Below are 55,467 nucleotides of genomic sequence, written 5' to 3'. Positions count from 1 at the left end.
AATTTATTAGGCTTATTTCGTATACTTTTTTCTTGATAAAAACCAATAGAAAAAAGTACTTGACTAAACGTAGGAAAGAATGTGGCCCAAATCTAAAAATCAGTTTTGGTACGGACGCTCGAATAAACGGCGCCCAAAAGTCAGGTTTTTCGGAAATGTCAAAAAAAAACGAGCAATACAAAAAGCGTATTGTTCGTTTTTCTCTCCAATTTCTCAATCTAACCGACTTTTGTCTCGATCTTTTGGATGCTTAATCTTCTAAAGCTACATTATGGAAGACATGTTGCACATCTTCAAGATCTTCCAACGCATCGATCATTTTTTCAAATGTTTCTTGATCTTCTGGAGATAATGTTACTTCATTTTGGGGGATCATTTGGATTTCTGCAATTGAAAAATCAGAGATCCCTTTTTCTTTTAAGGCCTCTTGGATACCATGGAAATCTGCTACTTCACCGTAAACGATGATTTGACCATCTTCTTCCATCACATCACGTACATCAATGTCTTTATCCATTAGGTATTCAAGGATTTCATCCGCATCTTCACCCGCAAATCCAAAGATCGCTGTGTTGTCGAACATGTAGGAAACTGCCCCTGAAACACCCATGTTTCCGCCGTTTTTACCAAAAGCAGCACGTACGTCAGCTGCTGTACGGTTCACATTATTTGTCAATGTGTCGACAATGACCATTGAACCACTTGGGCCAAACCCTTCATAGCGTAGTTCAGAGTATGTTTCATCGCCTGCACCTTTGGCTTTTTCAATTGCACGATCAATGATATGTTTAGGTACGTTGTAAGTTTTAGCGCGTTCAATGACGAAACGTAGTTTTTGATTGGCATGAGGGTCAGGGTCACCTGATTTTGCTGCCGCATAGATTTCGATCCCAAATTTTGCATAAACTCGGCTGTTATTTGCATCTTTAGCTGTTTTTTTCGCTACGATGTTTGCCCATTTACGTCCCATATTCTCACTTCGCTTTCTAGTTTAATCGTTCTTTTATCGTTGTGTCTTACACAAAATGTCCTGTTCCATTATACTTGTGTTTTCTATTTCTGTGAAGTATTTTTTCTATTTCCTATTTTTTTATTCATAGATATAGGGTCTTCTACCAAAATTTTGTTCCTGAACACCTGACGCCAACTGGTAAATTTGATCACTCCGTATTAAAAGATGTGCAACCTGTGCTTCCTGTTTGCCTATTTTTGCAAACAGCGGAAGCGTTCGTTTTTCTTTCAAAAATACTCGTCCTTTTTTTGTCGAACCCAATATATTTAGATACAGATGTGCTTGTTGCCTTTTTATTTCTTCCGTTTTGATATTTAGCAGTGTATAACAAGCTAAACGTTGCAACCTCGTCCACGTATAACGCTTCGTTTTGACCAAATCAATAAAATCAGCAAAAGTCGTCGCTTCTTTCGCCGCTTTTATCAGTCGCACTTCGATTCCCTCTGTCATTTGATAAATTGTTTGTAATTCTTCTGTTTCTGAAGACAATAATCGATAACGGAGTAGTGGCCAATAGGTTTCCCACGTCTGCATCGAGGCAGACTGAAAAATTTTGGCTGTTTCAGTTGGTACATAATGATCGATTGCTCTTTTTTCGCTCAATGCTTTTCGAATGGCCGTCGCACTAGCAATTTGCTGCTCTGGCAGTTCTTGATCATGATATCCCGCATTCTTTCGAGCAATCGGTACTAACTGCATGGGTCGATCATAACAGGCGTTTTCTTTCGCGTAACTCAAACCTAAAATATGATTGGGTGACGAAAAATCTAAATTCATTTCAGGGTAGAGTCGATTGAATACTTCTGTCATTTTTTGTGGATAGCTCATGGTTTGATCCACTAATTGCAAGAATGCTTGATCTATTCTCTTTTGGTTTTCCTGAACAAATGATCCGAATGCTTGATAATCAAACGATTGCTCTCCTTCTGTACCAAAGCATAAATAATCACAGCCAATCTTCTGTAATAAACGAACTGCCCCCCTGGCAAAGTAATCTGCTGATTGAACTGACCATTCTATCGGGAGTTCGATCACTAGATCAATGCCATTGGCAAGAGCTGCATTCGCTCTCGCCCATTTATCTAAAATGGCTGGCTCTCCTCGCTGTAAAAAATTACCGCTCATGACTGCGATAACAACATCAGCGCCTGTCTGTTTTCTCGCCATATCTGCATGATAGCGATGACCATTATGGAATGGATTGTACTCTACGATAATACCGCAAGCTTTCATCTTTCACCCACCTTGCTTAAAATAACTACAAATGATTAAAATCAAACCATTGTGTATCCGTATACTCCCAATCTACAAAAATCGAAAAGTAAGCCGAACCATCAGAAAACGATAAAGTCTTTCTGATTGTCCGACTCATTTAGTGAAGCTCGGGGCTTCTTCTATGACTTCTATTCTTTATATGCAACAAAAAATAGTCTTTTTGTCTCTTCAGATGGTTGGTCATCCGTAAAATCAGCATATGCTTCTACTTTGGAAAAACCGCTGTTTTCTAGCATTCTCAAGTAATTATCTAAAGAATATGTTTGCTCTTGGTGCAACTCATCCTCACGAATGAATGTGCCTGATCCTTGTGGGTCTTCTACAAAAAATGTCAAGAAATGTTCGATACTGTGTTTTTCTTTTCCTGGGTAACTATCCCATAAGAAAGCAAATCGATCATTTTGATAATGGTAGCTATATTCTGGGAAAACTGTATCCACTTGGTAAATGGAATGGACATCAAATAAAAATCTTCCTTCGTCTTCTAACGCTTGGTAGACTTCATCGAACACTTGTTGGACTTCCTGTTCATTCTTCATATAGCACAGAGAGTCTGAAAAACAAGTAATAGCCTGATACTGGCCCATCTCAGATAAATCAAGCATGTTCCCTTCCACAAACTGGATAGAAGCTTCTTCTTCATATGCGCGTTGACTAGCGATCATCAGCATTTCTTCCGATAGGTCCAAACCAGTCACATGGTAACCATCTTTGGCAAATGCCACAGCCAAAGCACCTGTTCCACAAGCTAACTCCAAAATATTTTGGGTGTCTTTGGGTAAATGGCGTTTCGAAAAATCTAGCCATTGCTGATACAGTGTTTCATCCATTACTTCGTCATAAACAAAAGCAAATGTTTCATAAGCCATATTAATCTAACCAATCAGTTAGGTCGACTAATGGTGCATCAGACCACAATTTTTCTAAATTATAAAAACTTCTTTCAGGTGCATGGAAAACATGGACAATGACGTCTCCAAGATCGATCAAGATCCATTTTCCGCCTTCTTTTCCTTCAACTCTTCTTACTTCGTAATTGCTTTCTTCTTCCTTATCAAGGATTTCTTCTGTAATGGCGTTGATTTGACGTTCGCTATTTGCAGAGCAGATCATGAAATAATCTGCTAATAGAGAAACTTCACGAACATCTAAGGCAATGATGTCTTCTGCTCGTTTTGAATCTGCTGCTTTGACAGCGATTTGTAATTGTTCTTTGCTATTGATAATAATTTCCTCCTAATAGAGCAGCTGTTATTTTTGAGCCACCCAACGATTATATGTTTCAATTGTTTTGGGATAAATTTGTTGTTCTTGTTCAATGAGATAAGCCAATGTATGCTTGGTTTCAAACGCTACCGCTTCATCAAGATCGATCAAAGCAAGTTCACGTGCTTCTTTTACGCCAGGAAATACACGACCGGGTTCAATGTAGTCCGCCACATAGATGATCTTATCCAACAGAGACATTTTTGCCGCCCCCGTAGTATGAACACGTATGGCATGAAGGATTTCTTCGTCTGTAATACCCAGTTCTCTTTCGACAAAAGAAGCTCCCACAACACCGTGCCAGATCGCATTGCCATAGTCCAGTAATGCTGTATCATAACCATCTCTTTTGATCACTAATATGAATTCATCATCTGGACGTTCTTTTGCGTAATCGTGGGTCAGTGCAGCGATACTCGCTTTTTCAGGAGAACAGCCGTATTTTTCTGCCAATGCGATTGCCATTTCTTCTACACCAAGGACATGTTTGAACCGACGTTCACTCATTCTCATCTGGATTTTTTGCATCAATATCTCTCTCGAATAACCCGTGTATTCTTCACTATAGTTCATCTTGATATAACCCTTCTTTCTGGATATAGTCAATCACTTTATCAGGAACGAGATAACGAACAGAACAACCTTGTTGGATCTTTTGTCGTATCTTCGTTGAACTAATATCGATTTCAGGTACATCTACCCAGATGACAGGATATGGTGTCTCAGTCGTATAACCGGTACGCTGAATCCCGACAAAGTTTACCATTGTGACTAATTCATCGATTTTATACCATTTAGGTAAGTATTCTACCATGTCGCCACCGATAATAAAATAATAATCCGTTTCTGGATTGTTTTGAGTCAATGCCTTCATGGTATCATACGTATAGCTCTTACCTTTTCGAGTCAATTCGATCGTTTCTATTTTTAAAAAGGGATTATCAGCTATCGCAAGTTCAAGCATCTTTAAGCGATGGGAAGCATCGATGGTCTTTTTTTCATCCACATGTGGTGGTTGATAAGACGGCATCAAATAAACTTCATCCAAACCTAGATTTTTACCTGCTTGATCCGCCATAACTAAATGAGCAAGATGGACAGGGTTGAACGTTCCCCCAAGAATGCCTACTTGCTTTCGTTTCTCGAAAATTTGTGGCATTGCTTGAGGAAACACTTGGGAACGGACAAAAGATTTCGCTTGCGATTTCATTATCGTCACTCCTTAAATTGCTCTAACTTCTTTCGATATACGTTGATATTTTTCCTTGGAAGAAGGTTTATATAAAACAAGGACCCGACCGATGATCTGAACAACTTCACATCTTACTTCTTCTTCTAAAATTTTTGCCACATCCTCAGCAATCTCATCCGTATTTTGCAATAAGGAAACTTTGATCAACTCTCTTTTTTCAAGTGCTTCGGCAATCTGCACCATCATTGCTGAATTGATTCCACCTTTTCCTATTTGAAAGATTGGTTGTAAATGATGGGCTTTACTACGTAAAAAACGTTTTTGTTTTCCTCTTAGACTCATATCGTTCCTTCTTCCTTAAATCAATGCTTTTCTTTTCATTACATTTACCCCTTTAGGCGCCCAACCCGCTACGACAGCAGGTTGCGTAACAGTGATCCAGCCTAAACCAGCAAACACGATATCCGTTTTCTCTTTGACAGAAAATTCAAAACGGACAAGTTCTGGAAACGCTGCTACTTCATCAGGACGAGGCGGCTGCAATAAACCACCTACGTGTTTTTCATAGAATTCATCCGCTTTTTCCAATTTTGTTCGATGTAGATTCACATCATTCGACACATAAGCAATAAAAGAGCCACGTTCGCCGCTGATAAAATCAAATCTCGCTAATCCGCCTAAGAAAAGGCTCTGTCCTTCATTCAGTTGGTAGCCTTTAGGTTTGATTTCCTTAGTTGGCGCAATGATCCTTAGATCTTTTTTTCCTAAATAATGAGCCATTTGATGGCGATGGATGATTCCTGGAGTATCAACCAAAAAGTGTCCATCATCCAAAGGAATCTCGATCTTATCTAATGTAGTTCCGGGGAACTGAGAAGTCGTGATGACATCTTGGACACCTGCTGTATTTTTGATGATCTGATTGATCAACGTTGATTTTCCAACATTTGTCACACCAACGATATAGACGTCTCGTCCTTCACGGTATTCTTCGATTTTTTCCAGCAACATTTCCATTTCATTCGCTTTTTTGGCACTAGTCAATAGGACCTCAACAGGACGTAAGCCAGCTTCAAATGCTCGTTCTTTCATCCATTGGATCATTTTTGGTTTTTTCAAAGATTTTGGTAAAATATCCACTTTGTTTCCAACTAATAATACTGGATTATTGCCCACAAAGCGATGCAGCCCTGGAATCAGTGAACCGTTAAAATCAAAAATATCGACTACATTGACGATCAATGCGTCTTTTTGTCCTAGTTCATTCAATAATCGCAAGAAATCATCATCTGTTAAGGATACATCTTGGATCTCATTATAATGTCTCAAGCGAAAGCATCGTTGACAATAGACCTCGCCAGATGCTAAGCCCTTTTCTAATGCCGCTTTTGGTGTATACCCTAACTCATTAGGATGTTCGGTTTGGATCACCGCTCCACAGCCGATACATTGTAGTTCTTCGTTCATTCAATTCCACCTCGCCAGCCCATATCAGGATTGTGTGCTAATAAATAGGCCATGATTTTACGTTCCCAAAAACGATTGAATCGTGTTTTCCAGCTATCCGTATCGATGATGGGCTTCACTAAAATACTACGGATTCCCGCTCGATTCGCCCCTCTGACATCTGTCATGATTTGGTCGCCGACCATCACTAATTCATCATCTGAAAGATTTAGTTTTTTCTTTGCATTGTTGATTCCTAGCGCGAGTGGTTTCATGGCTCTTGCCACATACATCAGTTCGAACTTATCAACAGCACGTGCAACACGCTCCGAGTTGTTATTTGAAACTACAACAACTGGGATACCAGCATTTCTCATCTCTAAAATCCAATCGAGCAATTCTTCTGTGCCATCTGGATTATTCCAAGCAATCAATGTATTATCCAAATCAGTTAAAACAGCTTTGATCCCCAGTTTTTTTAATTGTGCAGGGGTAATTTTGTAGATGGCATCCACCATCCATGTTGGTTTATAATTTGAAAACATGTTGTCTCCTCATCTGCAAAAAATGAAGGAGCACGAAACGTACTCCTCAACACTATATTATACTGCAAATGTTAAAAAAAAACTACCTCTATACCTGAATCGTTTTGGAATAAATGTACCTAAAAGAAAAAACTACGAACTGCTCTCCCTTTGACTAGAAGACCATTCGTAGCTATTTCTCTAGCTTTATAAGACTTTGGATAAAAAGTCCACTGTTCTAGGATTACTTGTATGTTCAAATACTTCAGTTGGTGTGCCTTCTTCTACTATGACACCGCCATCCATGAAAATGACCCGGTCTCCCACTTCTTTAGCAAAGCCCATTTCATGAGTAACGATCACCATAGTCATGCCTTCTTTTGCTAGTTGTTGCATCACTTCTAGTACTTCTCCGACCATTTCAGGATCAAGTGCAGAAGTCGGTTCATCAAAAAGCATCACATCTGGTTGCATGGCCAAAGCTCGTGCGATGGCGATCCTTTGTTGCTGCCCACCTGATAAAGATTGTGGGTATGCATCAGCCTTGTCAGAAAGCCCAACTTTTCCCAATAAGTCTTTGGCAATCTTTTCTGCTGCTTCTTTTGAGAGTTTCTTTACTTTTATTGGAGATAATGTAATATTCTGCAAGACTGTCATATTAGGGAAAAGATTGAATTGTTGAAAAACCATGCCCATTTTTTCTCTAGTCTTAAAAATATCATTTTTCTTATCGGTGATGTCTGCTCCTTCAAATTCGATCTTGCCTGTAGTTGGTACTTCTAATAGATTGACACATCTTAGCAATGTGCTTTTCCCTGAGCCAGACGGTCCTAAGATCACGACAACTTCACCTGGGACGATTTCGGCAGATATGTCCTTCAATACCTCATTATCCCCAAATTTTTTATTTAAATGACTGATTTTTATCAATGCTTCACTCATCGTGCTTTACTCCTATCTCTGGTAGCCTTTACCAAGTTTTTTCTCCCATAAATTCAATAAACGAGAAGTAACGAACGTCATGACGAAGTAAACGCCCGCTGCTACGAAATAAGGCTCTAAAGGGATATATGAGTTTGAAATGACGATCTGTGCTGCGCCCATCAATTCATTGATCCCAATCGCAGTTAGCAACGAGGAATCCTTGATCAATGTAATAAATTCATTCCCTAATGGCGGTAAGATGTTCCTCAATGCCTGTGGAAGAATCACATAACGCATCGTCTGTGCTGGACGTAGCCCTAAAGAATAAGATGCTTCTGTCTGTCCGTAATTGATAGCCATGATGCCTCCACGAATGATTTCAGCAACATATGCTCCAGAGTTCAAAGACAATACGATCATCCCCGGAAGCAATCTTCCTAGATCTACAGTCAACACGCCTAGTTCTACACTTTTTGAAGGAAAGAAACCTTGTAGTAACAGAAAACCGATCATGATTTGTAAAAGCATCGGTGTGCCCCGTAATACTTCAATGTAAATATTAGCTATCCAATTCAATGGTTTGTTTTTTGATAATTTCATCAAAGCCATGACTAAACCAATCAGTGTTCCTAAGACAACTGTGACAATCGAAATAATGATCGTGATTCCCGTACCAGAAACAAAGTACGGGAGATATTTATCTAAAAATGAAAAGTTCACGCTTTATACCCTCTATTCTGTAGCTGTTTTTTCAGCTAGTTCATTGTTCTTTTTAATAAATTCATCGACTTTTCCTTCATCGTTCAACTTTTTGATGATGGTATTCAATTCTTTTTGCAAGTCACTGCTACCTTTTGGTAATGCAATCGCGAATGCTTCATCAGCAGATGGTTTAAGCGTAATATCAGCAATTGTCAAATCAGGATTTTGAGCGATATATGATTCCGCAATCGTTTTTTCTACAACCATCGCATCTAATGATCCTTGATTCACTTCCACTACCATATTTGGCACTTTATCGATCGTTACTAGTTTAGAACCCTCAATCTGTGTTTTTACAACATCTTCTTGGATAGAACCTTTTTGGGCACCCACATTTTTGTCTTTCAATGCATCAGTACTTGTGTAAGCATCTTTATTCTTTTTGTTGATGACAACAACTTGTGGTGGATTGTAGTAATTATCCGTAAAGTCAAACTGTTCTTTTCTTTCATCAGTAGCAGAGATGGCAGAAATCGCAATATCCGATTTACCTTCTTTCAATGAAGCAAGTACAGTATTAAAACTCATATCAGAAACTTCAGCTTTGACCCCTAATTCCTTAGCAATCTCATTGACTAGATCGATATCAGAACCAACGATTTTATCTTTTCCATCCACCATTGTATGGAATTCAAATGGTGCGTAATCCGCAGATGTCGCAACTTTCAAGACACCGCTTTTTTTGATCGCTGCTAATTGATTGTCTGATTTATCTGAAGAGCTAGAAGAAGAACCCCCGCTACTTCCACATGCTCCTAAAGCAAATAAAGCTAAAGCTGTAACAATGATACCTGTGATTTTTTTCATTTTATTTCCTCCTAATACGAAACTTTCTATTCAGTGAAGTTATTATAGCATGAAAATTTCAAAAAAAAGCATTTTTTGTATATTTATTAAATAAAAATGCAGACTACGGTTTTTAATATGAATATATACACTTATTTAAGTATAATTAAAGGAATGTAAATGAAAAAAAGTATAGTATACTTATTTACGAAGAAGCCTACCTCTCTTCTGTTGAGAAAACATCTTTAGATCAAGTAATTAAATCAAAAAATATTTGGCATTGATCCATTAGCAAAATACCAGAAACAAAAAAGTATGTGCATCGCCTTTTTTCCAAAGGCAACGTACATACTCTTATTGATTTATCCATTAAAATTTTCGGAAACGTTGGTAACGTCTTTCCACCAATTCTTCTACGGAAGTTTGGCATAGTTCAGTTAGTTTTTCAATCAATGCTTTTTGCATCATTCGGCTAACTTTTTCTTTGCTTAATGGTTCACCATTGAAGGTTTCAGGAATCACACGATCAATCACCTCTAGATCAAACAGTTCGGTAGCAGCGACTTTCATCAACTCAGCTGCTTCAGCTGCCCGACTCCCATCTTTCCACAGAATAGAAGCAAATCCTTCAGGAGATAAAACAGCATAGATCGTTTGTTCCAACATCCAGACTTCATCTGCTAGTCCAAGCGCTAACGCACCGCCGCTACCTCCTTCACCAATGATGATAGCAATGATCGGTACTTTTAGATCCGACATCTCTAGTAAATTCCGTGCAATTGCTTCACCTTCACCACGTTCTTCCGCACCGATCCCACAATAAGCCCCGGCTGTATTGATCAATGTGATCACTGGTCGTTTGAATTTTTCTGCCTGTTTCATCAAACGTAAAGCTTTGCGATACCCTTCAGGATGAGGAGAGCCGAAATTCCTGCGGATGTTTTCTTGTAGATCTCGTCCTTTTTGGATGCCGATCACTGTCACAGGTTTTCCATCTAATTTAGCCACACCTCCGACAACCGCTTCATCATCCCCAAATAAGCGATCGCCGTGAAATTCGCGAAACCCTTCAAAAATATTTTCAAAAAAATCCAGACTTGTCCAACGATCCTTTTCGCGTGCCAGTTGAACAATTTCATGTGCTGTTCTATCCATGATTTATCCAACCTTTCTGCGTATGCAATTCAAGCAACCCATATATCGTTTTCTTCAGTTCTTTTCTCGGAACGATTTCATCCACGAAGCCGTGTGCCAGTAAAAATTCAGCTTTTTGAAAATCATCCGGAAGTTCTTGTTTGATCGTCTGCTCGATCACACGTCTTCCCGCAAAACCAATCAGACTTTGTGGTTCCGCTATGATGACGTCACCTTCCATCGCAAAACTGGCTGTTACACCACCAGTAGTTGGATCAGTCAGCACAGTCAAATAAAACAAGCCAGCGTTACTGTGGCGTTTCACTGCTGCAGATATTTTTGCCATCTGCATCAAAGAAAAAATACCTTCCTGCATTCTGGCTCCCCCTGAAGCTGTAAATAAAACAACTGGTAACTGTTCTTTTTCTGCTCGTTCAAATAGCCGTGTGATTTTTTCACCGACCACTGTGCCCATACTTCCCATGATGAAATTGGAGTCCATGACACCGACAGCAAAACTTAGCCCGTTGATCGTTGCCTTACCTGTAAGTACCGCCTCATGTAGACCAGTCTTTTCTTGCATTTTCTGGATTTTTTCTTGATATCCTGGAAAATCTAATGGATCTTTCGTAACCAGTTCCGTATCCCATTCCTCTAAGCTTTTCTCATCAATGATCAATGCGAGTCTTTGCCATGCACTGATGCGAAAATTATAGTCGCAATGAGGACAGATTTTTTCCTCACCTATATCTTTTGTATAGATGATATGCTTGCAATTTGGACATTTCGCCCACATATTGTCTGGAATAGACGGCGCATTCGTTGGCTTTTCTTCTCTATTGGGATTGATTCGAATGTATTTTTTCTTCTTGAATAAAGCCATCTACTCGTCTCCTATCTCCGTTTCGGGTGACCAATTCGGTAAAAATTCTTCTTGTAAAAAGGCAGTGCTGTAGTCACCGGCGATGACCGCTGGATGACTGATCAGATCCATCTGAAATTCGGCATTTGTAATGACGCCATCTGTTACGATTTCACTAAGCGCACGTTGCATCTTCATCAGTGCTTCAAAGCGTGTATCGCCATGAACGATCACTTTTGCGATCATTGAATCATAATAAGGTGGGATCGTATAACCGGAATATACGGCGCTATCGACACGAAGCCCCATTCCTCCTGCTGGTAATAACAGATTGTGGATCGTACCAGGAGAAGGCGCAAAATGAAATGCGGGATTTTCAGCATTGATTCGACATTCAATCGCATGACCAGAGAAAACCACCTCATCTTGCGTGATTTCTAATGGCAACCCAGAAGCAATCTCGATCTGTTTTTTTACTAGATCAATATTAGTGACCATTTCTGTCACAGGATGTTCAACTTGGATCCTTGTATTCATTTCCATGAAATAAAATTCTCCAGATTCATCCATCAAGAATTCAATCGTTCCTGCATTTTCGTAGTTCACCGCTTTAGCTGCACGTACTGCAGCTGCTCCTAAACTGTCTCTCTTACTTTGAGAAATAACGACGGATGGAGACTCTTCTAACACTTTTTGATTGTTTCGTTGCAAAGAACAATCTCTTTCACCTAAATGGAGGACATTCCCATAATGATCCCCTAATATTTGTACTTCGATATGTCTTGCCGGATAAATGATTTTTTCTAGATACATCTCATCATTTCCAAAAGCCGCTGCCGCTTCTTGTTGGGCCGAAGAAAAATGCTGTGGCAATTCTTCTTTAGATAAAACTTTTCGGATCCCTTTTCCGCCACCACCAGCTGCTGCTTTTAGCATGACAGGATATCCAATCTTATCTGCAATCTCTAATGCTTCTTCCACCGTTGATAATACGCCATCACTACCGGGAATAACCGGAACATTTGCTTCTTGCATTAAACGGCGCGCATTGATTTTATTTCCCATTGCATCGATCGTGGCACTTTTAGGTCCTATAAACGCAATATTGCATTCCTCACACATCGAAGCAAACCGACTATTTTCTGACAAAAACCCGAACCCAGGATGGATTGCTTCTGCTTTTGTCACGATGGCAGCACTTAAGACTTCTTGCACATTCAAATATGAATCAGTCGCTTTAGCTGGTCCTATGCAGATGGCCTCATCTGCAAGTTGCGTATGAAGCGCATCAGCATCTGCCTGTGAGTACACAGCAACAGTTTGAATCCCAAGCTCACGACAAGCACGGATAATTCGTACGGCAATTTCGCCACGATTCGCTATCAAAACTCTTGAAAACATAACTCACCTATCCAATCATAAAGGTTAATTCAGCTTCAGCAACTTTTTTGCCATCCACTTTTGCGATTCCTTTTCCGATACCTGCAGAAGATTTGATTTTAGTGATTTCAACTTCAAGGTATAATGTATCTCCTGGTGTTACTTTACGGCGAAATTTTGCTTTATCTAAGCCGCCAAAGTAAGCCGTTTTTCCTTTAAACTGTTCTAAAGACAATAGAGCAACTGCTCCAGCTTGTGCCATCGCTTCTACGATCAAAACCCCTGGCATAACAGGTTCTTCCGGAAAATGTCCTTGAAAAAATGGTTCGTTGATCGTCACATTTTTTTTGGCAACGATCCGCTCTCCTTCAATCATTTCCTCTACTCGATCAATCAGTAACATCGGATAACGATGCGGAATAATTTCTTTGATTTCTTGAATGTTCATGTTGTCCCTCTTTCCTGATTTACTTAGTTTGGTTGGATTCTGAAGAGTGGTTGCCCATATTCTACGATTGCTTCATTCTCTACAAGGATCTCAACGATCTGACCATCCACTTCACTAGTGATCTCATTCATCAGTTTCATCGCTTCAATGATACAAATCACTTCACCTTTTGTTACTTTATCGCCCACTGATTTGAATTGTGGTTTATCTGGTGCAGGTTGTAGATAAACGATCCCAACGATTGGAGAGTTTACTTCAATACCATCAAATGATTCAGTCGCTGTTTGCGTAGTTTCTTTAGAAACTTTAGGTCTAGTTGAAGATGGAACAACCGGTTCAGCCATCACAACGTTGGGAACTTCCACTGTTGACGTAGGAGATGACACTCCACGACTTGATTCATTTTTATTCATGTATAATTCGAATTGTCCTTCTCGAAGATCAAATTCTGTAAGAGAAGATCCGTCAAATTGGCTGACTAATTCTTTGATTTCATTGATATTCAACATTATTCCTCCCAACGTTTCATACACAAGACTGCGTTATGCCCACCAAAGCCTAAAGAATTGCTCATCGCATAAGTCAGTTCTGCAGGTTTGCTTTCGTTGATCACAACATTCAAGTCGATTTCTGGATCTTGTTTTTGAACATTGATATTTGGTGGAATAAATTGGTGTTCAAGGGCCATCAAGGTTGCTAACGCTTCAATTCCGCCAGCAGCACCTAATAGATGTCCTGTCATTGATTTTGTACTGCTGACATATGTTTCTTTAAAACTATCACCCAAAGCAATTTGAATCGCTTTTGCTTCTGCTTGATCATTTGCAGGCGTACTTGTACCGTGAGCATTGATATATCCCACTTCTTCTGGTGTGATGCCTGCTTCTGCCATTGCTAATTTCATCGCTTTTGAAGCACCAGAGCCGTCAGGTGTTGGAGCAGTCATATGGTATGCATCACAATTTGAACCATAACCTACGATTTCCCCATAGATCTTAGCCCCACGTGCTTGTGCATGTTCCAAAGATTCGATAACTAATACGCCGGCACCTTCACCCATGACAAAGCCATTTCGCTCTTCATCGAATGGAATAGAACCACGATTTGGATCTGTCGAACGAGACAAAGCAGTCAATGCTGCGAATCCAGCAATCCCCATTTCACAAATCGTTGCTTCCGTTCCACCTGCTAAGATGACATCAGAATATCCATGTTTGATGTTGCGGAAAGCTTCTCCAATCGCATTGGTTCCACTTGCGCATGCTGTTACGATGGCTGTACAGATACCTTTTGCACCTACACGCAAAGCAATATTACCGGCTGCCATGTTGGCAATAGACATCGGCACAAACATTGGTGATACTCGTTGAGGTCCCTTATCGTGCATTCGGATAACTTGGTTTTCGATCGTTGGTAAGCCACCGATCCCTGATCCAACAATGACCCCGAAACGATCCTGATCGATTTCATCTTTATTTAATCCACTCATCCCCATCGCTTCTAGGGCTGCATAGATACCATAAATCGAGAACATATCCATACGTTTGCTATCTTTTTTTACAAAATATTTATCATAAGGAAAATCTTTTACCTCTCCTGCTAAAGTGATGCCTGTTTCTGTGGCGTCAAATTTTGTAATGGGTGCAATCCCGTTTGTTCCTTTTTGCAAACTTTCTAAAAAGCTCTCAGCATCATTACCAATTGGTGAAGTGACACCATAACCAGTGATTACTACTCGATTCATTGATTTATTTCCTCCTTGTTTATCCGTGCATGACCAATCCGCCATCGACATTGATGACTTGTCCAGTAATGTATGGACTCTGTGCCAAGAATATTGCTGTATTCGCGACATCTTCCACCTGTCCAAAACGTTGCATTGGAATTTGTTTTTCCACTTGTTCTTTGACTTTTTCTGATAATACTTCTGTCATATCTGTAGCAATAAATCCAGGAGCAATTGCGTTACAAGTAATACCTCTAGTCGCTGCTTCTCGAGCAACCGACTTTGTGAAACCAACAACGCCAGCTTTGCTTGCTGCATAATTTGCTTGACCGACATTGCCGATCAATCCTGAAACACTTGATAAGTTGATGATCGCACCAACGCGTTTTTTCATCATTTTCTTTAAAACGTGTTGGGTCATATTGAACGTTCCTGTCAAATTAATATCTAAACATTTTTTGAAATCTTCTGCCGACATGCGCATCACTAATTTGTCATTTGTGATCCCGGCATTATTGATCAATATGTCAACAGAACCTAATCGAGCCTCTGCTTCGTTGATCATCATTCCAGCTTTTTCATAATCTGAGATGTCTCCAGAAACACCAATACACTCTACTCCTAACGCTTTGATCTCTGAGATTTTCTCTTCTGGGATCTCTCCTCGTCCATTAAGGATGATGTTTGCCCCTTTTTTTGCAAAAGCGATAGCTACTGCTGCGCCGATTCCTCTAGTACTACCTGTGATAAACACATTTTTTCCTGTTAGCTCCATGACATACCTCCGATACTTGTCATTGTTTCCTCAAATGTTGCTTGATTCTCTACCCGCAGAACAGGGATCGATTTATCGATTTTTTTCATAAATCCACTGAGAACTTTTCCAGGTCCAACTTCAATGACTTGTTCGATTCCCTGCTCTTTCAAACGATGGATGCTTTCATAGAAACGAACCGGCTTCATCACTTGCTGCTCAAGTAAAATCGGTATGCGTTCCTTTGTCATCACTTCGGTTGTTGTATTACTGATGACTGGGATTTTCGGTTCATTGAATGCAACATTCTTTAACTCTGCTGCTAATTTCTCTGATGCAGGTGCTAAAATTGCCGTATGGAAAGGTCCGCTGACATTCAAAGGGATCATTCGTTTGATTCCTTGTTCTTGCAGTAAAGCAACTGCTTGATCCACCGCCTGTTCTTCTCCACCGATCACGATTTGTTGTGGCGTATTGTAATTTGCTGGTGAGACGATACCTAGTTCTTGTGCTTTTACACAGCATTCTTCAATGACTTCGATAGGTGCATTCATCACAGCAACCATCTTTCCACTACCAGCAGGTGCTGCTTCTGTCATATAAGCACCTCTTTTGGCTACCAGTGCAACTGCTTCAGCAAATGGCAATGCCTCACTTGCAACTAATGCAGAATATTCTCCTAGACTAAGCCCTAAAGCAGCTTGCGGAAAAATCCCATGTTCCTGCAATAAGCGCTGATAAGCGATACTAACAGTTAGAATTGCCGGTTGTGTGTACATCGTTTGATTCAATTTTTCATTTTCTGAAAAGCATAATTCCGCCATGTCATAGCTTAAAATGTCACTTGCTTCATCAAATGTTTTTTTTACGATTGGCTCATGGTAGAGGTCTTGACCCATCCCTTGATATTGAGCGCCTTGTCCGCTAAATAAAAATGCTGTTTTCATTTATTTTCTCCAATAGTTTTAGGATTAGTGATGCAACTATTTAGTAAAAAAGACCAAGACATCCCCATAAAAGGAAATGTCCCAGCCCCCAACCTAATCTCAATGATTATGCAGTTTGTTTTTCAACATAAGTTACTAAATCTTGAACTGTTTTGATGCCGTCTTCTGTTTCGATCTTCACATCAAATTCATCTTCGATTTCGTTAATGATTTGGAATAAATCCAAGCTATCTGCTTCTAAGTCTTCTTGGATATTTGTTGTTAATTTGATTTCTTCAGTTTCTTTTCCTAATTCTTCAGCAATAATTTCTTGAATTTTTTCGAATACCATAATCTATATTCCTCCGATATTGTTTACAATTTTTTTATGTTTTATCAGTTTACAGCTCCATGAGGATGCTTCCCCAAGTTAAACCTCCACCGTAACCTGTAAATACTACCTTTTGTTTTTTTCCTAAAGTGATTCTTCCACTAGTTACCGCTTCATCTAATAGGATCGGAATACTTGCAGCAGAGGTATTGCCATATTTATCCATATTTGTCAGAAATTTTTCTTGTGGTACTTTTACTTTTCGTGCAATCTTTTCAATGATCCTAAGATTTGCTTGATGCAAAAGCAGATAATCAATTGGCTCATCATTGATGATTTCTTTAATGTTTTTCGCAACGTCTCTGACAGCAAAATCAAAGATATCTCTTCCCACCATCTTTAAATAGAAAGAACCTTCTGAATCTTCTGTATAAATCGGCGAAGCATTGTGATGATAGCCTGCAGTAAGTGAAGTTCCCCGCGTACCATCAGCGGCCAAATGTTCAGCCAATAATTTTTGTTCGTTTCCAGCTTCAAGCAACACACCACCTGCACCATCTCCAAACAAAACAGCTGTTGTACGGTCAGACCAATCAATCAATTTTGATAATGTCTCACCACCGATAACTAGGCCTTTTTTGGAGCCACAGCGAATCAGCTTTTCCGCTAGACTCAATGCGTAAACAAACCCAGAGCAAGCTGCACTGATATCAAATGCGATAGCTCTCATCGCACCGATCTTCCCCTGTACCTGAACAGCTACAGAAGGTGTCGCATAATCGGGCGACATCGTTGCAACAATAATAAAGTCAAGTTCGCTCGCAGCGATATTTCTTTTTTTCAATAATTTTTCTGCTACCAAATAGCATAGATCAGAAGTTTCTTGATCTGTGACACAACGTCTTTGTCTAATACCCGTTCGAGATGCGATCCATTCATCTGATGTATCCATCATTTTAGAAAGATCCTCATTGGTAATGATTTTTTCGGGAAGGACACTAGCGGTTGCTGTGATCGTTCCAAATTGTTCCATTAAAAATCCTCACTTGTAATCTCGCAAAAAATCATGCAAGTTTTTCAACGCAGCCAGTAAAGCATGTTGTTCTTCCGTAGCCATACTATCCAAAATATTCTTGACCATTTCTCGATGAAAATGTTGGTGGACACGATACAAAAGTTTCCCTTTTTTCGTCAACCCAAGTTTTACAACGCGGCGGTCATCTTCACTTCGGATGCGTTCAACATAGCCTTTTTTTACTAACTTATTGATAGCAGTGGTCAAGGTCCCAACAGTAATCGACAGTTCTTTGGCTACTTCTGAAGTCGTTTTTTTCTTATACATCCCGATTGCCTCGATCGTATGCATTTCTGTGATCGACAAGTCTTTGAATTGAGATTTTTTCAGCTCAGATTCTTCGATTGTCAAGATGTCATTGAACACACTAACGAGATAATCATTCACTGTTTTTAAATCTGGTTCCATGTTCCACCATCCACTAATTAGTTTGATTATCAAATCATTTGATGTTCAAACTATATCTTAACTTTTTTCAAAATGCAACCTTAAAAACCACTTTTTTTCTTTTATGATATTTTTTTAATCTGGTGCTAATTTATAAAAGCTGATAAAACAGCATTTAAGATTGATATTATTAAATATGTATAAAATAAAATTGATTTGATTATCAAAGTATTTTTTATAGATTTCTTTATATTTAAACTTAAAAGTTGTCGCTATACCTGAAATTTGCTATAGTAGCTTTGGAAAAAAAGGAGATACGCCCTTGAAAGAAAAAGTAAAACAACTGCCGCTATTACCTGGTGTTTATTTAATGAAAAATAAAGAAGGTTCCGTTATCTATGTTGGAAAAGCAAAAAAATTAAAAAATCGCGTAAGTACGTACTTTCACAAAAACCAGCAACATTCAAAAAAAATCCGTCGTCTGATCCATCATATCGATGATTTTGATTTTGTCGTGGTAGACACAGAATTAGATGCTCTATTATTAGAGTGCCAATTGATTCAGTATTACCGTCCCTTTTACAACCGACAAATGAATTATTTCAGTAATTATAATTATTTACATATTTCGGACGAGGGCTTCAGTCTTTCGGATGTGCCACTTGCTCACACTTATGGGCCTTTTCGATTATATAAGAAAATGCCGATCATTTTAAGGATCATCGAAGAAACCTATCAAATGCCATGGCTTTCCGAAATCAGTCGTTTAGCTTTGCAGACCCAACTTCCAGAGGTTGCACAGCTCTCTTATCTGCAAAAGAAAAAAGAGATCCAAGGACTGCTTCAAGGAAGAAATAAAAAACTATTGACTTACCAAAAACTTAGACAAGATCACTTTATCCAACAGTTGAATTTTGAAAAAGCGGCAGTGCTCCAACGCGAGATCGAATTGACCTCTTCTTTTATCCAAAAGATAAAAGAGCAGAAAAAATTTTTGCGGATGCCTGAAATATCTTTCAGCTTACCTCTAGCAATAGATGATACTAGGCGAAAACACTACTTGATCTGTTACGGACAGCTTGCAGATACAGTGATTACCAAAGCAGATGAGACGCCTCACTTTTATTATGAAAAAGGCGAAAAGACACTAGCATTAAAGCGTCAATTATCAAAAGACGAAATCGACCCTGTGCTTATCTTGATGAGTTACTATAGAAGAATTCAGAGAGAAACGAGTCTAGAGTCAAAAAAATAGAGAAGAATTCCTAAAATGAATGGTTAGGAACCTTCTCTATTTTTTATCTCTTACTATTCTGATCGAAATCTAGCAAACAAAACACAGATCAGTGCTTGAAGAGAAGTACTTTGTATTGATTCTTCTAAAAGTTAAACAGAGGCCAACTCCTTGTCCTCAAGCAAACTCTTATTGAATCAAGTCATAAATCTCCATTGCTACGATATCGATATTGTCAAATTCATATTGTTGATGTGAATCTGTTTCAGTTAATTCAAATGTTTCAGTCGCTTTATCATAAGTTACTGTACATTTTTCAGCGCCCTCTTTTTCAAAACGACGGACTTGCAGTTCATTATCTGCTGATTCGACCATAGCCTCCAGTCGTTTAATGATTGCAACCAATTGTGAATGTGCCATCGGAGGTCCTCCTTTTCTTATTTCTGTTATATTGTATCAAAAGCATGGCCGACTTGCATTGATTTTCTCTAAAAAATCGAGTTTTTTAAGATTTTTTTTCTGGTATCTCTCCATCAGGCCACCAAAGTTTAATCAAAGCCTGCGTCCCATCATTTTCAAAACCTTGATCAGCTAACTGTTCGTATAATTTCAGCGCTTGGTCCGTCGCTGGCAACGTTAAAGAAAGCTTCTCTGCTTCATCCAAAGCAATTTTTAAATCTTTGATAAAATGTTTGACAAAGAAACCAGGTGTATAATCGTTTTTCAGGATGCGAGGAGAATAGTTACTTAATGACCAATTGGCTGCGCTGCCCCCGCCAAGTGTTTCAATGACTTTTTCTAGATCAAGACCGGCTTTTTCCGCATAAACCAACATTTCCGTCATACCTGTCATTGTGCCTGCGATCATGATCTGATTTGCCATTTTAGTATGCTGCCCTTTACCTGCTGATCCATGAAGCGTGAAGGTCGTTCCAAAGACTTGGAATAGTGGCAAAATTTTATCATATACTTCTTTTTCTCCACCGACCATGATCGTTAATGTCGCATTTTTAGCGCCCAGATCTCCACCAGATACTGGGGCATCTAGCGCTACTGCTCCTTTTTCTTTAGCAGTTTTTGCAATTTTTTCTGCTAAAGTCGGTGTACTTGTTGTCAAATCGACTAAGACACGATTCGTCACATCAGTGGCAAAAATGCCAGTATCCCCATAATAGATTTCTTCTACATCTTGTGGATAGCCTACCATCGAAAAGATGACTTCACTAGTAGCAGCTACCTCTCTTGGCGTGTCTGCCCAAACGGCTCCCTCTTTTACAAGCTGATCCGTTTTTGCTTTTGTTCGATTATAGACAGTCAACTCATGCCCAGCTTCTAGCAGATGACGCACGATCGCACTCCCCATTACTCCGGTACCAATAAATCCAATTTTCATCTCTTTACCTCCTAAAAATCAAAAATCCTTGTCTCTATGCTAGTATACGCCAGAAACAAGGATTTTTTTAGAGTAAACGCCTGATTTTTATCGTTTAAACGAATTTAATTTTATTTTTATTCTTTCGATTGATGCTTCTTCTTCTTTTCTTTGTAATTCATTTGCATGATAAACGATCATATCTTCATAAAATTCAATCATCGCTTCACCAAAATGCGTAGAAGAAATCTCATATAATTTCGATTCCAATACTTGTGGATCATGGGGTACTTCGCTTTTAATATAATCAATAAGTGCTGGTGCGAAATCCTGATCTGTTTCAAAGGTTCTGCCCAAAGAAGGATGGTCAAACAAGCGATTTAAGTAGGCATTTCCTTCCACAACGCAAGGCGTTCCAGCAGCCATAGCTTCTGTATACGTTAGTCCTTGTGTTTCTGACGTTGATGCACTCACAAAGAAATCCGCTGCTTTATAGTATAATGCAACATCATCATTTGCCACTTCTCCAGTAAATTGGACATATTCACTCAAATCAAGCGTAGTAATCAATTCCTGTAGCTCTTCCAGATAAGGTCCTTTACCGACGATCACCATGCGTGCATTAGGATATGCTTTGATTATTTGCGGCAAGCCATAAACTAGCGCTTGAATGTTTTTTTCATAGGAAATCCGACTCAACGAGAGGATCATTAGTTGATCCTTTTCGATGTGCAAGGATTGTCTTAATTTTTCGATGTCTTTATTCGTGATATCGGCACGCTTAAATTTTTCAATATCGATCCCCGTTGGAATCACACGTAATGGTGTCACGACACCATAGCCTCTTAACGTGTCGATTACCCGCTCACTTGGACAAACAACGCCTGTTGTGTGATTGGCGAACAACCGTGAAAGATACTTCACATGGGACTGGCGAAGCACTTTACCTTTTGCGATATAGTGCAAGTAGTCCTCATACATCGTGTGGTACGTATGGATCAAAGGAATTTTTAATTTCTTGGCGACCATTTTCCCAAGTATTCCAGCACCAAACTCTGTATGTGTATGGATCAGTTCCAATTCTAATTCTTTAGCTACCAAATAGGCATACCACATTCCTCTCACTACTACACGACGATCCTTAAATGAAACAAATGGCACGCTTGGCATCCTGATCACATCTTTTTCTAATTTATCAGCATTGGGATCAGTCGTTGTAAAAATATATACCTCATGTCCATTTTTTTCTAGCTCTTCTTTTAAGGTTTTTATTGAGGTCGCAACTCCGCTTACCTGCGGAAAATAGGTATCGGTAAAAAAGCCAATTTTCATGTTTTTTCGCCTCCAAACTACCCTGTTTTTATTTTAGAATAATGTTATTCATCAAGTACTTGCAGATAAACATTTCGAAGTTGCTCACCAATTTTTTCAATACTGCGCTCTTGGGCTGTCTGATACCCGGCTTCTACCAAACTAGGAACTTCTTCTTCCATGATACTTTTGATCATCTCGCAAAATTCATCATTCGTATTTCCCATATAACAATTTTTTTTGTCTTCTAACCAACCATTATACACCGGAATGTCTCGTACGAGAACATTTTGTTTGCTTGCTAGTGCTTCTAAAACGACGATTCCTTCAGTTTCTTCATAAGAAGGAAAGAAAAATAAATCTGCACCAGAATAAGCCCCTTCAATAATCTCCCCACTGATGTATCCGGGAAAAATCACATTGTCAGGATGATCCTCTTTGACAATTTTTCGAATATTTTTAGGGATCGAATACATGGGCACATGTCCAAACCAGATGAATGTATATTCTGGCATTTTTTTAGCAATATCGACAAAATCAATGATGCCTTTACGGGCAAAGAAAAGCCCGACACAAATGATCACTTTTTGATCTTCAGAAAGCTGAAAATGTTCACGGAATTTTAATTCCTTGATTGGATCAGGACGATATTTTTCTAAATCGATTCCATTTGAAATTGCTTGAATCGGTACAGTAAGTCCATAGCCTTCCAATAATTGTTTTGAATAAGGAGTGGGCGTAACCAAGTAATCCGCTTTACTGTATAGTCCCACTAAGTATTTTTTGACTAGGGGCGACAATTGATTTGAGCCAATAAACGAGTTACGGAAATCTTCTTCCGTCGAGTGTGCATGATAAACGATTTTTTTCCCATCTCTTCTCGCCTGATTAACCATGTTATGACTATTGATACCATATGTATTGATGTGCAAAATATCATAGTCTTCCTTATTATCTAATGTATACGAAACTCCTACATCTTTTAGAGCACGTTTTTGATGGTCAAGTGCACGTCCGATACCAGATTTTGCCAGCATTTTTTCACTTTCAAAATATAATAATACCTTCAATTTACGTCCTCCTTCACTTATATAGTATAACATAGCACGGAAACTGTCACTCAAACTTAAGCCCTATTTTTAAAAGGTTCAGCAAATAATGCGTTTTTTGCTTATTTTAATCATCTATTGATTATTATTCAAAAAATCTAGATGACTTGTTGATGCCTATCTGTAATAATCACTGGATTTTCTAAAGTCATAAAAAAAGAACGTGAGGCAAAAGTATTTCTTACTTTTGCCTCACGCTCTAAAAAATGAATAATCGGCGGGAGCAGAAGCAACTCCTTCGGGAAAATAAGCCGAAATTCACAAAAATTTGAAAAGCAATTTCCGTGAATCGCTTCTTATTTCTCGGAGTTGAATACTTCTGTTCCGGCCTCTTTTTGCTAGCTTGTTTATTTTACGTATTCGTTAACAAGTTCAACGACTTCTTCCATTGTGTCGCACTCTTTCAAAGCACGATCAGCAAGTTCCGCCATCTTCGTTGTGTCTAAACGTTTCATTAAACTACGTGTTTTTAAGATAGATGTCGCACTCATTGAGAACTCATCTAATCCCATACCTACAAGTAAAGGAACAGCGGTTTGATCTCCAGCCATTTCTCCACACATACCAGCCCATTTACCTTCAGCATGTGCTGCATCAATCACGTTTTTGATCAAACGTAAAATTGAAGGGTTATAAGGTTGATACAAGTAAGATACACGTTCGTTCATACGGTCAGCTGCCATTGTGTATTGAATCAAGTCATTCGTACCTACTGAGAAGAAGTCAACTTCCTTCGCAAACTTATCTGCTAAGACAGCTGCTGCAGGGATTTCAATCATGATGCCGACTTGGATCGTATCAGATACTTCCACGCCTTCGCTCACTAATTTTTGTTTTTCTTCTTCAAAGATTGCTTTCGCTGCACGGAATTCTTTAAGAGTCGCTACCATTGGGAACATGATGCGTAAGTTTCCATGAACAGATGCACGTAACAATGCGCGCATTTGTGTACGGAACATTTCGTCACCTAATTCAGACAAGCTGATACGTAGTGCACGATAGCCTAAGAACGGATTCATTTCATGAGGTAATTGCAGATAAGGTAATTCTTTATCGCCACCAATATCCATTGTACGAACAACGACTGGTTTACCATCCATTCCTTCAAGAACCGCTTTATACGCTTCATATTGATCATCTTCAGTAGGGAAGTCAGGAGAATCCATGTACAAGAATTCAGTACGGTAAAGTCCTACTGCTTCACCACCATTGTTGTGAACACCAACTAGATCTTTTGGTGTACCAATGTTTGCGGCTAACTCAAAATGCTTGCCATCAGCTGTAACTGTTTCAGCATTTTTTAGTTTGTCCCATTCTGCTTTTTGAGCAGCGTAATCAGCACCGATTTTTTCAAATTCAGCTTTTTGTTCGTCAGTTGGGTGAACGATTACATCGCCTTCGATCCCATTGACAGCCAAAATGTCGCCTTCTTTGACTTTAGCAGTGATCTCTTTTGTTCCAACGATTGCTGGAATTTCTAAAGAACGAGCCATGATGGCAGAATGTGAAGTACGTCCGCCGATATCAGTTACAAACGCTTTAACATATTTGCGGTCTAATTGCGCTGTATCACTAGGAGTCAAATCATGTGCAACAACGATCACTTCTTCGTTGATCATTGATGGATTTGGTAATGTCACTCCTAATAGATGTGCTAAAATACGTTTTGCAACATCACGGATGTCTGCCGCACGTTCTTTCATATATGCGTTGTCTTCCATCGCTTCGAACATACCGATATACATATCAGTAACTTCTTTTAGCGCTGATTCAGCGTTTACACTGTTATCTTTGATATTTTGTTTGATTTGGCCAACCATTTCTGGATCTGAAAGAACCATCAAATGAGCGTCAAATACTTGCGCTTCTGCTTCACCTAAGCTTTGCGCTGCTTTTTCACGAATTTGCTGCAATTCTTCAGTAGATTTAGCTAAAGCATCATCTAAACGAGATTCTTCGGCAGAAGTATCTTCTACTGTTGTCTTACTGAATGTTAAATCCGGTTGAACTAGCAGGTAAGCTTTTGCAACGGCAACTCCGTCACTAGCGGCAATCCCTTTTAGCATTTCAACCATTATTCAGATAAGCCTTCTTTCTTCATTGTTTCAACGATAGCTGCCATTGCATCCGCTTCGTCAGCACCTTCAGCTGTGATAGTAACGTCAGAACCTTGGCCTACACCTAAAGACATAACGCCCATGATAGATTTCAAGTTTACTGATTTACCTTTATACTCTAAGTTTACATCAGAGTTAAATTTGCTTGCTGTTTGTACTAATAATGTAGCTGGACGTGCGTGGATCCCAGTTTCTGCTACTACGTGAAATTCTTTCTTTTCCATATTAATCGGTCTCCTTTAAGTGAGTGTTGTTTTTATGTGAGGGTTTTCTTTTTTAGCATTCATTAGGAACGCTAAGAAGTAGTACCCTTTCATCTGTAAAGATTACCATTTTTTGCCGACAGATACAACAGTTTTCATTTAAATTCACTCAAAAGTGTATAAAAATATTTCATATGGTTTTTAAAAATGACAGCGGATATCATAACATCAATAAGGGCTATGCGTTCACTCTGACCATGAAAGTTATTTTCAGAACGAATTTTAAATCATCGTTGAATGATGTTCTATTCCTTATTCTATCAGCATCGCTCCACTACTATTCACTTTCCTTCTCAAATCAAACTAAATACTTGCGTCGGTTAATAAATTTAGTATAATAGAACTCAAAGGTCAGGAATGGTCAACTACATTTTCCACCTTTCTTAACTACCTATAATGATGAGGGTTATTCTTTTACCTTAATAAAAACAGGTTGTAAAATAGAAATGTAATTAACTGAAAGGACGTGAATCATTTATGCTTTGTCAAAATTGTGGTAAAAATGAAGCAACGATCCACTTATATGCAACAGTAAACGGTCAGCGAACACAGCTGGACTATTGTCAAAGTTGTTATCAAAAAATCAAAAATCAGCAAAATGGAGGTCTGACAAGTATGGCCCAAAATGATCCTTTTGGTTTTGGCAGTTTAGACGATCTATTTCGATCAATGTCACGCCAAATGCAACAACAAGGAAACATGGAACAAACACCACCAACTCAATTTGGTGGAAACAACAATTTCAATGGCGGGCAACCACCTCAAGGAAATACAGATGGCTTACTCGGTGAATATGGTATCAACATCACAGAACAAGCACGTCAAGGAGACATCGATCCAGTGATCGGCAGAGATGATGAGATCAAACGAGTCATTGAGATCCTAAATCGTCGGACCAAAAACAATCCTGTATTGATTGGTGAACCAGGTGTTGGTAAAACAGCAGTAGTCGAAGGCCTTGCACAAAAAATCGTCGACGGTGATGTTCCACAAAAATTGATGGATAAAGAAGTCATTCGGTTAGATGTCGTTTCCTTAGTTCAAGGTACTGGTATCCGTGGTCAATTTGAAGAACGCATGCAAAAATTGATTGAAGAAATCAAGCAAGCAGAAAATGTGATCTTGTTTATTGATGAAGTCCATGAAATCGTTGGTGCAGGTTCTGCCGGAGATGGAAATATGGATGCTGGAAACATTTTGAAACCTGCTCTTGCCCGTGGTGAACTCCAAATGGTCGGTGCTACAACTTTGAATGAGTACCGGATCATTGAAAAAGATGCAGCATTAGAACGACGCATGCAACCAGTCCGAGTAGACGAACCTACAGTGAAGGAAACAATCAGTATCCTAAAAGGATTGCAAAAACGTTACGAAGATTATCATCATGTCAAATATACAGATGAAGCAATCGAAGCCGCTGCTATTTTATCGAATCGTTATGTCCAAGACCGATTCTTACCAGATAAGGCCATTGACTTATTAGACGAAACTGGTTCAAAGAAAAACTTAACGATCCAAATCGTTGATCCTAAAACGATCGATAAGAAGCTTCAAGAAGCAGAAGAACAAAAGACTCAAGCTTCAAAAGAAGAAGATTTCGAAAAAGCAGCTTATTATCGTGACCAAATCAACAAATTGCAAAAAATGAAAGAACGCCAATTGACAGATGAAGAAACACCTGTCATTACTGAAAAAGATATGGAAAAAATCGTCGAACAACGTACAGGTATTCCTGTCGGCGAATTAAAAGAAAAAGAACAAACACAATTGAAAAATCTTGCAAGTGATTTAAAAGCACATGTCATTGGGCAAGATAATGCAGTGGATCGAGTAGCAAAAGCCATCCGCCGCAATCGTGTTGGTCTAAACAAGAAAAATCGTCCAATCGGTTCGTTCCTATTTGTAGGGCCAACTGGTGTAGGTAAAACTGAGTTAGCGAAACAATTAGCCTTTGAACTATTCGGTTCTGAAGATTCAATGATTCGTTTCGATATGTCTGAGTACATGGAAAAACACAGTGTGTCTAAATTGATCGGTTCTCCTCCAGGTTACGTTGGATACGAAGAAGCAGGCCAATTGACTGAAAAAGTTCGTCGTAATCCTTACAGCTTGATTCTCTTAGACGAAGTGGAAAAAGCACATCCTGATGTATTGCACATGTTCTTACAGATCCTAGATGATGGCCGACTAACGGATGCACAAGGGCGAACAGTCAGCTTCAAAGACACGATCATCATCATGACAAGTAATGCTGGTACTGGAAAAGTAGAAGCAAATGTTGGTTTTGGTGCAGCAAGAGAAGGTGTCACTCGCTCTGTCTTGAATCAATTGAACAACTACTTTACTCCTGAATTCTTGAACCGTTTTGATGGCATCATTGAATTCAATGCATTATCGAAAGAAAACTTGATGACAATCGTCACTCTAATGCTAGATGATGTAAACAATATGTTGGCAGCCCAACAACTACACATTGAAGTACCAACAAATGTTAAAGAAAAATTAGTCGATTTAGGATATGATCCTTCAATGGGTGCTCGCCCTCTTCGTCGAACGATCCAAGAACAGATTGAAGATGGTATTGCCGAATTCTACTTAGATCATCCAGCTATCCACGATCTAAAAGCAAAATTAGATAAAGATGGTAAAATCGTTATCACATCAAAACCAGAACGTTTGGTCAAAGAAGAAACTGAAGCAGAATAATTCTGGTGGATTTTATCAAAGCAGAACGCCTATTCTACCCCATCATGGGACAGAATAGGCGTTTGTTTTTTCTATAGAAATCAAAATACTGTTCATTTGATTAAAAAAAAATTATAATTAACTAAGGTTGTATCTAAAAAACTACATAAATGAGGTGAGCGCCATGAAATTTGTTAATGTAACGAATAGCCATTCACGTTTAGTATTAAATCAATTAGAGAATACCGATGCTCATATGGTAAAAGTGTATACTGCAGGAAATACGACAATTGTCTATACTGAAGCCCCTGAACATAATGAAATCTTGCTGATCAATGAAAATCGAAAAGTACAGCCAAAAGAAATTGAAGAAGTAAAAAAATATTTCTTGAAAAAAATCCATGACGCTGTGTATCATGAAGAAGAAATCAAAGTCATCGAATTAGCTGGGTTAGTGGAGATTTCTATCCCTAAACATCACTTGGATACCGAGTTTGCAATGTAAAGGCTATTAAATAGAGCAACTCCTTGAAAGTCAGATTGACTTTCAAGGAGTTTTTGTATGTAGATGTTTCTTCATTATGCTTTTCGAAGTTGCCACACTTCTTACTTTGTTCCCTGTTGATTTTTCCGTCTCTTTTTTCGCTTTCTTTTCTTTTTGGACAATTGAGCGTACTTCTCTGAGAAGCCATTCATTTTGATCCCAGTCTTCTATATCCAACATTCGGCAAAGACGTTGCATTTCTAATTTCTTTTTTGCAATCCTGTCTTTACGTTGTTCCTCTGTCTCCATAATCTTTCACCTCATCTCTTCTATAGGTACGCAAATCAATTGTAATTCACCTAAAGAATAAAGATTTATTTATTTTTCTCAAATTAAGAAAAAACTCCTTTCCGATTTATTGGAAAAGAGTTTTTTATTTTATAATAAGCTTTTCAATTTTACATCTGGGTATTTATCTGCGAACCAACGCTCCGCAAACTGATTCTCAAATAAGAACAGTGGTTGATCAAAACGGTCACGCGCTAAGATATTACGACTTGAGCTCATTCGTTCATCTAAATCTTCAGGATCGATCCATCGAGCAATTTTATGCCCCATCGGTGACATGATGACTTCCGCATTGTACTCATTCAACATTCGGTACTGAAATACTTCAAATTGTAGTTGTCCCACTGCACCAATGATATATTCTTCAGTCAAATACGTTTTGTATAATTGGATTGCTCCTTCTTGGACCAATTGATAGATTCCTTTATGGAAAGATTTTTGTTTCATCACATTTTTGGCAGTAACTTTCATGAAAAGTTCTGGTGTAAAGGACGGTAATTCTTCATATGCAACTTTTAATTTTCCTTCATATAAAGTATCCCCTATTTGGTAATTCCCTGTATCGTAAACTCCGATGATGTCACCTGCTACAGCTTTTTCGACATTTTCACGTGAATCAGCCATAAATTGCGTCACGTTGCTCAATTTTAATTTTTTACCTGTACGCTCCAATGACACATCCATTCCACGTTCAAATGTACCAGAACAAACGCGAACAAATGCGATGCGGTCCCGATGTGCTGGATTCATGTTTGCTTGGATTTTAAACACGAAGCCTGAAAATTCTTCTTCGTAGGGGCTAACAGTTTGTTCGTCTTGTGTCTTGTGACTATAAGGAGATGGAGCTAATTCCACGAATGTTTCTAGAAAAGTCTGTACACCAAAATTCGTTAACGCTGAGCCAAAGAATACTGGCGTTTGATCCCCGCGAGCAATTTTCTCCTCATTGAATGAGTCCCCTGCTTCTTTGAGCAATTCAACTTCTTCAAGTACTTGTTCATACAATGAATTTTCTGTTAGCAGATGTCCATCTGGTAGTAAGCCATCTTCATCTAATTCGATCAACCGTTCATCGTTATAGTTTTCCGGACGATAAAATTCGATACGGTTGTGATGGATATCGTATAATCCTTCTAGGCCTTTCCCCATGCCGATTGGCCAATTCATTGGATAAGATTCGATATCTAACAACTCTTCTAATTCTTCTAAAAGTTCCAAAGGCTCGCGACCATCACGATCAAGTTTATTGATAAATGTAAAAATCGGAATTCCCCGTTTTTTAACAACTTTGAATAGTTTTTTTGTCTGGGCTTCGATCCCTTTTGCACTATCGATGACCATGACTGCGCTATCCACTGCCATCAATGTACGATACGTATCTTCTGAAAAATCCTCATGTCCTGGTGTATCCAGGATGTTGACTCTTTTTCCATGATAATCAAATTGCATCACTGAACTCGTAACAGAGATACCGCGTTGCTTCTCGATCTCCATCCAGTCAGATTTAGCAAAATTACCAGTCTTTTTTCCTTTGACTGTTCCTGCTTGGCGAATCGCGCCACCGAATAATAATAATTGTTCAGTAATCGTTGTTTTCCCTGCATCCGGATGGGAAATAATGGCAAAAGTACGCCGATTGTCCACTTGTTGTTTTAACTCTGGATTGTTCATAGTTTAACTCCATTCTTTCATCTTTTATTTAATGTTCCTCTAGATCCTCTAGAGCATGGGACAAAAGTAAGAAACACTTTTGTCTCATTCTTTAAAAACGAATAAACGGTGGGATCAGAAACAACTCCTTCTTATTTCTCGGAGTTAAACACTTCTGTCTCAGCCTCTTCTTTTCACAACTAAATCAGTATAGCATGGATTAAGTGATTGAAAAAGCCATGACATCAAGATTTCTTGCGAAATTGATTTATACGTTCAAAAAAGAATAGACATGCTGCTCTTACGCAACACATCTATTCTTACAAGTCATATTACTCTTCAAACAATAACTTGTTTATCTTCTTGGTTCGTCATCTTCAAATTCTTTTCTGAAATAGCGACGTTCCTCATCAGGTTCTGCTTCCATTTCTTCAGGATCATGGAATAGCACTCGAATCTTCAATATTCTAGAACCTTCCATTTCTTCAGAAATCAACGTGATGTTGTCAACATCAAAGGACAGTTTCTCACCTTCATCAGGAATCATTCCTAAGGCTGTGATCAAGTATCCAGCCATAGTATCAACATCGCTCATGTGCAGATCACTATCAAAGGCTTCGTTGAATTCATCGATCAACATGCGGCCTTGGATAAGGTATTCATGTTCATCTACTTTTTCATAAAGGTTTTCGACTTCATCTGATTCATCATCGATTTCCCCAACGATTTCTTCTAACAAGTCTTCTAATGTTGCTAAACCTACTACGCCACCGTATTCGTCAAGCAAGATCGCCATTTGATTTTGTGTTTTCTTCATTTCATATAAAAGATCATCAATAAATATTGTTTCTGGTACAAACAATGGTTCTTGCATGATCTTTTGTAGATCTAAATGATCAAAGCCAAATTTATGTGCGGCTTTCAATAAATTCTTCGTGTGCAAGATTCCGACTACTTTATCTTTATCTTCATTATATACAGGAATCCTTGAATAATTTTCTGATAAAACTTCATTGACATTATCTTCAACGGAGTCATTGATATCGATCATAAAAGCATCTGTTCGAGGAACCATCACTTCGCGTGCAACTTTGGTATCTAAAGAAAAAACGCCCTGTAACATTTCTAATTCTTCATTGTTCAGTACGCCTTCAGTCTCCAGCATATACCGCATTTCATCTCTGGTCATTTTCGAATCTTCGTCGTCAAAAGTCATCGGTGTGATCCTTGCTAACAAACTAGTTGAAGCAGATAAAAGCCAAACGAATGGTTTAGCGACTATACCGATCGTACGAATCATTCCAGAAGTAAAATTCGCTACCTCCTCTGACTTGTTCAACGCGATACGTTTTGGATACAATTCTCCAAATACAATGGATACATAGGTCAAAATAGCTAATACAATGATGTTGGCAATGTTTTTAGCTGCCACTCCACCACCTAAGACAGGGGCTAATCGTTCTGACAGTGTATTGGCTAATGATGCACCAGATAGGATATTGACTAATGTAATCCCTACTTGGATCGTTGACAGGAAGTTATTTGGGTTCTGCAATATTTTTAAAAGCTTTTGAGATTTGGTATCTCCTTCTTCCGCCTTTTGCTCGATTCGATTTTTATTGATCGAAACCACTGCAATCTCGGAAGCAGCTAAAAAAGCATTGATCAAAGTCAAAATGATCAGTAATAAAATTTGCGCTAACAGCGACTGACTCTCAGGGTCAGCATTCATAATCGCATTCTCTCCTTATAATTTAAAATTTTTAGTTTACGATAGAAAAAAAGCGTGACTAAAAAGATAGCCACGCTAAAATGTTATCACAAAGGCATTTCCTTTGCAATAAAAACAAATGTTTATATCCGTTACTTTCATTCTTCATTCAGAATTTACGTCACAAAGTTGTTGCGATTTTTTTCTTGTTTTCGTTTTGTTTATCTTCTTTGACGATCTTGATAACATAAGAAATGATCGTCTTGCAGATTGCATAAAACGGTACACCTAAGAAGATACCCATTAAGCCAGCAATATTCCCTGCAACCAGTAGAACAATGATGATCGTTAATGGATGGATATTCAATGATTTACCAATCACATTTGGATAGATGATATTTCCGTCTAATTGCTGCACGATCAATACCACGACACAACAAAGCAATGCTTTAACTGGCTCGTTGAAGACTGTAACTAGAAATGCAGGAGCTAATCCTAGATAAGGCCCCAAATATGGAATCAAATTCGTTAGCCCTGCAATCACTCCGAAAAGAAACGCATAATCTACACCAAGAATCATGTACCCTAAAAACGTAAATGTCCCAACGAACAAACACTCAATTGCCTGTCCACTGATATAGTTCGCTAATGTTTTATTTAATTGCCCAAGCAATTCCATGATTTGATCTCTTCTTTTTTCTGGAAAAAACTGTTGGATATTTGGTACTAATTTTTCACTATCCTTCAGCATATAGAACAAAACAAACGGGACTGTAATGATCACGATCGTAGCAGAAGCAATTGTTCCCACGATCGAACCAAGGCTAGTCGATACTCCGCTTAAAAATTGTTGGATGATCGTTCCATAGGAAATATCTAGTTGTTCAAAATATTTATTGATATTTACTTCCTTGAAGATCGGTAAATCAGATACTTGGATCAACCAACTTTCAACCTGTTTGAGAAAATCAGGTATGTTAGAAGCTAATGAAGAAATTTGCTGGATCAAACTTGGGATGACACTCAGCAAAATCCAGATGATTGCTGCTACTAATAAAAGTAACACGATCGCCACTGCCCAGACACGTTTGATTTTTGCTTTCATCAACAGTTTTACAATCGGATTCAGTAGATAATACAAAAATCCAGCAGTCAAAACTGGTGCGAATAGCGTTGAAAAGAATGTCCCAATCGGTTGAAAAATAAAATTGATTTTTGAAGAAACGAAAATCAATGTAGCTAATATGAGTAGTTCACAAGACCAAAACATTAGTTTTGATTGTTTTAATTTTTCAAACAATGTTTTTCCCCTTTCGTCTTTTTTACCAGTATATAGCATATTGGTAAAAATTTCTTTTATTCTTACTAAAATTTGATTTTTTTATCTACTTTTCAATTATTTTTCTTTAAAGTATACTAGAAAAAATGAAAGGTGGCTACAAGATGAAAGTAGTGCAAACAAAAGATACCTTGAGTACTATCTATCTCGATGCGGTTCGCATCAGAAATCAAGTGTTCGTCGTCGAGCAAGGTGTCCCTCTAACAAGAGAAATAGACAAAGATGAGGCCCATTGTGTCCATTTCGTTCTTTATTCAGATGAAAAAAAACCTTGTGGCACGGTCCGACTGCTTCCATTGGAGAATGGGAAAATGAAGTTACAACGCATGGCGATCTTAGCAGAGTATCGTCACCAAGGACTAGGCAAGATTTTAGTCGAGGAAGCCGAAGCATTTTCAAAAAAGCAAGGCTACAACACGATCTTACTTGGCGCTCAAGCAACAGCGGAAGCCTTTTATGAAAAATTAGGCTTTCAAGCATATGGTGAACCTTTTGAAGATGCTGGCATGCCGCATGTCCATATGAAAAAAGAATTTTGACCAACCAAGTATAAAAATCACAAAAAAAACAGTAAGCACAAAGACATGATCTTTGTCTTACTGTTTTTCTTTCTACTTGCGCGACAATTGCTTGTAACGGTTATACCAAATATCAATATAGCCTTCGGAGAAAGGGCCATCACCATTATTGATCCAGTCAACCAAGATCTTCACATTTTCTTTTAGGATAAAGTCGATATCATTTGGATAATTCATCATTTGGCTATGCATCTCATATTCATCGACATCTAGTAATCGTTTTTCACCATCAGGAAAAACTTTGATATCTAAATCATAATCAATATACTTTAGTGCCTCATCGTCCAGCAAAAAAGGTGAAGCTAGATTACAATAATAGGAAACCCCCTTTTCTCGAATCATTGCTATTACATTGAACCAGTATTTTTTGTGAAAATAAACAATTGCTGGTTCTCGAGTTACCCAACGCCGGCCATCAGACTCTGTTACAAGAGTATGATCATTAACACCGATCATTGAATGCTCACTTGTTTTTAATACCATGGTATCACGCCACGTTCGATGCAATTTGCCGTCATGTTTATAACTTTGGATCGTTACAAACTCGCCTTCTTTTGGGACTCCCATAGCAACCCTTCCTTACGCAGCATCTCATGCTTTGTGTTTGGGTGTTCATTACACCGACATCGTAATTATTATATCAATAAAAAAGTGCTTTGCCTAGAAAGGATTACTATTGTTTCGATTTTTCTCAAGTTGTTCCAGCAATTTGACTTGAACTTTCGGAAAAGCAACGTCATTAAAGCTATTGGGATTTAACCAGCGTGCGTTTTTCGTTTCACTTAGTACATTTTCTGATTGTGCGGGTATACGACCATAGAAAAGAAGCACATGCCATTTCAAATGGCTGAAAAGATGGGTTACTTCTCCCAAATGACGCTTTTGCCAAATCAGCTCATCAGAAAAAGCAAAGGGTAGTATATGCCCTTCTTCTTCCGCCACCAGCGACTCCGCAAATAAGTCAGGCTCATATGATTGCGCCCACTCTTCTTTTAAAAGATGGTATGTTTCTTTTGTCACTTCCAGCATCGGAAATGTCCACATTTTTGCTAGTAATTTTTGTGTATGCCTTTCTTCAAAATAATAGGCACCCGCTTCATTCTGGATAGCTGCACAAATATAATAAATGTCTTTTGGTTTTTCCTTTTTTGTTTTTACTGGATACTGCTGTTGCTTTCCTTCCTGTTTTGCCAGACAAAAAGCCTGGATAGGACATTCCTCACAAAGTGGTGAGGTGGGTGTACAAATAGCTGATCCTAGATCCATCAATGCTTGATTGAACTCACCTGGATGATTCTCATCAATAATACTTCGCATCGCTTCATCAAAGGTTTTTCTACTCCATGCTTTTGCAATATCTTCTTCAATACAAAATAGCCGACTGACTACCCTCATGACATTTCCATCGATTGCTGGCTCAGGCAAACCAAAAGCTATACTCGAAATTGCACCAGTCGTGTATGGACCGATCCCCTTCAATTTACTTATTTCTTCTGGCGTGCGAGGCATTTCCCCGCCATATTCAGCCATGATTTGTTTTGCCGCAGTTTGGATGTTTCGGACTCTCGAATAGTAGCCAAGTCCTTCCCAAGCTTTAAGCAGTTTTTCTTCTGGAGCATTTGCTAGCGATTCGATTGTGGGAAACCACTCCATGAAACGATAGAAATAATCAATCACTGTATCGACACGCGTTTGTTGAAGCATGATTTCAGAAATCCAAATTCGGTAAGGGTCTTGGTTGTAACGCCAAGGAAGGTTACGCTTTTCTTTTTCGTACCATTCGATAAAAATCCTTTGGAATTCTTTTTTCTGCTCACTTGTCCATTTTTCCCATTCTTTATTCACATTCTTCTTCCTTTTCCGTAATAAAACGTTGGATCATCTCTAGATCAAATCCTTTTTGATATAAACTTTGTTTGATTTTCATTTTTCTTTTTTTCGATTCAAATCGTAAATTTTTACGCCACAATTTTTCTCCCTGTGTTACTAAAAGGTCATATTCTTGCTCCTGATCTACTTCTTGCGGCAGATTTGCTATTGCTTGTTGGATGGCTTCTTGTGTAAATCCCTTTGTTAAAAGATTTTGTTGGATCTTTCTTATAAGTTCCTTGTGGCTTTTCCCGTGATTTTTATGATACAGTTTTTCCGCTACTTGCATAGCAATCGTTTGTTGATCTGTATCAGGATATTGAAACAACGCCTGTTCGATTATCTCTGGCTTCAAACCCTTTTGTTGTAATTGTTGTGCTAATTTCTTGGGCCCTTTATCACTTAACCTGACATTGGTTCGTACAAAACTTTCTCCATAAACCAAGTCATTGATCAAATCCAATTCTTTTAACCGTTCAACGATTTTATTGCGGTCTTCAAGATTGATTTCTTTGTCTTTTAAATACGTTCTGATTTCTTTTTCAGAACGCAGTTGATAACTCAAATAATTGAGGGCTTGCTGAAAGCCAAAATCAAAGCCGCTACTCTTTCTTATCTCTTGTAGCGTTTCGTCAGTCAACTCTTGGCCCTTCAATAAGCGATAGCGAACTAAAATATCTTCCGATACTCGCAACGCATCTCCTTCAGATAAATCAACTTGATAAAAAGGACCCTTGCCCTTGCTGATTCTAGTAACAGTTATCATCGACTCTCTCCCTTCGAACATATATTCCTATGATACCATAGAAAATCCCCATCTTTTCTTTTTATATGTTAGAATAAAGCCACACTATTAGAAAAAAGGAAGATACTTATGACAGAAACTATTGTCAAAAATGGCCAGACCATCCCTTTGAAAATCAAGCGTTTAGGCATCAACGGTGAAGGTATCGGTTACTTTAAACGATTGATCATCTTTGTTCCTTACGCCCTTCCCAAAGAAGAAGTACTTGTGAAAATCACAAAGGCTACACCTCGTTATGCAGAAGGACAGCTTGTTAAAATCAAAAAAGAAAGTAAGGATCGGGTAGTTGCTCCATGTCCAGTCTATTATGAATGCGGTGGCTGTCAGTTACAGCATTTAGCGTACCATGCGCAACTCGACTTCAAAAAAGACTTACTTTTGCAATCTCTTGAAAAATTCAAACCAGAAGGATACCGTTCCTATCAACTGCGCCCTACGATCGGAATGTCTGATCCTTGGCACTATCGTAACAAGGCCCAATTTCAGCTAAGAAAAAATAAAAAAACACAAAAAATAGAAGCAGGACTGTACCAAGCAAATTCGCACGAACTTGTGCCATTGACTGATTGCTTAGTCCAAGAACCAAGAACACAAAAGGTAATGAATACGGTAGTGACCCTTTTGAATAAATATGATCTTCCTATTTATGATGAAAGAAGCAATAGCGGCATCTTCCGAACGATCATGGTCCGAGTCGGAATCAAAACAGGCGAGTTACAAGTGGTCTTTATTACTCGAAGTCGGAAATTCCCTCAAAAAAATGCACTCATTCGTGAGATCAATCAAAGATTACCAGAAGTTGTTTCGATCATGCAAAATGTACAACCAAATAAAACTTCCCTAGTGATGGGTGATGAAACCCTTCATTTATGGGGGAAAGAGGCAATTGAAGAGCATATCAACGAAGTGACATTCGATCTTTCTCCTCGTGCTTTCTTTCAATTGAACCCACAGCAAACAGAAATTCTCTATGGCGAAGGAATCAAAGCATTAGCTATCCAACCAAACGAAACGATCGTTGATGCCTATTGTGGAGTAGGAACGATCGGGTTAAGTGTAGCAAAACAGGCGAAAGAGATCCGTGGAATGGATACAGTTCCTCAAGCTATCGCTGATGCCAGAAAAAACGCGGAACGTTTGGGCTATCAGAATACACGCTATGAAGTAGGAACAGCCGAAGAATTATTACCAAAATGGCTAAAAGAAGGATTTAAGCCAGATGGAATCATCGTTGATCCGCCAAGAACTGGACTTGATCCTCAATTGATCCAAGCAATCTTAGCCTATCCGCCAACTAAACTTGTCTATATTTCCTGCAACGTCTCAACACTGGCACGTGACCTTGTTGAATTAAGCAAAAAATTTCAGGTCGAGTATCTACAATCTGTTGATATGTTCCCTCAAACTGCCCGTTGTGAAGTTGTTGTAAAGCTAACAAAAAAATAGACTTAATCGAAAAAGATCGAGATAGAAGTGTTTAACTCCGAGAAATAAGAAGAAATTAACGAAAATTGTTTTTCAAATTTTTGTGAATTTCGGCTTATTTTCGAAGGAGTTGCTTCTGCTCCCGCCGTTTATTCAAGAGTCTGTAACAAAACTGATTTTTAGATTTGTCCCACGTTCGTTTATTTTTTGCTGACAGTCTTCAATGCACGAAATAAGGTTTGGAACTGTCCTTTGAATGACATGACTTGTTCAAAGATATCCTCTCCATCATTCAACATTTTCACAGTGACCCAACCTAATGATTCTGTAATTGCACTAGCAACAGTCGCATTGATAGCAGCTCCTGTAACTGTTCCAACAGCTGGCACAAATTTCACGAGATTTCCCACCGCACTTCTGCCTAGGCTAACCACCACTAATTCTTTTGACAAACTTTTTCCAAGACTTTCAGACCATGGCTGGCCGAATAGCTTATGCAAACGAGCCATCATTGTCAACTGAACCGGAACCAATAAAAAAGCATCTGAAAATGGGATAGGAGAACATCCAATGATCGCTGCTGTCAATGAAGCAGCATGAATGATACGATGGCTTTTTTTTCGAGTGATTGGATCTACCCCTTTTAAAAAATCTTCGAACACATGGTCAAATTTCACTTGATTTTTCTCCAGAATCGTTTCGGCCACTTTTTTTGATTTTTCGTACGTATTCAAAATAACCTTTGATGTCTTTTGTGGGATTTTTTTAAGTACTTCAGAGAAAAAAGAGTCAAATTCTTCTTGGTCTAATTCCTCTGAAAGTAATGGATCAACTTCCTGTTCTTTACTCTTTTCTTTACTAACTGTTGCTTTTTTCTTTAACAATCTCATCGATCGATTCCTCCTTATTACTGAAAACATTCTTCTTTATGGATTGAAGAGAAGAACACTCATTCTCTGTATATGCCAAAGACGACCAAAACAAAAAGGCCAATTAGCTATTTTGATACATCCAAAGCTTCAACATACACACATAGTGATTTCCTATTTGTTGCTTTAAGCGAGACATTTTCCTGATGTCCGTGTAGTTCCATGATACAATAACCTGTTACTGAACCAAAATCATTGACTCACAAAAAAAGCGAGAGAAAAGTACACTCACTTTTCCCTCACTCTATAGGATTGAATAAACTATTAGAACAGTAGAAACTCCTTGAAAAATAAATGAAGACTCGCAAAAATTTGAAGTTGCGTGCATTCTGACCTATTCATTTAGGAGTAGCACTTCTATCCAACCTAATTGATATTTACTTATTATTGGATATTTACATCAATTGCTTGATAAAAAGCATTGGTGGTATCACTGATGTTCCACACAGCTAAAATCACATGGTAGCCTTTGCGATCTTGCGGAACAGTGATTGTTTGATTGACGATTTTAGGTGGTACAGTTGCTTTATCATCAATTTGCGCAATCAATTCAAAATCACTGATTTTCAATGGTGCATTAGGATTCCAACCTGTTTTTGTCATATAGTAATCCCATGTGCTTGTTCGATGTTGCGCAGTTAGGTTCCATGAGATAGTCAAATTACCAGGATTGATCACACTTTTATGCCATCTTGTTGCCGTTTGCTCATCCAATGGTTCAAACCCAGTGACTCCAGCACTTGCTAATTTTCCATCAATAAATGTATTCTTAGGTGCTTCGATACTTTGTGGCTCCCACTGTGCGCGTCCAACATTTTGATTCAAATTACCCGCTGCTGCCGTACCAAAATAAGCACGGCTTCCAGGGGAAGTGACATATCCATGTGCAAATCCAGAAGTACCGAATCCAAACAACCCTAACATGACTACACCGACAAACAATAAGACATTAAGCTTCTTCATGAATGAACCTCCTATTAGTTGATAGGTTCATTGTAATCGCTTTCTTTATCAATGACAAACATTATGCTTTTATGATTTTTAACTGATTTTTTCCCATAAAGCTGGTACGATATCTGGTGTCCAGCCAGCAATTGATGTATGTGCTTGTAAGCAGCGATAACTAGATCCACCATAAGTTACGATACTTCCAATACTGTAGGCTTGATTAGTTGTCCAAGTATTTCCTTGGCTATCTTCATCCAATGTTTTAACAGTGATTGCTTGACTGAAATCAGATGATCCAGATTGGTTGATTGCTTTGACTTGATAAGTGTAAGTTGTACCAGCATCTAAATTAGTATCTTCAAATTCATTCGTTTCACTGACACCTATACGAATGCCGTCACGATAAATAGCATAGTGCATCACTTGTTCATTCGGTGTATTTTTCACCCATGTTAACGTTAATTTATTCTGTAGAATATTTTTAGCTGTCAATTGAAGTGGCACAGAAGGTACTGGTAGCTGGCCTTCCGTTTCATCATTAGTTTTAAGCGACAAAATAGCAGAACGTTCTGACTTATTACCCGCTGTGTCTACTGCTTCTACCGTATAAGAATACGTCGTAGCTGGTTTTAATCCCTTATGAAGGAAATTCGGTACCTTACTTGTTCCCACCAAACGATTTTCTTCGTAAATATTATAATGAGATACTTGAATATTGTCTGTGGATGCAGTCCATGACAATGAGATCGAATCAGAGGAAGCCACTCCATGTAAATCAGTTGGTGTAGATGGTTTTTCAAAATCTTCTGGTGATGGAGTATCTTTGCCAAATTGTTGAGCGACCGTTAAAAATTCATATTGATTTTTGACTTTACCTTGCCCACCATCCACCATTGCATCTCGGTTCATTGACCAGTAAGAAACCATACCGATTTTCTTTTCTTTTGCATGTTGGATAACCTTATTGAGCATTGCTGTTGTAAAATACGGATGTGCTTCACTTTCAAATCCAATCGAAGGCGTTGTGCCTAGTCTTGCATATGCTTGTTCATCTGTTAACGTCGTGTTGGTGAAACGCTTGTAATAATCCTTCAATTGAACCATCGTATTGTCTACTGCATCTAAAGAACCTTGTGCGTAGTCAGGAACGACACTGCCATAACACATCGTCATCAAATTAACTGTAGTTAGCTCTACTCCTGCCTCTAAATAGGCTTGTAGTACAGACAATCCTGTCGAAATCAGCCCAGTATCCATAACTGGTAAAGTCAATGTCACTTCTACACCCGTTTTTTCTTGGACTTGCCTGATCGCTTTTGCATTTGCTAAATTTTCTTGATAGCCCATTGCTGCCGCTTCCACATCGAAATCGACTCGAGTAAGGCCATAGCCTTGGATGATTTCGGTGTATGAATTAGCTAAAATAGAAATATCTTGTGTCGTTTCCCAAAAAGCACCAGAATTCAATCCACCAAAAGAAATCGCCACATCACCACCGATTCCTCTCAATTCACGAATTGATTTTTTGATTCCTTCATATTGCCATTGATCATTGTCACTCTCGCTTAGTCCACTAAAGCCACCCCAAGCCCAGTCAATTCTGTCATTTTTAACTCCTTTTGCTTGCATGAATCCTAAATTAAAAAATTTTTGCTCAGTCTTCTTTGCAACTGCTGCAAGATCTAACGCACCGTTGCTTGAAAGATCTTCTTTTGAGCTATAGGCAGTCATGTCCACAAAAGGAGCGACCACTTGATCTCCCCACTGAATACCTTGACCAACCCCAAAATCTGCTTGTTGTTTACTACTTTGTTCTGTTGCCAATGTTTCCTCTGCATCTAACAATAACGGTGCAATCAGCAAACTACAAAGCGCCGCTCCTACAAATAATCTTTTAAACTTTTTCTCCATTTCCCCACCCCTATCATATTTTTGTTATTAAAAACATTTATGTAACCGATTACATATAAATTATAACATTTAGAAAATAACAAACAAAACAATATTAACGTTATTTAATTTATTAAAGTCAAATTCTAAATTTAACATGTTTGTTGCTAAAAATCAGTTTAAAACTAAGAAAGAGTAGTACAAATGAGGCTGGGACAGAAGTGTTTAACTCCGAGAAATAAGAAGAAATTAACGGAAATTGCTTTTCAAATTTTTGTGAATTTCGGCTTATTTCCGAAGGCGTTGCTTCTGCTCCCGCCGTTTATTCGTTTTTAAAGAATGAGACAAAAGTGTTTCTTACTTTTGTCCTACACTCATTCTAAATAGGACTAAATGGCTGATTTTCAAAACGTCAAATACTTCTATCTAGCCATCAACTAAAATAATAGCTAACCGAATGATTACTTTTACCTTTTGGATCCTCAGAGTAAATTTGAGTATGTCTGAAATGTTCATGGTAAACTTAAATCATAGAAGGGAGATAATAAAATGGTTATATTAAAAGATTTTCGTTTTTGGTTATGTACAGTGGGAATCGTTATCCTAGGATTTATATCAGGGCTACTTAGTGGCAATCCTGGAAGTTACTATTATTCATTAGACTTGCCTCCGTTCGCGCCACCAAGTTGGATCTTCGGGCCGATGTGGACAGTACTCTATATCTTAACGGGTATGGCACTATATTTTTTAACACAAATGGATGAGAGAAAATTAAAGCGTAAGCTTCTTACACTATTCGTTATCCAATTTATCTGTAACTTTCTTTGGTCTGCTTTATTCTTTAATTTGCAAAGTAATTTTATTGCCGCTGTCGATATTACTATCCTAGTCATTGTCTTAACGATCTTACTCTATCATTTATGGCTACATTTTCGTTTGGTGATGTGGTTACTTGTTCCGTACTATTTATGGGTGCTATTTGCTACCTTGTTGAATTATTCTATCTACTTTTTGAATTGATAGCCTTCATTTTTTGCATAAAAAGAAACACTCGCGGGAGTTGAACAAACGCGAGTGCTTCTTTTTTTAATAGCCATTTTGGTCGTAATTTTGATCGTAGTTCTGATCATAGTTTTGATCGTAATTCTGACCATTATCTTGGTACCCATTTTGGGTCGTATCATTATTGTATTGATTGTTATACTGACTCGTGTCTTGAGAATAGTAGCTTGAACTGCTGTTAGTAGTTCCAGCATCCGTGTTTTCTCCATCCGAACCATCTGAGTCGTCATAGAACATGTAAGACGCGTTATCATTCTTTAAGTTTGGCAATGTATCACTTGTCTTGATCTCTAATTGTTTTTTCAATTCATTTTGGATAGCTAACAGATCATTTTGACCTAGTATCTGATAATAAATATTATCGATCATTGCATCTTTTCCTTGCAATTGATCTTGTTTGATCGTTTCAAAAGCAGAGGTGTAATTTGTAGCTACATCCAACATGTCATCCCAGTCTAAATCGGTAGTGACATTTTTTTCAACAGCTTTTAATATTTTACGATAATTGCTTACGCCGTCTAAACTTAGCACTTTGTTCACGATCTTGGTAACTACTTCACGTTGTCGTGCTTGTCGGCCAACATCCCCTTTAGGATCTTCATGACGCATCCGAGAATACGCTAATCCTTTTTCTCCATCTAATGTTTGCTTACCAACCGGTACATGTATCCCATCTAGAGTGAAGTCGATTTTGTTGTTTACTTCAATTCCCCCAACCGCATTGATCAAATCTTCCATACCATCTAGATTGATCGTTACGTAATGATCGATGGGAATATCTAATAATTGCTCGATTGAATTCATTGCCATATCAACGCCACCAAACGCATAGGCATGATTTAACTTATCCACGGTGCCGTAACCAACGATATTCGTATAAATATCGCGATCTAAACTGATGATCGTTGATTTTTTTTGTTGTGGGTTGACGGTAACCACCATCATCGTATCCGAACGACCTTGTTCTGTCCGACCAAGTCCACCCGTATCTAGCCCTAAAAGTAGCACAGAAAAAGGTTCCTTATCATCGATATTGACTTTATTATCACGCTTAGTTGATACTCGACTTGATTTTTTAGATATTTGATCTACTGTTTTACTTGCTTCTCCCATGAACTTGATTCCATAAGCTGAGATCCCGCCAATCAGAATAACAAGAACGCCTAAAAAAGCTAAAATAACTTTTTGCCACCGCTTCATAATACACCTCTGTCTCACATTTTCGTTAAAATATTTTCTCACATAACTAATAATTCAGCAATTCACTTAGTTAATCATAATAAAACTTTAAATAATAATTACAAGGATAACTGATTTATATGTATTTTTTCAAAATTCTTAAACTATCATACCATAGCATTTGTTTAGAGAAAAGTAGCAATTCTAGTCTTTCAAAGCGCTTTTACATATTTCGGTTAAAATAGATAGATTATATTTATACTTTTTTTCAGTCAAAAAAAAGAAACGTTGTCTTTAACCTGGACATTGTCTCTTCTTTTTTAACCTATTAAACACTGACTTCACTCTTCAAATTCCGTTTATTTGCGATCTTCCGGATATATTTATCGATTTGTTGAAAATCACTTCCAGTAACAGATCCTTTTGCAAAGAGTAAACTATCTTCATTTAGTAATGTTTCAATTCGCTGACTCATCTTAGATAAACTAGCAAACCATTGAAAATTTTCGTATTGTTGATGCTCTGCACTGAAAATTTCCTTGAACTGTTCACCATAGCCAAAAATATAATCTGCTGTAGATTGTTCCATCTGTCCTTTTAAGGATTCATGGACTTCTTTAGACGCCTCCCCTAAATCTGCAATTTGACCAAGGATCAATAATTTCGTTCCTTGGTAAAAAGGGCTGATTTCATTGAAATAAGCAATTACATTTTTCATTGCCGGTAAAGATGCATTATGTGTATCATCAATAAATGTAAAATTGGGACCACTATCAGATCTATAACAGGTTTTCTCTAATATTTTCGTCAGCGGTTTAAATGTTTCAAAAGCCGCGAGGTAAGGATGGATATCTCCTTTGATTTTCCAAACAGTCAACAAGGTGGCTAATGTATTCGAGACCATTCCTAATGAAGCAACCGATAGATTTAAAGAAATTTTTTTGCCGAAAAATGAGATATTTACATTGCAATAGTCTCTTTTTTGCGTAGTACTGATTACAAAAACATCTCTAGTGGGGTCCGTTATCGAGTAGGTAAAGATTTCACTTGTATGCTTACGTGCAGCAGCTGTCAAAATAGCCAACTCTTCCGTTCCAATATCGGCATTGATGATAGCTGTCCCATTTTCCTTCAATCCCTCGAATATTTTTGCTTTATGACGTGCCACGCCAATCGTGTCTTTCAATGAGCTAAGATGTGCCTCTCCAATTGAGGTCACAATCGCAATATCTGGTTGAATAAGGTTTGACATTGATCCTGTGTCGTAAGAGTTCAACGCATTGACTGACACTTCTAAGTTCACTATATCTGGTTGTCCTACCAGCTTGCTCAGATAGAGGGGAATCGCAAAACGAACATTATGATTTCCTCGATTTGCAAGTACTTTTTCCTTTTGTAACAAGTGGGAAATCATTATTCTGGTCGATGTTTTTCCTGCTGAACCAGTGATTGCTATGACAGGATTATGGTACGCTTTTCGCAACTTCGACGATATTTCTAACAAGAATTTCCAGCTGTCTTCTACAATAAATTGTGGTGTCTTAACCGAAGGATCATCAATCGGTGTTTCTGTTATGAGTAAAGCAAACTCATTCTCCCGCCCTTTGATTTGTTCATTTCCATCTCTCCAGGCTATACTTTTACGATTGACATAATTTCTTCTTTCTGACGAAATAGAAACAAACGCGGTTGTTGAATAATCTTGATTTCGTTTTAAATGTCCTGAAAAATATTCAAAATCTGTGATTGGTTGATCTAAATGATCATATATCTTAAAAAAATTTCCATCTATTCCATTTAAAATATTCTGAATTGTCCACATGTCCTCATCCCACCTTTACCATCTGCCACGTCGAGGTCTTGCTTGATTGACATATCTTGTTGCTGTTTTTTCAATTCTTTCTGGAGAGTTATCCTGATCAACTTCCCAAGGGTAGAGTCCCTCTTCATTTTTTTCATATTGACTTAAATCAGTCTCCATCTGATTCTTCTGATGATCTTTTTTCTTTTTTAATCGGAATCCCACATATGAAAAACCTATCAACGCTAATGCTGCAAAACGAATATACCCAACCATTTTTATTCACTCCTTCTATTTATAATGAATCAAATAATTGATCAAACCAGATAAAAAATGTTCTGCATCGTCAATTCTCATCCGAAAGCGATCATGACGGGCAAAAAAGCCATAGTTGATCACTTCTGGTTTTTTGAAAAACTGGGCAAACTCAGGAAACATCACTCCTGTTGTGATTTCATGCAATACACGTTTCTCCATGACTGTGTTGATTCGGTCTTGTATAGCTATAAACTCCTCTTCTGTTTTAAACAGTCTTTCTCTTGATTCACTTGTTTCCAATTTTTTCATCATTTTGGAAGCTGCCACTAGTAATTCAAGCATCGTTGGATACGCAGTGTCCCGCTTATCAATAAAATCGATATTTACCATCGCATTTTTGATACCAAATTCATAATATGTGTCTTTTTCTTGATATTTTATCATTTCATTTGTTGCATAGCTCAGCCAATGATCATGGTATTTTTGATAACCATCTGTGACAAATCGTTCCATCAGTCCTTCACAAATTTCAAAAATCGCTAAATCATGGAAAATCCCATAAGCTCGAAGTAAAGAAAATAGGATTTCACCATCATAGTAGATGATCCGAAACTCCTCTTTTAAATTCAAATCGGCATCAAGTACATGAATGGTCTTACTATTTGAAGTAATAAATTTTTTTGATACTGTCTCGATCAATCGACTTAAATATTTATAGAGTTCCTGGTCGCCTGTCACTTCGATATATTTAGCAATTGCTAAGATAGCCGTTGCTTGTGCGCCTAATTTATATTCGATTTCTTTATTCAAATAATCTTTGATTAGCAAGTAACCGTCAACTTCAGAGGTTAGATTATCGATACCCCAGAGCAAGCCATTTTTGATGTTTTGAAGCATGTTTGGATCATATGAATATTCTGCTGCTTCTGCTAAAGCATATAGAGAAGAAAAATGACGGACAGAATTGTATCCTTTCAGCAGTTGATTGTAGCAAGGATAGTATCCGTAAATGAATTGTCCAGATTTTGTTAATTGTTTTTTTAGATACATACTTCCTTGTTCAATTACCAATCTCGTTGTTTCTTCAAGATTGTCATAAGTTACCTCTCGGACCCGATTCCCATTCCCATAGTTTTTCAGCGGATAAATATTTCCTTGCTCTAAGTAGAAAGATGCCGTTTCAAAAAAGTAGAACTTCGAACGTTCCAAATAACTGAGATCCGTCTCTTCTCGACCGTATTTACGTTTAATATATCCTCGATAATTTTGCGGGTCGATATGCAAGTCAGGAAGATTTTTACCAACTTTATGTGTTTTACTAGGTTTAATAATGGCATTTGCCACTAATTCTTCTTTGAGGAAACTTCTCTTTCTTAGACCGTCGATCCGCAAGTTGAAATCGACATAATTATTTCGTTTGATTTTTTTCAATCGTTCATTTACTTGGTGATAATCTGCTGACTCTTCGTTTGTAACTATGTCCAATCTTAAATACGGTGCCTTTTCAAATTGATTGATTCTATAAGCTGTCAATAAATTATTCCAGATTACTTTTAGATTATTCCCATAAAATTCGTAGATTTGTCCTCGCTCTTTAAAGTCTCCGACAGAAACAATCAGTAATTTTGTTGGAATAGTTTTATCTACCGTTTCAAGTATCTTTTTGATCATTGATAGATTCGTATGTGTATTCGTCTGAACAAGCATATTCCCACCTCTATTAATAATAAAAAGGCTATGGCATCGAATCACTATAGGAAATAGTCTCATCTATAGCCATAGCCTTTTTTAGTTATTGTTTTTTCTTACTTTTTTTCATTTTCCAAATCCCTAAACCTGAAATCAGCGATACTAGTCCGCCTAACCAAGAAGCAGATGAACCAATCGTATCTGATGTCTTAGGATACATTTTTGGTGTACTACTTCCGCTAGTCATAGATGAAGGTTTAGAAACCCCTGAACTACTATATTGTACTGGTAGTTTTGGTGTTGCTGTTGGTCCTGACCCACCAAAATTATTTGTTACCACGTTAATGATGGTCGTATCTTGATTATCATCAGCGTCGGCATCAGCATCAGAATCGGCGTCAGAATCTGCATCGGCGTCCGCATCGGCATCAGCATCCGCATCAGCGTCAGCATCAGCGTCGGCATCAGCGTCGGCATCGGCGTCAGCATCTGCATCAGCGTCGGCATCGGCGTCCGCATCGGCATCGGCATCCGCATCAGCATCCGCATCGGCATCGGCATCGGCATCTGCGTCGGCATCAGCGTCCGCATCGGCATCGGCGTCGGCATCCGCATCCGCATCCGCATCAGCGTCAGCATCGGCGTCGGCATCCGCATCCGCATCTGCTTCTTCATCATCTGGAATTACGGCAACTGTTGGTAGACTTGGATTATCATTATCATCATATGCAATCAATTGAATCTCATCTAATGGCGCAACATCCTCTTGAGAAACTGGAATCGTGAAACTACCAGTTCCGTCTGCTCGACCTTCTGCAATCAAATTTCCAGTATCATCATAGATTCGGACGATTGCGTTTGGATCTGCCATCCCAGTGACCTCATACCCCTCAGTTGAATTACCTGTTACTGTAATATTATAAGGTGCTGTTACTGCCCTTACTGCATAAAAAACAGGTGTGTAACCATCATAATTCGACGCAATATCAATGGCTAGCACATCGGATTTCACAATATTCCCAACAAACCCAGCTTCATAAGGTACAGACAAATCAACGCCGGCAGCAGTCAAACCAGTCGCGTTAGGATCTGTAATGGTCGTTGGTATCGTTACTGTCGTTTCCCCTAAAACACTCACATCAGCCAAAGTACCAATTAAAGAAGAACCCACATTAACCAAACCTAGGGCCCCTGCAAAAGCCAAATTAAAGGCGGGCTTGATCGTTGAACTTAGTACTCCATTGATTGCCGCAGCTGCTAATCCCCCCGTGATTGGTGAATTTGGGGTTGCCTCAAGCGCTTGGACAGCATTGTTAATTCCTGTCAAAATATCACTAAGTCCTTCTCGAATAACTGTTTCTAGTGCGCCATCTAGTTCCCCGTAAATATAATCGCCATTTTCTGTTTGTTGTAAAGCAAGAGCAATTTCTGCCGAACTCAGCGTACTCAAATTTTCTAATAATGCTAATTGTTCATACACTTCACTCAAATTCACTGAAGCTAATGGATTGAGATTGACGATATTTTCTACAGAACCTACCAATGCTGAAACCGCTCCATTCACAACTGTTAGTAATGGAGCTAATTCATCTCCTGGCAACAAGATATCTGTCCTGAAGGTACCGCTACCATTTACATCAACTAGACCTTGCATCTCTTCAGGAATAGCTAAAACAGCTCGTCTTGTTCCAGTAAGCAAACTCACGTCTAATCCATTATTAGCCGAAATCACAAAATCAACATTTCTGATTGAGCCATCTGCCACGTAAGGTGCCCCAGTACTCGTTCCGCTTGTATTCGTCGTATTCAGATTATTAAATAGCTGTCCGCTAACCAAATCAGCGTATACCTGTTGCGAACCTATCGTAAATAATGGTGTCGCAATCGTGATCGGTGCTGCACCCAACATGATTCCCGCAGCAATAGATGTTCCTACTAGTAAGTATTTTTTTGAGCGACGCTTCGCCCGTTCTTTTTGATCCATACTCTTCTTATAATCTTTTTTCATTTTGTAACCCCCTTGGGTGCTTAGCCCTCTTTTATCTATTTCATCCCCCACTAAGCCAATAATTGAAGCTACGATTCCCCTCTGTGCAACACTCCTCAATAGATTTTTTTGACCCAAAAAGATATCTTTTTGAAAGAAAATGATTCGTTAACTTAAGTTACTCGGAGTTTAACAACTGATAAATTAGAAATCTATTATTAAGTTTTAACTCCGATTTAAATAACTCATTTATCTAAATCTGCAGTTTCAATGTGTTTTTATATGTACGTTATATTTTCAAAACATTTCGCTTTTTTTATTAAATACATTATAATTAAATTAGCAAAAACTCATAAAGCAACTCGTTCTTTTATGAAAGGGCTGTCATTTCTGTGAAAGAATATAAAATAACTATTAAACAAATATAAATAAAACAGTTTTTAGGTACAAACGCTGGTAAAAAAAGATTATTTCTCAATATTTGTAAAAAAAAATACAAATATTGAGAATGAATTATCAATATTTACATTAAAAGGAGGATAAGAAATGGATTTTATTTCATTTTTAGAGAAAAATACCCAGACACAATTAACGATTTTAGAAAATATATATATATCAAAAAAAAGCTGGAATTTGGAGGAACTCTCTGCGTTGACTAACTCCGATAAGCGTTCCATATTGAATCATTGTGAACATATCCAAGAACTGTCGAAGGGGCACTTTAATAAAGAGACCAGAAATTATAGTTATTCTGGAACCAGTATCGACTACCAAAAATTGATCTTAGCTATTTTAGACCATTCTTCTGTTTTTCAATTAGTACATACACTTTGTCTTCAATCTCAAGTTGATCTTACAGAATTTTCAAAATCGAGGAATATTAGTGAGTCTTTTTTAAGAAGACATCTCACTCGTATCAATCAGCTATTGGAAAAATATCGTATTCAAATAAAAACCGCAAAAGGTCACATTTTTATTAGAGGAGAAGAAACACAGATTCGTTACCTCATTTATTTAATCTTATGGCAATCCTATCGTGGAGTAGAATGGCCCTTTAAGGGAGTCGATTTTCATCAAGTTTTTTTGGTCATCGAAAAATCCTTTCAATTGATCAATCAAAGACCGAATAAAATAAAAATGATGGAATGGTGTTTTATCGTGGCAATCACTAAATTAAGAGCTGATCAAGAAAATCGAATACAAAAAGAGAGATTACCTTCCTTCACTGACCAATTATGGTTGGCATTCGAAGAAATAGCCTCTGAATTGAGTATTGGATTTAATAGACTATCTCTAACCACTTCCGAGATTGAATTTTTATTTCTCTGGTTACAAACACGTACCTCTTTTTATTTGAATGATCATTTTTTAGACAAAGCAACAAAAATCCATTTAAAAGAAGACACACCTATCAAACAATTTCAAAATAATTTTTATCGTTATCTTTATTCCATAGGATTTAAATCTTCACAGATCAATAGCAAAAAAAGGTTACTAAACAGCACCTTATTTGCCAATGGAATGACTGGTTATCTATTTCCCGAGTTTTCGATTATCAAGCATGATATCTCAACCTTTATTGAAAAAAATTATCCCACATTCAATCGTGAAATCAATCGTCTCTCACAACACTTTAAAAATCAAAGTCAGACATTGGCATGGGTTCATCCATGGAATCTAGCAGAAGCATTTATGATTGTAGCTTCTCCTACTTATTTTGATAAAGAAATAAAAATCAAATTTGAAAGTGATTTTCCATTAAGTATTGAATTGACTTATATGGAAATGCTGCAAGAACAATTACGCATCTATTTAAATGTTCTCTTTACAAATGATTTCTTATACAAGCCCGACTTGATCATCCGCACAACAGACATTCCGTTAAAAACAGTGACTTACGAAGAGTCTATCCCCACTTTGACGATTTCTACTGAAATGTCTAGCGAGCAGATCTATCTACTAAGTCAAAAGATCCAAAAAATAGTAAATCGTTGATTCTTCCACTAAAGTACAGGGGAAACTATTTTTTCAAATTTTGTAAAAAACAAGTCATTATTGCCATAGAAGCACTCACAGAATCAATGATTTTTTCCTTTAAAAAATCAAAAAAGAAGATGGATCAACCATCTTCTTTTTATTGCTTTGATCAGTCCGCAACCGCGGGCTTTTCTTCAACAAATTATTATAATTTAGTCACTTCAGCAGCTTGTGGACCACGAGCGCCTTCAACAATCGTAAATTCAACTTCTTGACCTTCTTCTAAGCTCTTGAAGCCGTCACCTTGGATTGCTGAAAAATGTACAAATACATCGTCTCCGCCATCTACTGTAATAAACCCAAATCCTTTTTCATTGTTGAACCATTTTACTGTTCCATGTTCCATAAATGTATAGCCTCCAAAAAAGTTCTTGCAAGATACCTTGCAAGCCTATTATACCCAATTTAGAAAACGCTCGCAAGCTTTGCTAAATTTATTTTTCAATTCGATTTTGGAGTATGCAAAACAGCTATCATTTATTTTGCGGCTGCAAATTGTTTGTTTACTTCGTCCCAGTTGACAACATTCCAAAAAGCAGCAATATAGTCAGGGCGTACATTTTTATATTTCAAGTAATATGCATGTTCCCACACATCTAATCCTAAGATAGGTGTTTGGCCTGTCATCAATGGAGAATCCTGGTTTGCTGTAGAAGTGATTGCCAATTTACCATCTTCCAACACTAACCATGCCCAACCTGATCCAAAGCGTCCGGCAGCCGCTTTCTTGAACTCTTCTTTAAATGTTGCGAAATCACCAAAAGCTTCATCAATCGCTTCTTTGATTTCGCCTGTTGGTTCGCCACCCGCATTAGGTGCCATGATTTTCCAGAAAAATGAATGGTTTGCATGTCCACCACCATTGTTTTGTACCGCTGTCTTAATATCAGTAGGAATCGCGTCCATATCAGAAATCAATTCTTCCACTGATTTTTCGCCTAATTCTGGATACTTTTCAATAGCTGCGTTTAAGTTTGTAACATAAGTATTATGGTGTTTGTCATGATGCAAGTGCATCGTTTCTTCATCGATATATGGTTCCAGTGCATCAAATGCATAAGGTAGATCTGGTAATGTGTAAGTCATAAAAAAATTCCTCCTCAATGTGTTTGTTCATAGTCTTTACACTACAAAGAGTAACAAAGAGAAGGGATTTCTACAAAAATTATGCTTATAGCTATTTCTTGTTCTGATTTTCAGGAAGTTCTTCTTCAATAATTTCTGTTTCTTTAAAGATAAATAATTTACTGAAAATATAATTTGCTAATACTACGATGACCTGTGTAATGATTTTTGCCACATAATCATTGACATGCATCACTTGGATCATGAGTAGCATGGCACCCATATCCATTCCATACGATACTACTCGATAAAAAATAAATTTTCCAAATTCGATGATTAAATGAAGAAAGCTTGGAGATTTTGAATGGAACACCCAGATTTTATTTGTGACAAATGCAAATAAAACGGAACAAATCCAAGAGATCGTATTAGAAACAGGCATACTTAACTCAAACAGTTGTAGTGCAATATAGAAACTGACAAAGTTAACAACTGTTGCCAAACCACCAAAAAAGAGGTAAATAAAAATCTCCCAATACCCTTTTCGTTCTAAAAAATGTTTTGCTTGATGATAAAGATTCATTGGTCAACCTACCTTACTATTCATTTCTGCTTCATCATACCTTATTTAGGAAAATATTTCATCTTCAATTCTTAAAATCAATCGTTCCTTATCCTTTGCATTTGTTTCCGCTTGAATCGTTATATGCATTTTTTATTTTGGATCTTGGATAGCCAGATATTTTTTAGGATTTCTTTGTTTTGAAGCTATTTTTTGAGTTACAGTAAGATAGCATACTTGCTGATGTATCTCAAAAATCATGGAAAGCATCAGAATTCAATGATAATCTACCTGAAAAACCACACCAATAAATTCTACTAAAGTAATCACACCATTTGAAAAACAACCCACAAGATTTTAGTTGATTGCTGGTGGTCTTTCATCTTTTCCTACATCAACCTTTACTCTATCAGCATAACATGTTTGCTAAAATGACCCATCAATTTTGTGTTTTCCTATATGCCCCTTGTATTTCCTTTCTGACTTCGCTAGAATTGCTAATGACGACACTATTATTAAAGGAGTAGTTATGACAACTAAACAATTAATCATTAGCTCTTTCACACAATTCAAAGAGCTTAAAAATGCCAGAAATACACCATTCGGTAAATCGATCCTCTATTTATTGGTGCTCAGTATCATTATGGCGTTGCCTATCTCCTTTCAAACTTTTCAAGTCTTGAATAATATCAAAGCGGATGGACAGAAAATCGCAACTAGAATACCAGATTTTACGATCAAAGATGGCAAAATCGATACAAAAGATAATGAGGGATTCATTTACCAAACCAATTCGATTATATTTACATTCGATCCAGAAGGCAGACGTTCAGAAAAAGATGTCACTTCTGACTTGATGGGCAACTTTTTAAGTGTGGGGATGCTTGAAAATGAGCTTGTGGTCGCTTTTCCAAATACGGGAACAACAACTGCTTTATTAAGTAGTAATCAATTTGAGCTTGAGTACACGAATGATGCTATAAAAAATCTAACAGGGAAACAATTACGCGATACCTTAAGTGAAGCATCGATTCCATTTTGGATAAAAGCCGTGACTTTCTTGATTTCAATCTATCCGAGCTTCTTGAACCTGATCATCACATTATTTTTTGCTAATTTCGCTGCATACATCTATGCACGACTTCGTTTAACAAGAGCAACGTTTCTTGATTGTTTGAAAACAATGATCTATGCGATTTCACTTCCTACCTTGTTGGCGACGATTCTAATGATCTTCTTGCCGACATTTGATACAAGTGCATTTATCGCGATTGCCGGATTATTCATTTTTTCCCAAGCAGTCAAAGGCTGGCCCAAGATTCAAATGATGTAAAAAAAAGGCTCTTTGTCAAATGATGTTGGTAAAGAGAAATCTTAGAATAATTTGGACAGAACAGAAAGAAGAAACCCTCTTTCTGTTCTGTTTATTTGGTTAAAAATGTTTTGCCATGACGAATCATGATCCGTAGTTTAAAATTGTAAAAGCTGCGAAAGCCGTACGCATTGCGTTTTAATACTTTGATGTGGTTGTTTAAACATTCCAATGGTCC

General features: G+C 37.9%; 56 protein-coding genes. 8 read left to right on the top strand and 48 right to left on the bottom strand.

The annotated features are described in order from the left end of the window. Positions 1-250: 250 nt before the first annotated feature. The 23 genes from FGQ66_RS12450 to fabT form a co-directional block, all read right to left on the bottom strand. On the bottom strand, positions 251-970 hold the full coding sequence (locus FGQ66_RS12450) for a YebC/PmpR family DNA-binding transcriptional regulator (protein WP_005877837.1): 720 nt from the start codon (positions 968-970) through the stop codon (positions 251-253). Positions 971-1,090: 120 nt separating this feature from the next. Beyond that, positions 1,091-2,245 carry a nucleotidyltransferase gene (locus FGQ66_RS12445; RefSeq protein ID WP_138302528.1) on the bottom strand — a complete coding sequence of 385 codons (1,155 nt, stop codon included), beginning with the start codon at positions 2,243-2,245 and terminating at the stop codon, positions 1,091-1,093. A 170-nt stretch (positions 2,246-2,415) separates the two neighbouring features. Continuing rightward, positions 2,416-3,156: a class I SAM-dependent DNA methyltransferase gene (locus FGQ66_RS12440; RefSeq protein ID WP_005877822.1), complete on the bottom strand. Its 741-nt coding sequence runs from the start codon at positions 3,154-3,156 to the stop codon at positions 2,416-2,418. Position 3,157: 1 nt separating this feature from the next. Next, entirely contained in the window at positions 3,158-3,514 is a 357-nt protein-coding gene (gene rsfS / locus FGQ66_RS12435) for a ribosome silencing factor (protein ID WP_098049580.1), read from the bottom strand. A 24-nt stretch (positions 3,515-3,538) separates the two neighbouring features. Further along, on the bottom strand, positions 3,539-4,126 hold the full coding sequence (yqeK, locus tag FGQ66_RS12430; protein WP_138302527.1) for a bis(5'-nucleosyl)-tetraphosphatase (symmetrical) YqeK: 588 nt from the start codon (positions 4,124-4,126) through the stop codon (positions 3,539-3,541). Next, positions 4,116-4,766 carry a nicotinate-nucleotide adenylyltransferase gene (locus FGQ66_RS12425; RefSeq protein ID WP_025479907.1) on the bottom strand — a complete coding sequence of 217 codons (651 nt, stop codon included), beginning with the start codon at positions 4,764-4,766 and terminating at the stop codon, positions 4,116-4,118. Before FGQ66_RS12425 ends, yqeK begins: the two co-directional genes overlap by 11 nt. 9 nt (positions 4,767-4,775) lie before the next feature. Further along, the gene (yhbY, locus tag FGQ66_RS12420) at positions 4,776-5,087 is read right to left on the bottom strand and encodes a ribosome assembly RNA-binding protein YhbY (protein WP_053108905.1); all 312 of its coding nucleotides are present in this window, start codon (positions 5,085-5,087) and stop codon (positions 4,776-4,778) included. 15 nt (positions 5,088-5,102) lie between these two features. Beyond that, positions 5,103-6,212, bottom strand: coding sequence for a ribosome biogenesis GTPase YqeH (yqeH, locus tag FGQ66_RS12415; RefSeq protein WP_081134731.1), 1,110 nt, complete (start codon positions 6,210-6,212; stop codon positions 5,103-5,105). Next, positions 6,209-6,736: a YqeG family HAD IIIA-type phosphatase gene (locus FGQ66_RS12410; protein ID WP_081134733.1), complete on the bottom strand. Its 528-nt coding sequence runs from the start codon at positions 6,734-6,736 to the stop codon at positions 6,209-6,211. Before FGQ66_RS12410 ends, yqeH begins: the two co-directional genes overlap by 4 nt. Positions 6,737-6,922: 186 nt before the next feature. Beyond that, a complete protein-coding gene (locus FGQ66_RS12405) occupies positions 6,923-7,657 on the bottom strand; it encodes an amino acid ABC transporter ATP-binding protein (protein WP_081134734.1) in 735 nt (244 codons plus the stop codon). A gap of 12 nt (positions 7,658-7,669) precedes the next feature. After that, on the bottom strand, positions 7,670-8,359 hold the full coding sequence (locus FGQ66_RS12400; protein ID WP_081134736.1) for an amino acid ABC transporter permease: 690 nt from the start codon (positions 8,357-8,359) through the stop codon (positions 7,670-7,672). A 12-nt stretch (positions 8,360-8,371) separates the two neighbouring features. Beyond that, a complete protein-coding gene (locus tag FGQ66_RS12395) occupies positions 8,372-9,208 on the bottom strand; it encodes a transporter substrate-binding domain-containing protein (RefSeq protein ID WP_005877801.1) in 837 nt (278 codons plus the stop codon). Between the two features lie 348 nt (positions 9,209-9,556). Continuing rightward, positions 9,557-10,342 (bottom strand): acetyl-CoA carboxylase carboxyl transferase subunit alpha, encoded by a 786-nt coding sequence (locus FGQ66_RS12390; RefSeq protein ID WP_081134738.1) that lies wholly within the window; start codon positions 10,340-10,342, stop codon positions 9,557-9,559. Next, complete coding sequence (accD, locus tag FGQ66_RS12385; RefSeq protein WP_081134739.1) at positions 10,335-11,204, bottom strand: acetyl-CoA carboxylase, carboxyltransferase subunit beta; 870 nt, start codon at positions 11,202-11,204, stop codon at positions 10,335-10,337. The genes FGQ66_RS12390 and accD overlap by 8 nt, the downstream gene beginning before the upstream one ends. After that, positions 11,205-12,584 (bottom strand): acetyl-CoA carboxylase biotin carboxylase subunit, encoded by a 1,380-nt coding sequence (locus FGQ66_RS12380; protein WP_081134741.1) that lies wholly within the window; start codon positions 12,582-12,584, stop codon positions 11,205-11,207. 7 nt (positions 12,585-12,591) lie between these two features. Beyond that, positions 12,592-13,011, bottom strand: a complete 420-nt coding sequence (fabZ, locus tag FGQ66_RS12375; RefSeq protein WP_005876277.1) for a 3-hydroxyacyl-ACP dehydratase FabZ — start codon at positions 13,009-13,011, stop codon at positions 12,592-12,594. A gap of 23 nt (positions 13,012-13,034) precedes the next feature. Further along, the gene (gene accB / locus FGQ66_RS12370; RefSeq protein ID WP_171024614.1) at positions 13,035-13,517 is read right to left on the bottom strand and encodes an acetyl-CoA carboxylase biotin carboxyl carrier protein; all 483 of its coding nucleotides are present in this window, start codon (positions 13,515-13,517) and stop codon (positions 13,035-13,037) included. Between the two features lie 2 nt (positions 13,518-13,519). Further along, positions 13,520-14,755 carry a beta-ketoacyl-ACP synthase II gene (fabF, locus tag FGQ66_RS12365; protein ID WP_081134744.1) on the bottom strand — a complete coding sequence of 412 codons (1,236 nt, stop codon included), beginning with the start codon at positions 14,753-14,755 and terminating at the stop codon, positions 13,520-13,522. A gap of 19 nt (positions 14,756-14,774) precedes the next feature. Next, positions 14,775-15,512, bottom strand: coding sequence for a 3-oxoacyl-[acyl-carrier-protein] reductase (gene fabG / locus FGQ66_RS12360; RefSeq protein WP_081134746.1), 738 nt, complete (start codon positions 15,510-15,512; stop codon positions 14,775-14,777). After that, positions 15,503-16,438, bottom strand: a complete 936-nt coding sequence (fabD, locus tag FGQ66_RS12355) for an ACP S-malonyltransferase (RefSeq protein WP_081134747.1) — start codon at positions 16,436-16,438, stop codon at positions 15,503-15,505. The genes fabG and fabD overlap by 10 nt, the downstream gene beginning before the upstream one ends. A gap of 106 nt (positions 16,439-16,544) precedes the next feature. Further along, positions 16,545-16,769, bottom strand: a complete 225-nt coding sequence (locus FGQ66_RS12350) for an acyl carrier protein (protein WP_005876288.1) — start codon at positions 16,767-16,769, stop codon at positions 16,545-16,547. Between the two features lie 49 nt (positions 16,770-16,818). After that, a complete protein-coding gene (locus tag FGQ66_RS12345) occupies positions 16,819-17,781 on the bottom strand; it encodes a beta-ketoacyl-ACP synthase III (protein WP_081134749.1) in 963 nt (320 codons plus the stop codon). Positions 17,782-17,790: 9 nt separating this feature from the next. Next, positions 17,791-18,231 carry a fatty acid biosynthesis transcriptional regulator FabT gene (fabT, locus tag FGQ66_RS12340; protein ID WP_005876292.1) on the bottom strand — a complete coding sequence of 147 codons (441 nt, stop codon included), beginning with the start codon at positions 18,229-18,231 and terminating at the stop codon, positions 17,791-17,793. A gap of 301 nt (positions 18,232-18,532) precedes the next feature. Here fabT and FGQ66_RS12335 point away from each other — a divergent pair, with 301 nt between their 5' ends. Then, the gene (locus FGQ66_RS12335) at positions 18,533-19,465 is read left to right on the top strand and encodes a GIY-YIG nuclease family protein (protein ID WP_081134750.1); all 933 of its coding nucleotides are present in this window, start codon (positions 18,533-18,535) and stop codon (positions 19,463-19,465) included. A gap of 168 nt (positions 19,466-19,633) precedes the next feature. Here FGQ66_RS12335 and FGQ66_RS12330 read toward each other — a convergent pair whose 3' ends face one another. The 6 genes from FGQ66_RS12330 to FGQ66_RS12300 form a co-directional block, all read right to left on the bottom strand. After that, positions 19,634-19,864 (bottom strand): YkuJ family protein, encoded by a 231-nt coding sequence (locus tag FGQ66_RS12330; protein ID WP_005876296.1) that lies wholly within the window; start codon positions 19,862-19,864, stop codon positions 19,634-19,636. 85 nt (positions 19,865-19,949) lie between these two features. Continuing rightward, entirely contained in the window at positions 19,950-20,837 is an 888-nt protein-coding gene (locus FGQ66_RS12325) for an NAD(P)-dependent oxidoreductase (protein ID WP_081134752.1), read from the bottom strand. Positions 20,838-20,924: 87 nt separating this feature from the next. Next, complete coding sequence (locus FGQ66_RS12320) at positions 20,925-22,148, bottom strand: glycosyltransferase family 4 protein (RefSeq protein ID WP_081134753.1); 1,224 nt, start codon at positions 22,146-22,148, stop codon at positions 20,925-20,927. Between the two features lie 44 nt (positions 22,149-22,192). Beyond that, positions 22,193-23,197, bottom strand: coding sequence for an LTA glycolipid anchor biosynthesis glycosyltransferase, IagA/BgsA family (locus tag FGQ66_RS12315; protein WP_081134755.1), 1,005 nt, complete (start codon positions 23,195-23,197; stop codon positions 22,193-22,195). A 386-nt stretch (positions 23,198-23,583) separates the two neighbouring features. Next, positions 23,584-25,311: a phosphoenolpyruvate--protein phosphotransferase gene (ptsP, locus tag FGQ66_RS12305; protein ID WP_005876303.1), complete on the bottom strand. Its 1,728-nt coding sequence runs from the start codon at positions 25,309-25,311 to the stop codon at positions 23,584-23,586. Then, on the bottom strand, positions 25,311-25,577 hold the full coding sequence (locus FGQ66_RS12300; RefSeq protein ID WP_002287602.1) for a phosphocarrier protein HPr: 267 nt from the start codon (positions 25,575-25,577) through the stop codon (positions 25,311-25,313). The genes ptsP and FGQ66_RS12300 overlap by 1 nt, the downstream gene beginning before the upstream one ends. A gap of 516 nt (positions 25,578-26,093) precedes the next feature. Here FGQ66_RS12300 and FGQ66_RS12295 point away from each other — a divergent pair. Together FGQ66_RS12295 and FGQ66_RS12290 are read left to right on the top strand one after the other, a co-directional pair. Next, the gene (locus FGQ66_RS12295) at positions 26,094-28,322 is read left to right on the top strand and encodes an ATP-dependent Clp protease ATP-binding subunit (RefSeq protein ID WP_081134757.1); all 2,229 of its coding nucleotides are present in this window, start codon (positions 26,094-26,096) and stop codon (positions 28,320-28,322) included. A 163-nt stretch (positions 28,323-28,485) separates the two neighbouring features. After that, the gene (locus tag FGQ66_RS12290; protein WP_005876308.1) at positions 28,486-28,806 is read left to right on the top strand and encodes a DUF1827 family protein; all 321 of its coding nucleotides are present in this window, start codon (positions 28,486-28,488) and stop codon (positions 28,804-28,806) included. A 42-nt stretch (positions 28,807-28,848) separates the two neighbouring features. Here FGQ66_RS12290 and FGQ66_RS12285 read toward each other — a convergent pair whose 3' ends face one another. The 4 genes from FGQ66_RS12285 to FGQ66_RS12270 form a co-directional block, all read right to left on the bottom strand. Then, positions 28,849-29,094 carry a hypothetical protein gene (locus FGQ66_RS12285; protein WP_081134758.1) on the bottom strand — a complete coding sequence of 82 codons (246 nt, stop codon included), beginning with the start codon at positions 29,092-29,094 and terminating at the stop codon, positions 28,849-28,851. A 129-nt stretch (positions 29,095-29,223) separates the two neighbouring features. Beyond that, positions 29,224-30,804 (bottom strand): peptide chain release factor 3, encoded by a 1,581-nt coding sequence (locus FGQ66_RS12280; RefSeq protein ID WP_095443790.1) that lies wholly within the window; start codon positions 30,802-30,804, stop codon positions 29,224-29,226. 334 nt (positions 30,805-31,138) lie between these two features. Next, positions 31,139-32,515 (bottom strand): hemolysin family protein, encoded by a 1,377-nt coding sequence (locus FGQ66_RS12275; RefSeq protein ID WP_005876315.1) that lies wholly within the window; start codon positions 32,513-32,515, stop codon positions 31,139-31,141. A gap of 160 nt (positions 32,516-32,675) precedes the next feature. Next, on the bottom strand, positions 32,676-33,794 hold the full coding sequence (locus tag FGQ66_RS12270; RefSeq protein ID WP_095443789.1) for an AI-2E family transporter: 1,119 nt from the start codon (positions 33,792-33,794) through the stop codon (positions 32,676-32,678). A gap of 143 nt (positions 33,795-33,937) precedes the next feature. On the opposite strand from FGQ66_RS12270, the gene FGQ66_RS12265 reads away from it, so the two are divergent. Beyond that, positions 33,938-34,372, top strand: a complete 435-nt coding sequence (locus FGQ66_RS12265) for a GNAT family N-acetyltransferase (protein WP_081134763.1) — start codon at positions 33,938-33,940, stop codon at positions 34,370-34,372. A 72-nt stretch (positions 34,373-34,444) separates the two neighbouring features. Here the strand turns inward: FGQ66_RS12265 and ntdP are convergent, their stop codons facing one another. The 3 genes from ntdP to recX all read right to left on the bottom strand — a co-directional run bounded on the left by ntdP (position 34,445) and on the right by recX (position 37,046). Beyond that, positions 34,445-34,978: a nucleoside tri-diphosphate phosphatase gene (gene ntdP / locus FGQ66_RS12260; RefSeq protein ID WP_005876322.1), complete on the bottom strand. Its 534-nt coding sequence runs from the start codon at positions 34,976-34,978 to the stop codon at positions 34,445-34,447. A 93-nt stretch (positions 34,979-35,071) separates the two neighbouring features. Then, positions 35,072-36,256 carry an A/G-specific adenine glycosylase gene (mutY, locus tag FGQ66_RS12255; RefSeq protein WP_138302526.1) on the bottom strand — a complete coding sequence of 395 codons (1,185 nt, stop codon included), beginning with the start codon at positions 36,254-36,256 and terminating at the stop codon, positions 35,072-35,074. After that, positions 36,249-37,046, bottom strand: coding sequence for a recombination regulator RecX (gene recX / locus FGQ66_RS12250; protein WP_081134767.1), 798 nt, complete (start codon positions 37,044-37,046; stop codon positions 36,249-36,251). The genes mutY and recX overlap by 8 nt, the downstream gene beginning before the upstream one ends. Positions 37,047-37,154: 108 nt before the next feature. On the opposite strand from recX, the gene rlmD reads away from it, so the two are divergent. After that, complete coding sequence (gene rlmD / locus FGQ66_RS12245; protein ID WP_081134768.1) at positions 37,155-38,531, top strand: 23S rRNA (uracil(1939)-C(5))-methyltransferase RlmD; 1,377 nt, start codon at positions 37,155-37,157, stop codon at positions 38,529-38,531. 179 nt (positions 38,532-38,710) lie between these two features. Here rlmD and FGQ66_RS12240 read toward each other — a convergent pair whose 3' ends face one another. The 3 genes from FGQ66_RS12240 to FGQ66_RS12230 form a co-directional block, all read right to left on the bottom strand. Further along, complete coding sequence (locus FGQ66_RS12240; RefSeq protein ID WP_081134770.1) at positions 38,711-39,400, bottom strand: YcjF family protein; 690 nt, start codon at positions 39,398-39,400, stop codon at positions 38,711-38,713. A gap of 423 nt (positions 39,401-39,823) precedes the next feature. Continuing rightward, positions 39,824-40,402, bottom strand: coding sequence for a lytic polysaccharide monooxygenase (locus FGQ66_RS12235; RefSeq protein ID WP_081134772.1), 579 nt, complete (start codon positions 40,400-40,402; stop codon positions 39,824-39,826). A 78-nt stretch (positions 40,403-40,480) separates the two neighbouring features. Then, positions 40,481-42,298, bottom strand: a complete 1,818-nt coding sequence (locus FGQ66_RS12230) for a fibronectin type III domain-containing protein (RefSeq protein WP_138302525.1) — start codon at positions 42,296-42,298, stop codon at positions 40,481-40,483. A gap of 528 nt (positions 42,299-42,826) precedes the next feature. Between FGQ66_RS12230 and FGQ66_RS12225 the strand changes: the two genes are divergently transcribed. Then, the gene (locus tag FGQ66_RS12225) at positions 42,827-43,297 is read left to right on the top strand and encodes a TspO/MBR family protein (RefSeq protein ID WP_081134775.1); all 471 of its coding nucleotides are present in this window, start codon (positions 42,827-42,829) and stop codon (positions 43,295-43,297) included. Positions 43,298-43,363: 66 nt separating this feature from the next. Here FGQ66_RS12225 and FGQ66_RS12220 read toward each other — a convergent pair whose 3' ends face one another. The 5 genes from FGQ66_RS12220 to FGQ66_RS15250 all read right to left on the bottom strand — a co-directional run bounded on the left by FGQ66_RS12220 (position 43,364) and on the right by FGQ66_RS15250 (position 50,274). Continuing rightward, positions 43,364-44,539, bottom strand: coding sequence for an LCP family glycopolymer transferase (locus tag FGQ66_RS12220; protein WP_081134777.1), 1,176 nt, complete (start codon positions 44,537-44,539; stop codon positions 43,364-43,366). 307 nt (positions 44,540-44,846) lie between these two features. Beyond that, complete coding sequence (locus FGQ66_RS12215) at positions 44,847-46,340, bottom strand: Mur ligase family protein (protein ID WP_081134778.1); 1,494 nt, start codon at positions 46,338-46,340, stop codon at positions 44,847-44,849. Positions 46,341-46,355: 15 nt separating this feature from the next. Then, positions 46,356-46,595: a hypothetical protein gene (locus tag FGQ66_RS12210; protein WP_095443786.1), complete on the bottom strand. Its 240-nt coding sequence runs from the start codon at positions 46,593-46,595 to the stop codon at positions 46,356-46,358. A 15-nt stretch (positions 46,596-46,610) separates the two neighbouring features. Next, positions 46,611-48,284: a hypothetical protein gene (locus FGQ66_RS12205; protein WP_138302524.1), complete on the bottom strand. Its 1,674-nt coding sequence runs from the start codon at positions 48,282-48,284 to the stop codon at positions 46,611-46,613. Between the two features lie 85 nt (positions 48,285-48,369). Further along, entirely contained in the window at positions 48,370-50,274 is a 1,905-nt protein-coding gene (locus tag FGQ66_RS15250; RefSeq protein ID WP_171024612.1) for an adhesive domain-containing protein, read from the bottom strand. 525 nt (positions 50,275-50,799) lie between these two features. On the opposite strand from FGQ66_RS15250, the gene FGQ66_RS12195 reads away from it, so the two are divergent. After that, positions 50,800-52,248 (top strand): helix-turn-helix domain-containing protein, encoded by a 1,449-nt coding sequence (locus tag FGQ66_RS12195; RefSeq protein ID WP_227326385.1) that lies wholly within the window; start codon positions 50,800-50,802, stop codon positions 52,246-52,248. 187 nt (positions 52,249-52,435) lie between these two features. On the opposite strand, the gene FGQ66_RS12190 is transcribed toward FGQ66_RS12195, so the two are convergent. The 3 genes from FGQ66_RS12190 to FGQ66_RS12180 form a co-directional block, all read right to left on the bottom strand. After that, positions 52,436-52,636, bottom strand: coding sequence for a cold-shock protein (locus tag FGQ66_RS12190; RefSeq protein WP_002292860.1), 201 nt, complete (start codon positions 52,634-52,636; stop codon positions 52,436-52,438). A gap of 131 nt (positions 52,637-52,767) precedes the next feature. After that, entirely contained in the window at positions 52,768-53,376 is a 609-nt protein-coding gene (locus tag FGQ66_RS12185) for a superoxide dismutase (protein ID WP_081135818.1), read from the bottom strand. 91 nt (positions 53,377-53,467) lie between these two features. Next, on the bottom strand, positions 53,468-53,938 hold the full coding sequence (locus FGQ66_RS12180) for a GtrA family protein (RefSeq protein WP_081135816.1): 471 nt from the start codon (positions 53,936-53,938) through the stop codon (positions 53,468-53,470). A 508-nt stretch (positions 53,939-54,446) separates the two neighbouring features. Here FGQ66_RS12180 and FGQ66_RS12175 point away from each other — a divergent pair. After that, positions 54,447-55,250: a DUF1189 domain-containing protein gene (locus FGQ66_RS12175; RefSeq protein WP_138302523.1), complete on the top strand. Its 804-nt coding sequence runs from the start codon at positions 54,447-54,449 to the stop codon at positions 55,248-55,250. 91 nt (positions 55,251-55,341) lie between these two features. On the opposite strand, the gene FGQ66_RS12170 is transcribed toward FGQ66_RS12175, so the two are convergent. Beyond that, positions 55,342-55,467 (bottom strand): transposase (locus FGQ66_RS12170; protein WP_138301718.1); only part of this gene is annotated, 126 nt, incomplete at its 5' end.

The organism is Enterococcus sp. BSD2780061688st2 D3 (assembly GCF_005844145.1).
Classification (GTDB): Bacteria; Bacillota; Bacilli; order Lactobacillales; family Enterococcaceae; genus Enterococcus_B; species Enterococcus_B durans.
The sequence above is the reverse complement of the archived record's forward strand: the minus strand, read 5'-3'. Positions and strand labels throughout refer to the sequence as shown.

What these genes read in the sequence shown, in the direction of transcription:
- FGQ66_RS12450 (WP_005877837.1), bottom strand. Translation starts at nt 970, where the DNA reads ATGGGACGTAAATGGGCAAACATCGTAGCGAAAAAAACAGCTAAAGAT.
- FGQ66_RS12445 (WP_138302528.1), bottom strand. Translation starts at nt 2,245, where the DNA reads ATGAAAGCTTGCGGTATTATCGTAGAGTACAATCCATTCCATAATGGT.
- FGQ66_RS12440 (WP_005877822.1), bottom strand. Translation starts at nt 3,156, where the DNA reads ATGGCTTATGAAACATTTGCTTTTGTTTATGACGAAGTAATGGATGAA.
- yqeK (WP_138302527.1), bottom strand. Translation starts at nt 4,126, where the DNA reads ATGAACTATAGTGAAGAATACACGGGTTATTCGAGAGAGATATTGATG.
- yhbY (WP_053108905.1), bottom strand. Translation starts at nt 5,087, where the DNA reads ATGAGTCTAAGAGGAAAACAAAAACGTTTTTTACGTAGTAAAGCCCAT.
- yqeH (WP_081134731.1), bottom strand. Translation starts at nt 6,212, where the DNA reads ATGAACGAAGAACTACAATGTATCGGCTGTGGAGCGGTGATCCAAACC.
- FGQ66_RS12410 (WP_081134733.1), bottom strand. Translation starts at nt 6,736, where the DNA reads ATGTTTTCAAATTATAAACCAACATGGATGGTGGATGCCATCTACAAA.
- FGQ66_RS12405 (WP_081134734.1), bottom strand. Translation starts at nt 7,657, where the DNA reads ATGAGTGAAGCATTGATAAAAATCAGTCATTTAAATAAAAAATTTGGG.
- FGQ66_RS12395 (WP_005877801.1), bottom strand. Translation starts at nt 9,208, where the DNA reads ATGAAAAAAATCACAGGTATCATTGTTACAGCTTTAGCTTTATTTGCT.
- FGQ66_RS12390 (WP_081134738.1), bottom strand. Translation starts at nt 10,342, where the DNA reads ATGGATAGAACAGCACATGAAATTGTTCAACTGGCACGCGAAAAGGAT.
- accD (WP_081134739.1), bottom strand. Translation starts at nt 11,204, where the DNA reads ATGGCTTTATTCAAGAAGAAAAAATACATTCGAATCAATCCCAATAGA.
- FGQ66_RS12380 (WP_081134741.1), bottom strand. Translation starts at nt 12,584, where the DNA reads ATGTTTTCAAGAGTTTTGATAGCGAATCGTGGCGAAATTGCCGTACGA.
- fabZ (WP_005876277.1), bottom strand. Translation starts at nt 13,011, where the DNA reads ATGAACATTCAAGAAATCAAAGAAATTATTCCGCATCGTTATCCGATG.
- fabF (WP_081134744.1), bottom strand. Translation starts at nt 14,755, where the DNA reads ATGAATCGAGTAGTAATCACTGGTTATGGTGTCACTTCACCAATTGGT.
- fabG (WP_081134746.1), bottom strand. Translation starts at nt 15,512, where the DNA reads ATGGAGCTAACAGGAAAAAATGTGTTTATCACAGGTAGTACTAGAGGA.
- fabD (WP_081134747.1), bottom strand. Translation starts at nt 16,438, where the DNA reads ATGAAAACAGCATTTTTATTTAGCGGACAAGGCGCTCAATATCAAGGG.
- FGQ66_RS12350 (WP_005876288.1), bottom strand. Translation starts at nt 16,769, where the DNA reads ATGGTATTCGAAAAAATTCAAGAAATTATTGCTGAAGAATTAGGAAAA.
- FGQ66_RS12345 (WP_081134749.1), bottom strand. Translation starts at nt 17,781, where the DNA reads ATGGAACAATTTGGAACGATCACAGCAACCGCTAGTGTCCTTCCCGAA.
- fabT (WP_005876292.1), bottom strand. Translation starts at nt 18,231, where the DNA reads ATGGAACCAGATTTAAAAACAGTGAATGATTATCTCGTTAGTGTGTTC.
- FGQ66_RS12330 (WP_005876296.1), bottom strand. Translation starts at nt 19,864, where the DNA reads ATGGCACATTCACAATTGGTTGCAATCATTAAACGACTGGAGGCTATG.
- FGQ66_RS12325 (WP_081134752.1), bottom strand. Translation starts at nt 20,837, where the DNA reads ATGAAAATTGGATTTATTGGTACCGGAGTAATGGGGAGTGCGATCGTG.
- FGQ66_RS12320 (WP_081134753.1), bottom strand. Translation starts at nt 22,148, where the DNA reads ATGAAAATTGGCTTTTTTACCGATACCTATTTTCCGCAGGTAAGCGGA.
- ptsP (WP_005876303.1), bottom strand. Translation starts at nt 25,311, where the DNA reads ATGGTTGAAATGCTAAAAGGGATTGCCGCTAGTGACGGAGTTGCCGTT.
- FGQ66_RS12300 (WP_002287602.1), bottom strand. Translation starts at nt 25,577, where the DNA reads ATGGAAAAGAAAGAATTTCACGTAGTAGCAGAAACTGGGATCCACGCA.
- FGQ66_RS12295 (WP_081134757.1), top strand. Translation starts at nt 26,094, where the DNA reads ATGCTTTGTCAAAATTGTGGTAAAAATGAAGCAACGATCCACTTATAT.
- FGQ66_RS12290 (WP_005876308.1), top strand. Translation starts at nt 28,486, where the DNA reads ATGAAATTTGTTAATGTAACGAATAGCCATTCACGTTTAGTATTAAAT.
- FGQ66_RS12285 (WP_081134758.1), bottom strand. Translation starts at nt 29,094, where the DNA reads ATGGAGACAGAGGAACAACGTAAAGACAGGATTGCAAAAAAGAAATTA.
- FGQ66_RS12280 (WP_095443790.1), bottom strand. Translation starts at nt 30,804, where the DNA reads ATGAACAATCCAGAGTTAAAACAACAAGTGGACAATCGGCGTACTTTT.
- FGQ66_RS12275 (WP_005876315.1), bottom strand. Translation starts at nt 32,515, where the DNA reads ATGAATGCTGACCCTGAGAGTCAGTCGCTGTTAGCGCAAATTTTATTA.
- FGQ66_RS12265 (WP_081134763.1), top strand. Translation starts at nt 33,938, where the DNA reads ATGAAAGTAGTGCAAACAAAAGATACCTTGAGTACTATCTATCTCGAT.
- ntdP (WP_005876322.1), bottom strand. Translation starts at nt 34,978, where the DNA reads ATGGGAGTCCCAAAAGAAGGCGAGTTTGTAACGATCCAAAGTTATAAA.
- recX (WP_081134767.1), bottom strand. Translation starts at nt 37,046, where the DNA reads ATGATAACTGTTACTAGAATCAGCAAGGGCAAGGGTCCTTTTTATCAA.
- rlmD (WP_081134768.1), top strand. Translation starts at nt 37,155, where the DNA reads ATGACAGAAACTATTGTCAAAAATGGCCAGACCATCCCTTTGAAAATC.
- FGQ66_RS12240 (WP_081134770.1), bottom strand. Translation starts at nt 39,400, where the DNA reads ATGAGATTGTTAAAGAAAAAAGCAACAGTTAGTAAAGAAAAGAGTAAA.
- FGQ66_RS12235 (WP_081134772.1), bottom strand. Translation starts at nt 40,402, where the DNA reads ATGAAGAAGCTTAATGTCTTATTGTTTGTCGGTGTAGTCATGTTAGGG.
- FGQ66_RS12230 (WP_138302525.1), bottom strand. Translation starts at nt 42,298, where the DNA reads ATGGAGAAAAAGTTTAAAAGATTATTTGTAGGAGCGGCGCTTTGTAGT.
- FGQ66_RS12225 (WP_081134775.1), top strand. Translation starts at nt 42,827, where the DNA reads ATGGTTATATTAAAAGATTTTCGTTTTTGGTTATGTACAGTGGGAATC.
- FGQ66_RS12220 (WP_081134777.1), bottom strand. Translation starts at nt 44,539, where the DNA reads ATGAAGCGGTGGCAAAAAGTTATTTTAGCTTTTTTAGGCGTTCTTGTT.
- FGQ66_RS12215 (WP_081134778.1), bottom strand. Translation starts at nt 46,340, where the DNA reads ATGTGGACAATTCAGAATATTTTAAATGGAATAGATGGAAATTTTTTT.
- FGQ66_RS12210 (WP_095443786.1), bottom strand. Translation starts at nt 46,595, where the DNA reads ATGGTTGGGTATATTCGTTTTGCAGCATTAGCGTTGATAGGTTTTTCA.
- FGQ66_RS12205 (WP_138302524.1), bottom strand. Translation starts at nt 48,284, where the DNA reads ATGCTTGTTCAGACGAATACACATACGAATCTATCAATGATCAAAAAG.
- FGQ66_RS15250 (WP_171024612.1), bottom strand. Translation starts at nt 50,274, where the DNA reads ATGAAAAAAGATTATAAGAAGAGTATGGATCAAAAAGAACGGGCGAAG.
- FGQ66_RS12195 (WP_227326385.1), top strand. Translation starts at nt 50,800, where the DNA reads ATGGATTTTATTTCATTTTTAGAGAAAAATACCCAGACACAATTAACG.
- FGQ66_RS12190 (WP_002292860.1), bottom strand. Translation starts at nt 52,636, where the DNA reads ATGGAACATGGAACAGTAAAATGGTTCAACAATGAAAAAGGATTTGGG.
- FGQ66_RS12185 (WP_081135818.1), bottom strand. Translation starts at nt 53,376, where the DNA reads ATGACTTACACATTACCAGATCTACCTTATGCATTTGATGCACTGGAA.
- FGQ66_RS12180 (WP_081135816.1), bottom strand. Translation starts at nt 53,938, where the DNA reads ATGAATCTTTATCATCAAGCAAAACATTTTTTAGAACGAAAAGGGTAT.
- FGQ66_RS12175 (WP_138302523.1), top strand. Translation starts at nt 54,447, where the DNA reads ATGACAACTAAACAATTAATCATTAGCTCTTTCACACAATTCAAAGAG.